The organism is Paenibacillus lentus (genome assembly GCF_003931855.1).
Taxonomy (GTDB): domain Bacteria; phylum Bacillota; class Bacilli; order Paenibacillales; family Paenibacillaceae; genus Fontibacillus; species Fontibacillus lentus.
In genome coordinates, this window is record NZ_CP034248.1 from 4440708 (window position 1) to 4498378 (window position 57671).

Below are 57671 nucleotides of genomic sequence, written 5' to 3' on the forward strand. Positions count from 1 at the left end.
TATACATCACACACATTCGTATAGTTGACGTTCCGGCCAATGACGAAGGTTGTAATGGGTTCGGGATGCATCCGTTCCATTATAGTATTAGCCGCATGCCCCATTTTCTCCACTTCATCGGATTCAAATAAAGCGATCGTATCCTCCAGGTTAAGTCGTTCTCCCCGAAGTGCTTTGTCTAGTATGCCGTCAATTGCAGTCATGGGCTGCCTCCCCTTCTTCCTAAAATGATCTTTGAGCTCTATTTCACTTGCCCTGAGTTAAATATCTAATATTTTGAAATTTAATAATACGGTTTTATCGTAACATAATCTGGACGGAAAAACAGCACCCGAACCAAGATCGGATGCTGTACACTTCTAACTTTTAACTTCTGTTGATTTTAATTCTCTATTACTCTAACCTATGACTTCCGGCTTCTAGTTTTGCTCCAAAGCCTGCTTCAGGTCGGCGATTAAATCGTCGATATCCTCAAGGCCTACCGAGAAGCGAAGCAAGCCATCGGTAATGCCGCGCTCGTATCGAACCTCCTGCGGCATGGATGCATGCGACATCATTGCCGGATAGGAAAGAATGCTCTCGACAGCCCCAAGGCTAACGGCTACAAGTGGTATCGTAACTTTGCTAAGCACCTGCTTAGCTCTTTCCCCAGAGCCAACATCGAAGGAGACGACGGCCCCATAACCTGAGGACTGCTTCTCATGGATTTCGCGTCCCGGATGGTTGGCCAGGCCGGGATAGAACACCGCATCAATATCGCTGCGCTGACTGAGCCATTCAGCGAGCTTGCCGGCACTTTTCTCGCTATGTACCATGCGAGCGCCCAACGTTTTCATTCCGCGCATCAGCAGCCAGGAATCCTGAACTCCCAGCACCGTGCCGAGGCCGTTCTGCATATACTTTAGCCTGCGGCCCAGTGACTCCGTTCTGGTCACGGCCAGACCTGCCAACACATCACTATGGCCGCCAAGGAATTTTGTGGCGCTGTGCAGCACGATGTCAACACCTTGTTCAATCGGACGCTGATAGTAAGGCGTCATGAACGTATTATCGAGAATGCTGAGCAGATCATGGGCGTGGGCCCATTCCGTCACTGCAGCGATATCGGTAATTTTCAGTGTAGGGTTAGATGGTGTCTCGATGTAGACTGCCTTCGTATTTGGCTTAAGCGCAGCCTTCACTGCGTCGATTTGCGTCATATCCACGAAGGTCGCCTCAATTCCCAAACGATTTAGGATTCCTGTCAGCAGACGATAAGTACCGCCGTACACATCCTCCGTAACAATGATATGATCGCCAGCGGAGAACAGCATGAAGGTCGTCGAAATCGCGGCCATGCCACTGGAAAATGCAAAACCGCGCTGCCCTCCCTCAAGTACCGTTATATAATCCTCCAACGCCTGTCTCGTCGGATTCCCCGATCGACTGTAATCATAAGATGGAGGATTATAAATATCATGGTGGTGGAAGGTGGAGGCTTGGAAGATCGGCACACTTGCCGCGCCTGTCGAGCTATCCACTTCACCACCGAAATGAATCAGCTTTGTATCAAACTTTTTATCCTCTTTCCCTATTTCGGAGGATTCATTTACACTGCCTTGATCACTCATTCTTGCTGCCTCCTTCGACTTCTGCCCGCGCTGCTTCCAGCGCCTGATCAAGATCCTGGATGAGATCATCGACATGCTCGATCCCTACAGAGAAACGCAGAAGTCGATCGTCTACCCCAACAGCATCGCGAACGTGAGCTGGTATGTCAGCATGTGTCTGTACGGCTGGATACGTCATTAAAGATTCAACTCCGCCAAGACTCTCGGCAAAAGCGATCAGCTTCAAGTGACGAAGCACCGGTTCCACATAACGCGCATCGGATACTCTAAAAGAGAAGATGCCCGTGTTGCCGCTCGATTGGGCATTTTGAATCTCATAACCAGGGTGATCCGGCAGTCCGGGATAGAAAACTTCCGTTACCTGCGGATGATTTTGCAAATGCTTGGCTATGGCAAGGGCATTGCTTTGATGGCGTTCCATACGCAAAGCCAGCGTCTTCATTCCCCGCATAAGCTGATAAGAATCGGTCGGGCCAAGTACCGCTCCGATTGAATTGTGAAGAAAGGCGATTTCTTCTGACAGTTCCTTTCCTTTGGAAACAATCAGGCCAGCCAATACATCATTATGTCCGCCCAAATACTTTGTAGCACTGTGGACGACAATATCGGCGCCAAGCTCGATCGGGCGCTGGAAGAACGGAGTCAGCAGCGTATTGTCGACGATGGTCACAAGACCATGGTCACGGGCCCACTGGCTAACCGCTCTAATATCCGTAACCATCATCAGCGGATTCGTCGGCGTCTCGATAAATACCGCCTTTGTGTTAGGCTGTCTGGCCTCTTCAAGCGCACTTAAATCGTTCGTATCCACATAGGATGCGGTAACTCCATATTTCGATAGTACCCGCTCCAACAAACGATAAGTACCGCCATATAAATCAAGCGAAACGATCAAATGATCGCCGCTAGCGAACAAAGTGAACACGGTCTGCAATGCCGCCATGCCGGAGCTGCAGGCAAAGCCCGCATCCCCTGCCTCCAACGCAGCCGCTGCTTCTTCCAACACCGCACGCGTTGGACTCTTTGTCCGCGAGTAATCGAATCCAGTACTTTGTCCCAACCGTGGATGCCGGAAAGCCGTTGCCTGGTATATCGGATAGTTCACTGCTCCGGTAACCGGTTCCTCAATTGAACCGATCTGTGCAAGCACACTCTCAATACGGTACTTTTTCTCTGACATATCATAATCCCTCCGCAACCTATATATGATAAATGAGTCCGCCCTGTTGATCGATGTCATAGGGCGTTTCTTGATACACATAGTAGTTCAGCCAATTGGAGAATAATAAGTTAGCATGGGACCTCCAAGTAGATTTCGGGGGACGTGACGGGTCATCGTTGGGGTAATAGTTAACAGGAATCGCAATATCTAGCCCTTTAGCCACATCGCGATCATATTCCCATTTCAATGAGCAAGGATCATATTCGGAGTGTCCCGTTACGAATATTTGCTTGCCGTCTTTCGTCGCTACGAGATAAATGCCCGCTTCTTCGGATTCAGCTAAAATATCAAGCTCCGGCACCTTCTCAATGTCGCTGCGTTCAACGTCCGTATGCCGCGAATGAGGTACTTGGAACACCTCATCAAAGCCTCTAAGCAATTTGACATTTGGAATGTTCACTGTATGCGGGTACACACCGAAGCATTTTTTCGCAAGAGGAATTTTTCTAACCCCGTAATGGTAGTATAAACCAGCTTGGGAAGCCCAACAAATATGCAGGGTTGAAGTGACGTGCGTCTTGCTCCACTCAAAGATCCCTTTCAGCTCTTCCCAGTAGTTTACTTGTTCAAATTCCAGTTGCTCGACCGGGGCGCCCGTAATGATCAATCCGTCAAAACGCCGTGACTTGATTTCGTCGAATGTCTTATAGAACATTTCAAGATGCTCAGCCGGGGTATTTTTGGATATATGGGAACGCGGATGGAGAAGGACGATTTCCACCTGCAATGGTGTATTCCCGAGCAAACGTAAAATTTGTGTTTCGGTTGTCTCCTTCGTCGGCATGAGGTTCAGGATGGCGATTCGCAGCGGACGTATATCTTGTCTGTAAGCCCGGGACTCATCCATAACGAATATGTTCTCATTCTCCAGTATTTCTTTCGCCGGTAAGTGATCAGGAACTTTAATTGGCATACTCTCTTCAACTCCTTCTCTGAACAAACATTGTCGTGTGCGTTGTCATCCTATCGTAGAAAGCGACGGCATTCTATACAAGAAAAACCTTTCTCAGTTAGAGAAAGGTCTTCATTATAATTATGAATGCGCCTCTCTCATCTCTCAGAGACCGCAAGCGCTCCCGCTTGACGGTTCTGCAAGAATTAGCACCGTACGATTAAATCGCCGGTTGCCGGGTATCATCGGGCCAGTCCCTCCACCTACTCTTGATAAGATTTCGCCATATTTAATTATTCATGGAACACTTCAGTTCCCTGAGAACACTTTAATGTATAAAGAGACTTCCGTCAAGAACCCAGCGGTAATCACCTTCCGCCCTTTTCCTTCATAAGCTGAAAAATAGCCCTGCATATATAAGAATGGCTTGATCATGCCAAATGTCTAGGGTTATACTAGACAAGTGTTAATTAACAATAAGGCAAAGAGGTGAAACCGATTATGGAAGGCGACCCGAGTCCGCAGAGAACTGCCCCACAACAACAATGTATAGGAAACCGATCAGCAGAGCGCTCACGGATGATTTGGGGCTCTTTCGTTTTCGTTTCCCGGTGTTTTATAAAAACGCCTTTTTAGGCGTTACCGGCTGCTGATCCTTTTCCTATGCTTGCTAGAGCATATAAATCCGACAGGATTGGGGAAAAGGAGAGTGGAACCATTGAAGATTCGTCATGTTAAAGACGGCGTATTTACAACGGTTGATAATGTGGAACTGACAACCACAGCACCGAAGGAAGGCTTTTATTGGATTGATGCGGACGGTGAGGATCTCAAAATTTTGCAGCCGCTATTCTCCCTGCATGACTTGGCTGTAGAGGATTGCTTAACGGAGGAAGAGCAGCGTCCGAAAATTGAAACGTATGATAACCATTATTTCATTGTCGTTAACAGCATCCGCTTCGATGATGAAGAAATCTTCCTACGAGCCTTGAACATCTTTCTCGGCCGACATTACATTATCACGGTTACTAAGCAAAAGATCAACGAGCTACGAGCAGTTAAACCGATCTTGTGGGAGCAGGAAGTAAGCGAGCCTGACCGCTTCCTCTACTTGCTCATTGACCTTGTCGTGGACAACTACTTTACGGTCAGCGACCGGATCGAAGTGAAGATCGAGAAGCTAGAAGAGGATATTCTGATGCATACAAAACGTTCCCATCTTAGCGAAATTATCGGTCTGCGAAGTGAAATATTGTGGTTGAAAAAGATGCTGGGGCCGCAAAAAGAAGTTATCAATATTTTAAATAAAAAGGATTTGCGTTTGATCGATGATCAATTACAGAAGTATTTCAGCGATATTTATGAGAACGCCGTGAAAATCTCGGAGAACTTCGAGACGTTCCGCGAGCTGATGGGCAACTTGCGAGAAGCCTACCAATCCTCGATCGCCAACCGGGCGAACGAGATTATGCGTGTGTTCACCGCAATCACGACGATATTCATTCCGCTGACTTTAATTACAGGTATATACGGAATGAACTTTGACCATATGCCTGAGCTGCACTGGAAATATTCTTATTACGTGGTGCTTGGGATCATGATCGTTCTCGGCGCAGGAATGTATTACTTGTTCCGCAAGCGGGACTGGATTTGAGGGTTGATCCTAGGACGAAAGCTTCCGATTGTCGGATTATAGCTTTCGTCCTTCTCTTTAAGACCAACTCTAGGCTTCAGCAAGTCTGCTATCCAGCGTCCCGTACACTGTTTCTATCCCGGCGGTAACGGATTCGAATCAGGCGAAGGCGTTCATAGAGCCGCTCCCGCTTCTCTCCCTCAGCCGCCTCTTCACCGTACACCCGCTGCAGCACAGGCTTCAATAGAGCATCCCCGAGTTCTTCATAGGCCTGCATGACCGCGGCCTGCTCATGATCAGGCATCTCCTCCAGCTCGCTCTTCACCAGTTGCTCCGTGCTGTATCCATCCTTCTCGAGTTCCTCGAGCATTTCAATGATTTCCCTGCGGCCCAGAGCGACCCGCTCTCGAATCTGCTCCACGTTGAGGCCTTCGGCGATGCCTTCAAGCAGCCTTCGGCGTGCTGCATACTTCTCCATCTCAGCCCTGAATTTCGCCTCCTTCTGCTTATACATCCAGGAACGCAGTGTCTCCTGATCTACCGCTTCCTCTACCCAATCCAATGGAAATGAGGTCGTTCGAGCGTGGTTACGAGTCATTGCAAGCAATTCCTCGCCAAACTCAGCCGCCTTATTCTGTCCAACCCCAGGGAGCTGCTGCAGCTCTTCCAGAGTATGCGGCAAAAATACGCTAATCAGCCTGAGCAGGCGATTGCTCGCAATCAGATATGGAGCCTTACGATCTGCTGCAGCCTTCTTCCTTCTCCAATTGCACAACTCGGTATAAAAGGGGGGATTCTCGTGATGCTCGCTATAACAGATCAGCTTCTGGGCAGTTATCGCTTTGCCGCGAAGCTGTTCTTTTTCCTCCCAAATTCCCTCGATTGTAGGCTGGAAGCCTTCCCCTAGCTTAATGACCAAGCGATGACGATACACATGGAGCATCTCCGACCAGGATGAACCCTCATACCATATGTGCTCCTGCTCCCCTTCGGCCGTAATCTCATTCCATCCCATGCGCCACATGCTGTCTTCCTCTCCCATCCAGACTTGCGCGCTGCCAATTACAGCGCCAGCCTCTCGCTTCTCCAAGCTGTTCAAAAAAATGATCCGCACCATTCTTCCCCTCCTTATAAGTTCAGTATTGAACGGACGTCCTGTGATCCTCTTTTCGAAAATGCACGCAAAAAAGCACCCCTCTGTAAAAAATACAGAAGAGGTGCTTCCTCCATTCATATACTGTTATTTCCAATAATACCATTTTTCAATGGACTGTCAATGCCTGAGATGTTTTTCCCCACAAGCCTATAATATCCGCTATAATGTCTAAGAGTAATAGATTGGCTTTGTTGACCGCACTAATCGTACAAGGAGGCAAAATCAATGACTGACCAACACAAGGAGTTGGATTTCCTTTCCGACAGTACAGAAAGCACCTCTACAAGGTTTGTAACCTTTATTGGCGAATCCCTTAAGCGGTTCGATCTGGCCGTTACCACGACAAACCGTTTTTACGGAAAAAAGCTGGTTACAGATTTACAAAGCGGCAAGACCGCCATTTTAGGCACAGATGACTTGGAGGAAGATGGTTATCTGGAGCATATCTACAATCTTGAGGAAGAAGAAGCCGAAGAATTGAAATCCTTCCTCTACCAAGTTGTAGGCGATGCCTACTTCACCGACTAAACGCGTTTCTTAGCTTCAGCTAGAACCTCATCCGATCTCCCTGCATGCTTGCATAAACTACGGAATAACGACATCTACCGCCAATTTCTTGGCGGTAGGATGCTACTCGCATGAAACTCTCCCGGTAAGAGAATTTCAGCCATATCATCATTTTTTTAAGCCTGATCCGAATACGAGTGTGTTGCTGAGAGATCTACCGGCATTGGTCAGCAATTTTCCTCCCCCGTATAAAGCCGTAGAGGCGCAGCCGATCGTTGTGCCGTTTCCACCTTTATGCATCACTCTGTTATTATCGATAAGCATGCCATATGGATCCGGAGGCCCTCCGTACGCTTCGAAAAAAGCACCATTGATCGTAGCCTCTGCGCCATATCTCTTAACGATCGCGGTGAAATCCTCTGTACTGCCGACCTGTCCCTTTGCCAGGCCCACCGCAACGGGTGTACCTTTTGGGATACGGACGGTTTGCACGGTAAAGCTCTTTTCCCCTATTTTTACCTTCTTCGTTTCTTGCTTAATGCTTGGCGCCTTGGCTGCCACGCTTCCTGAGCTGGGACTGATCACAGCTACAAACAAGGAAAGCTATCAGGACCGAAGCCCAACCCCTCCCATTCTGCTCACTCATTCGCGGCTGCTACCCCCATCCAATTGCAAATGCTCGCCATTTCCAGTTCTTCGAACTTAGCAGCAACCTGAGCATGATTCAACTCAAGACGGCATGCCTCCTGATCGCATACCAGTTCAACATCGCAGCGAATTTCCGCAAGCTGTCTGGATAAATGCAGCATGTCAAGATCAGCCTCAATCTTGCTTCGAATCGATTTAGACAACTTATCCAGATGATTTAAAATGCCCTCAACGGACCCATACTCGAGAACCAGCTTCAACGCAGTCTTCTCACCAATCCCGCGAACTCCGGGATAATTATCACTTGTATCCCCCATCAATCCTTTAAGATCGACGATTTGCGCAGGAGTAATCTGTTTCTCCTCCATTAAGATTTGAGGAGTATAAACACTATAATTGCCGTGACCTTTTTTCATAATAATCACGCTTGTCGTCTCGCTAACTAATTGGAGCATATCGTGATCGCCCGTCAAAATTAAAACATCCATGTTAGGCGTGCCAAAACGTGTGGCAAGCGTGCCGATACAATCGTCAGCCTCATATCCGATCGCGCTTATGTTTGGTATCCCCAGGCTATCCATCACATCCTGAATGACGGAAAATTGAGGAACCAGGTCCTCCGGGGCTTCCGAACGATTGCCCTTATAAGCTGCGAATTGCTCCGTTCGGAACGTCTTGCTGCCGAGATCCCAGCAACAGGCTACATGGGTCGGATTAAATTTCTGCACGGCATCCCAGAAATACCTCATGAAGCCGTATACCGCATTCGTCGGCAGCCCGGCCTTAGTTCTACGAATATAGCCCGTGGCTGCGGACGCGTAATAGGCACGGAACATGAGTGCCATACCATCCACAAGCAAAATGCTATCTTTACCTCTTGGTGCAATTGTCAAATTACTCTCTCCCTGCATCGAGCTGGCTGCTATTTTCCCCATACCCGTTCATATTCCTCCGTTTTAAAACCAACCGTTACTTGTTTCCCGTTGCTTACAAGAGGACGCTTGATCAGCATCCCGTTAGAGGACAACAAGGCAATCTGTTCCTCACGCGACAAACCTGGCAGCTTGTCCTTCAACCCTTCCTGTCTGTATACTTCTCCAGCTGTGTTAAAAAACTTCTTCAGCTCAAGCCCGCTCAGATCGATCCATTCCGTTAATTCCTGTTCACTGGGCGGCGAATCCTTAATATGACGGAGCTCCAATTCATGTCCTTGCGCCTCCAGCCACTTCACTGCGTTACGGCAGGTACTGCATTTTGGATATTGATAAACAATCAGCTTACTCATCGCTTTGAAACCTCCTAAATCCAAATTCTCTAATATTTGTGTTGATATGTGTTCAAGCGCCTGCACAGGCGCGCTTTATGCTAAACCGCTCAGAGCCTGCTCCAAACGCTCCATATCCGGCGGAAAGGGCGCATAAAAGGTCATGTATTCTCCGGTTAACGGATGGCGAAATCCCAGCTCTGAGGCATGGAGCGCCTGACGCTCGATCAGCCCCTCCAGTCCTCCGCCTTGATCCGCAGACAGTACGCCCTTGTTTTGCACTAGATCATTGCGTGTTCCGCCCCCCGGGTACATCTTATCTCCAATAAGCGGGTGGCCAATCGAAGTCATATGCACTCGAATTTGATGCGTTCGGCCAGTTCCCAGCTGAAGCTCAACCTTAGAAGCGGGCCCCATAATTTGAACCGTTGAATAGTGAGTTAGTGCCGGGTAGCCGGACGGCGTGACGATACGCCGATGGGGCTCCTCGGGATCACGGTCAATCGGACCGTCGATCGTTCCCTCTTGCGGATCAGGGGTTCCATGCACGAACGCTATATATTTCTTCTCCACCTCTCCTGCAATCATCTGCTCAGAAATATGCTGATGCACGTAGGCATTTTTGGCGATGGCCAACACTCCACTCGTCTCCTGGTCCAAACGGTGCACGGGCCGGAAACGGAACATCTCCCCTTTTTCCTGCCAATAATGCACGACTCCATTCGCTAAAGTATCCGTGTAATGCCCGTGGGTGGGATGAACAATGATTCCAGACGCTTTATTCACAATTAATAGAGCATCGTCTTCATAAATGCGGTCAAAAGAGATCGGCTGCGGCAATATGTCCTCCGAAGTCTCCTTCTCCAAGGTAATTGCAGCAATATCCCCGCTCTTTACCGGCACGCTGATATACACTCTTTCCCCATTCAGCGTTATCCCCTTCTCGGTCAGTTTCAGCCTGGACATCAGCTTTCTGGACACGCCGAGGCGGCGCTGCAAAACCTTCTTTAGCTGCCAGCCATCTTCTTCATCCGTTACTTTGTATATAATAGGGTCATAATATAAAGTCATGATTTTCGACCAAACACCTTTGCACTACGCAAATATTCCGTATCCTCAACTTGCATGCGGGCGTTTGCCGTACGAGCTACGGCGAAGAAATAATCCGACAGGCGATTTAAATACGTCAGGACATCCGCATTAACCTCATGCTGCCTAGCCAATGTAACCGCCCTACGCTCGGCCCGGCGGCATACGGTTCTGCATACATGCAATACGGCCGCCAAGCTAGTCCCTCCGGGCAAAATAAATTTTTCCAGCGGCGGATTATCGGTTTGATGTCGGTCAATCCATGCTTCCAGCCGCTCAGCCAGCTCAGCGCCGACTTTGTAGCGATCCTCGTTCAATTTAGCATAGGCCAGATCAGAACCACAATCGAACAGCTCCTGCTGGATTTGCAGCAGCTCTTCCTTCAGATCCGCCAATGTCTCGGAATCGGCATCGATCAAGCTTGCCGCCTGACCAACAAAGCTGTTCAGCTCATCGATGGTTCCATACGCTTCGATCCGTGCATCATCTTTATCTACTCTACCGCCGATAATGGAGGTTTGTCCGGCATCGCCGCTTCTTGTGTATAATTTCACCTTTATCCCCCGTTCATGCAATTTACTCTTTCCTCAAAATCTAATTCCAATATACCATAAATCAGCCCATCGAATAATTTCGCAATGCCGCACAAAAGTTCCCATCGCAAAAGACATTACCTGAACGAACATGCAGATTAAAAGTTGCCAGTAACAACCCACGTTCGCGCTGCAGTCGCACCTCTGTCCAGCATTTCCCTCCGTCCGTCAAATCCGTTGACTTAACCACATTGTTGCTGTACGCATATCAAAGAGGTGATCCGTATACGGATCACCTCTTTGCACATAACATTATCGATAGATGAGCCTGCGTTACTTCGCTTTCTGACTCTTCATAAATTCATTAATCTTTAAATCAAGCAAACTGCTGATCTCAATGACAATATCTGAGGTAAAGGACTTCTCCACTAGAAAAATTTCTTCCATTCGAGTGCGGAGCAGCTGGATTTCATCCTCCAATGTCAATGCTTGTGGTGATATCGTTTGGCCTTCATCATCTATCCATTGATTCGTTGCACTGCCTTCAGTAATATGACCGCCTATCATCTTGTACGGCATGTTGTATTCACCACAAAACAACAGATATCCCTCCCTGAGAAACTTCAAACCTCTTCCAAAACCAAATTATAGCATGATTAATGGAGCAAGATCAAATAATAAATGATAGTTTTGTTAATTACCCCCATTTATACAATTCCTCAGAGCTCAGCCTTGTTTCAACTTATGGATGAATTGGCCCATCCGGTCAAGAGCCTCGTTGATTTGATTGACCGAAGTCGCATACGAGCAACGCAGATAGCCTTCACCGCCCGCACCAAATGCAGTACCGGGGACGGCTGCCACTTTAGCCTCCATTAGCAAGCGCTGAGCAAATTCATCCGAACTAAGCCCAGTAGCTTCTATACCAGGAAAAGCATAAAAAGCACCTTGAGGCTCATGACATGATAAGCCAATGTCCCGAAGCCCTTGAACAATCAACCTTCTCCGCTGATTATAGGATTCGACCATTTGATCCTTCTCTTCCAATCCATTTTTAAGCGCCTCTAAAGCAGCTACCTGTCCCATCACCGGTGCACACATGACAGTATACTGATGGATTTTAAGCATCGCATAGATCAATTCAGGATGGCCACAGGCATAGCCCATACGCCAACCGGTCATGGCAAACGCCTTGGAGAATCCATTAACTAGAATCGTACGATCCTTCATTCCCGGAAGAGAAGCAAAGCTAACATGCTTCCCGCCATAAGTCAGCTCGGCATAAATCTCATCGGAAATAACGATCAAATCGTGTTTTTCAACTAGCTTAGCAATCGGCAGCCAGTCTTCATAGGTCATAATTCCACCCGTCGGATTGCTCGGATAATTCAAGATAAGCACCTTGGATTTAGGGGTTATTTTGGCCTGCAGATGCTCTGCCTTCAGCTTGAAGTTATCCTTTGCATAAGTTTCGATTTCTACCGGAATTCCCCCACTGATGAATGAAATCGGAGAATAGGAGATATAACAAGGAGCCGGAACAAGTATTTCATCTCCCGGCTCAATCAGCGCGCGAAGCGCCAGGTCGATCGCTTCACTCCCGCCCACGGTAACCAAGATTTCATCCTTAGGGTCATACTTTACGTCAAACCCGTTGTACAGATACTCGGCGATCGCTTCCCGCAGCTCAGGTGTACCTGCGTTGGAAGTATAGCTCGTATAGCCCCGCTCCAAGGAATAAACGCACGCTTCCCGGACATGCCAAGGTGTAATGAAATCAGGCTCGCCAACGCCTAAGGTGATAATATCTTTGCTACCGCTGGCAAGATCGAAGAACTTTCGTATACCCGAAGGCTGGATCTCTCTCACCCGGGGAGCTAGATAAGATAACATCGATTTGTCGGATTGTTGTTGCGATTGTACTGTCATAACATAACTTCCTTTACGGAGAAATCATGAGACGGCGGTCTTCTTCGGGATCTTCGAAGATAATGCCATCCTGTTTGTATTTCTTGAGTATAAAATGGGTCTTCGTCGAAAGCACGGAATCCAGCGTCGATAACTTATCGGAGACAAAGCTCGCGACCTCTTTCAATGTGCGTCCCTCAACCTCAACAAGCAAATCATAGGCTCCTGACATAAGATACACTGATTTGACCTGAGGAAACAAATAGACCCGCTCCGCAATCGCTTCAAAGCCCCGCCCTCGTTCCGGTGTGATTTGCACCTCGATCAGGGCTGTCACCTTTTCATCGTCCAATTTTCCTGAGTTGATGACCGTCGCATATTTAACAATAACGTTGTCTTCCTCAAGCTCCGTGATCGCCGCGGAGACCTCATCCGCAGTTACACCAAGTAAGGTTGCCAGCAGAGCTGGGCTTCTCCGGGCATCTTCTTTCAAAAGATCCAGCACTTTCAGTTTCAATTCGCTAAGTGGTTTCATGGCTCATCCTCCAGCGCTGTTCCGACGAACGTTTCATCATCCATCCTTGGTTCATCGGAATCTAAATTTAATACTTATATTACATGAAATTAGGATTCCTGCATAGAAAAACCGTCCATTTGGGAGAGGATCTCCCTAGATGGACGGTTCCAGCAATAGTTCTGCTTGAATGATGCAAATACGGGTGAATTAACTATAATTCTGGCTCCCCATATTTGGCTGTGAGTTAGGCTGGGAAGCCTGGACATTGCCATTAAATTGCGCCGTGCGCTGCTGCGTAAACTGCTGTACCTTCTGCTGGGTCTGCTGGGCCTCTTGCAGCTTCTTGTCTACCTCGGTTCGGATTGCCTTCGATGGGGCTGTATACATGTTATGGCTGCTCATCACTTGGAACAATTGACCTTGAAGCTGCAGCGTGCTGTCCGTTAATTGGTTAAACATTTGCCGTACAGAAGGGCATGCAGATTCTGTCGTCGCTGTCGTATATTCTCGAACGGTTCTTTTCAAATCAGCTAGAACGGCATTTAGCAAATCCTCTTCCGGAAGCAGGTTTGTATTCTGAAATTGAGAAGTCGGTGTCAAGTAAATTCCTCCTATTTAGAGTTAATGAGCTTGCGTCGGAGCGAGCGGCTGATGCTGCGAAATCGCTTGAATGAGCTGATTAATGTGCTGCTCATGAGTACGTATTTGGCTTGTAATCGCATTTTGAATGGCTGGATTCTTGGATACTGCAGAGGCGGCGGCTGTTAACTTAAGCAGTATTTCCTCATTGGAAATCGAGTCGGAAATATATTCCAATTCCTTAACCGATAGCGGCTGCATTTGTGAAGCATTCATGTAAAATTCCCTCCTGAAAGTTGGTTGCATTCACACTCAGGCATATTATGTCCAAGGGTACCCTGGATATGTAATTGCATCGAAATATACATAATTTATACATATCCCGTTGGGGGAGGGAGATCATAATCGGCATCAATTCCTTGAGCTAGGTTACCAGCAGCTTACGCATCGCAAACCAGCTCACAAGGGGAGCCGCTCCGAGTCCGGCCATCAGCCATAAGATCGTGGTCATATGGGGCGAGCGGGAATAAAAACAAATGAAAATGGCTATTCCTGCCAGTCTCCCCGCCATCATGCTTATTTCCCGCAAAACGATCAATTCTACCCTATACTCCGCATCCTTCGAATCAAGGCCTATTAAGTCAAACACCGAAGAAATCATCGGGATGATGTATAACGGCATAAACAATGATGTACCAATACCGAAAATAATCAAAGTCGTGTAGCTAACCTTCCATAACAATGGTAAGACAACCAGCGTAATCATTACTGCTCCCACTAGCATTTCCATATAGCGGTGCCGAATTGCGAGCCACTTCCCGGCAGCCCAATAAGTGATTAAAGATACTAAGGAGGTAATCAGCATATATTGTCCGACCTTCCATTCTGAAGATGTGCTTATATACACAAGCAAATTAATCAGGAATAAAAACACTCCCTCCCTAACGCCATAGGCTATAGATGCAGGAACCGCTTGCCTCCAAGGGCTGCCGGCTCTCAGTCGCCGAACGGGCTCAAGCCAGAGATATTCTCCTCCCCTTTCCCGTTTCTTCAACCAAAAGCTGAGCAGCACACCTATTCCATAGACGATTAACGATATTGTAAAAATAAACCGATACCCCTTCTCACCTGGCAGTGCAGAAATCAACCATCCTGACAACCATGGACCACTGATCCCGATCACTGATCCCATGATGCCTACCCAGCCATTAAACAGATCCCGGTTCGTTTTGTCAGTCACTTCAAAATAAACAACATTAAATGCAAGCCAGAATATCCCTGCGCCGATTCCCGATACGATGCCGAGCGGCCAAATATAATGCACCATGCGGGTACCCACGAACAGCACCAGCAAATAGAATATGCCAGATATCATGATCCCCAGCCGGAGCAAAATCATTTTATCTCGTTCCTTTACCCATTTCCCGGCAATCCAGAACGTAAGGCCGATGGCGATCTGCTGACTGAAGGCAAACCAGCCGATCATCGTGAAGTCTTGTTTGGCCTTCCATAAATAGACACTCAAAAATGTGCCTGACAGCGCCCCAGCCAGCACGAATAAACTATTAACAGCCAACAGCAAAACACATTGTCGATCCAAAGAGCTCTTCATTTCTCGCTCCTCCACAGGTTCTTTAGTTCCCTATTCCCCAGTAAGGATGCCCAAAAAAAGAAAAAAGCATGATTTTATCATGCTTTTTCGCTCACAGTCCGTATCAACGAATTCCGATCCTCTTCAGCCAAAAACCGGCTTACGCTGAAGCAGGCAGAACAAATGAATACGTTAAGCTTTATTGTATTAGATAACAGGGGAGTCGACATTCCCTTAGGTACAATAGGCTCAAAGGAACCGTCTTGGATCGACTGCTGTCCGGCATGCAGCATATACTCTCGGCAATGCGGGCATTCCGGCACCTCATCCTGTCCACCCAGTACCTTTTCCACGCCCGATTCATAAGCCAGCAGATCACCTCCGCCAGCCACAAAGCTCTCTACGCGGCGAATCGCGTCAAGATGAGGGTTGCTGCTTTCCTCCCAGTAGTCTTCCTCTTGCTCCCCATCAGCGAGCTCTGCTTCCTCCTCGAACTCTTCTTCACTTCCAAGTTGAATGTTCAAGGTTCTATATCCCTTAAGCTCATTATGACAGTAGGGGCATTCTTCCTCCGCCCCAAGTTCCTCATCCCACACTATTTCGGTTTGGCACCAGGGACAAATCGTGGTTTCCATACACAGCCCGTCCTTTCTTTATGACTTCCACAGGAAAACGATACCACCGATTAGAAACAATACGGCGGCTACAAAAATGACGCTAGTGAGATTTTTAATAAAATTTCTCATGTCGCACCTCCTAACCTATGCAGGCTCCGATCAAAAAGGAGACCGAGACAGAAACAAACATCGCTATAAGCCCTACAGCGACATTTCCATTCGCGATTTCCTCGTCGATGCGAAACACCGGGGTCAGAAACTCAAACAAAATGTAAGCTGCGAACAACAGTACGGCACCAACCGCAGACCAAATCATAAATTCATAGATCGGGGTATGAACTGCTGCATATCGAATGACGTTACTGATTCCAAGTATTTTACCGCCTGTAGCAATCGATGCCGCTACATTCCCCTTCTTAATTTCTTGCCAGCAGCGATACTTGGTTACCAATTCGAAGCAGGACAGAAATACGATCAACTCCATGACAGCGATGGAGAAATAACCTATCATTAGCCCAAACGGCTGCTCCAGCAACGGTTCAATATTTCCTGCCAATTCGCCTCCGCACCTCCCGCTTATTTCAGCTCGGCTACGGTGACTCCTGTGCCGCCTTCTCCATAGTTACCAAGCCGATAGCTCTTAATATGCTTATGCTTTCGGAGATAGTCCGATATACCTGTCCGCAATATCCCCGTACCTTTGCCATGAATAATATAAATTTGTCCGAGATTGCCAAGGTAAGCCTCATCGATGAAGCGGTCTACCTCAATCAGGGCTTCCTCCAAATTCGCGCCCCGGAGATCCAACTCGCTGCGGACCTGGTCGTCGCGCGTCCGTTTGACGTTCGTAACAATCCGCTGTGCTGTCTTGGCTGCTGATGGAGCTTGAATAAGCTCGAGGTCGTCCAGACTAACTTTCATCTTCATAATCCCTAGCTGAACGAGCGCCTCTTTACTGCCAGCGAGTTCTACAACATGCCCCTTCTGGTTTAAGCTATAGACCATTACCTCATCACCGGCTTGTATTTTGCGAGGCGCTTTGGTCGCCTGACGAGCCGGACTGGTCTTCTTCCGCTTCGGTTCAGCTTCCTCGAGTTCCTTGCGGGCAGCGATCAGTTTGTGCTCCTTCACAGATGCGCCCTCTTCTAACGCCAGTTTACGCAAATCATCGATAATCCGTTCGGCTTCGCTTCGCGCTTTAGCCACAATCGCGATCGCTTCGTCCTCTGCCTTCTCAATCCGCTTATCACGCTCTCGTGCCAGCTTGTCCAGTTCGGCCTCATGCCGCTTCCGTATCTCCTCAAGCTCTTTGCGGAGCCGTTCCGCCGTCTCACGTTCCTGCTCAGCGCCAAGCCGATTCTCTTCAAGTGAGGCGATCATATGCTCTACCCGCAAATCCTCTTCCTTCACTTCGCCGCGGGCAAATTCAAGAATTTGCTCCGACAAGCCGAGCCGCTCGGCAATCGCAAACGCATTGCTTCGTCCAGGGACGCCGACAAGCAGACGATAAGTCGGGCTAAGCGTATTCACATCAAACTCCATGCTCGCATTAATAACACCTTTTCGCTCATAGGCATACGCCTTAAGTTCGCTGTAGTGCGTACTCGCCACCATCCGGCAGCCTAGCGAATGAATATGCTCCAGTATGGCGATAGCTAGAGCGGAGCCTTCCGCCGGGTCCGTTCCTGCACCGACTTCGTCCAGCAGCACCAAGCTTTTGGCTGTCATGCGCCGCAAAATCGAAATAATGTTCGTCATATGACTGGAAAATGTACTTAAGCTCTGCTCGATGCTCTGCTCATCGCCAATATCGGCATAAATCGCATCAAACACGCAAAGCTGGCTTCCATCCTCCGCTGGAACGAATAATCCCGACATCGCCATCAGGCTTAGCAGCCCGATCGTCTTCAAGGTAACCGTTTTACCTCCGGTATTCGGGCCTGTAACAATGATAGATGTATATTGGTTGCCCAGCTCTACGTCAATTGGAACGACCTGGTCCGCAGGTATAAGCGGATGCCGTCCTTTCTTCAGCTTCAGGAATCCGCGGTCGTTCATACGGGGCAGTGTCGACTTCATTTCACGCGCCAGCCTAGCCTTGGCGAATATGAAGTCCAACTGAGCCAGCACATCGCTGTCATAGCCAAGAAGTTCCGCTTGCTCTCCCACGAGCGCGGTAAGCTTCTGTAAAATTACTTCAATTTCTCGTTCTTCCTTCAACCGTGTCTCACGCAGCTTGTTATTCATCGCCACGATCGATTCAGGCTCGATGAACAAGGTGGCACCCGAACCGGATTGGTCATGGACAATCCCACCAAAGTGAGAGCGATACTCCGCTTTCACAGGAATAACAAAACGGTCCCCACGAATCGTAATTAGCTGATCCTGTAGCATCTTGGCCACGCTAGAGGAACGAATCATCGCATCCAGCTTCTCCCGAATCCGCACCTCTCCGCCGCGAAGCTCCCGGCGAATTTGCGCCAGCTCCGGACTGGCGGAATCCAGCACCTCCGCACTCTCATCGATGCAACGCTTAATTTGATCCTCAAGCGTCTTCTGCTCGCTAAGCATATCGCTGAGCGTAAACAGCAGCTCAACAGGCTCCTCCTCATGGATATTGGAGATGTATCGCTTCACGCGGCGCGAGCCCTCAAGCGTTGTCGCTATGCCAAGCAGCTCGTGCGGATTCAAAGTCCCGCCGATCCGTGCCCGCTTCACTGCAGGCATGATGTCAACGATCCCGCCGAAGGACGGAGCCCCCTTAAGGCGATCCACCTTGAAGGCTTCATCGGTCCCCTGCAGCAGACGCTTGACTTCCTCCAGATCAGACACGGGGCTAAGGCGTTCAGCTGCCATTTTTCCCAGTGATGTCTGGGCGTATTTCACAAGCATATCTATGATTTTATGATATTCCATCGTTTTTAAAATTTTCTCATCCAAAAACGATCACAACTCCCCTCGGGACTATGTTCTAATATTACGTGATCAAAATGGGACTTTTGAACATCTTCTATTATAGCGAAATCGCTCATTTTACGCCATTTCACAAAGTTGTGCACATAAGAAATGAATTTACTGAACATTATATACACGAATACGAAACGTTATTTTGATAAAGGAGGCCTTGTGCCATGAATTTCCTGGGACACGTTGTTCGATTTATCGTATCTGCCCTAGTCCTGCTCGTCGTAGGTTGGATCGTCCCCCAATTCAGCGTAGGCGGATTCGGCAGCGCCCTCCTGCTCGCGCTTGTTATTGCGCTTCTCGGGTGGGCTATTGAGGGGATCTTCGGAAAAAAAGTTACCCCGTTTGGCCGCGGTATCGTTGGCTTTCTGGCTAGTGCTCTAGTGATCTGGCTTGCCCAGTTCATTATTTCCGGAGTATCCGTTTCAGTTCTCGGAGCGCTGCTCGCTGCTCTTGTCATCGGGATCATTGACCTGTTCATCCCAATAGGCTCCCCATTTGAAGCAGCAAAAGGCAGATCAGACCGTTAATCGCGAACCCAATCGCCGCTCCTATAGCAGCTCCCGCTACTTCAGCAGGGAGCTGTTATTTTTGCCCAGAGAGTTCATGAATATTTCAAATCCTTGACATTCAAATCCAGTTATTTACGCTATGATAGAATTGAAATTGTCACAAATCATTTTTAATCAAGGGGGATTTTTATGAAAAAGGCTATTGCTTTCGCGCTTAGTTCTATGTTATTGATTTTTCTCGCTGCTTGCGGCAGCAGTTCCAACGGCACCGCCGAGGAAAGCGACTTGACTCCAGAATCAGAAATCATTATTGAAGCAACAAACTACAAATTCGATCAAGAAGAGTACCGCGTGAAGAAGGATTCCCCGGTGAAAATTACATTCAAAAACGTGGAGGGCAATCATGGAATCATTATTCCAGGATTGAAGGTCGAGCTTAAAGGTAAAACCCAATCGAAGGTCGTCGTTCCTAAAGAAGCAGGAGAATATGAAATCGCCTGCTCGATTATGTGCGGCGCCGGCCACTCCACAATGGTATCAAAGCTAATTGTTGAGGAATAAATAATAAGGAAGAGCCTTCGGTAATCCGAGGGCTCTTCTTCGTTGTCATTTTTCATTTCCAGCCTGCTCAATCAACTCGATCCACTCATTGAACTCCGTCTGGAGCTTCGTGTAATCATCTTTCAGACGATCATATTCCTCCTTCGTCTTCTCCATTCCCTCGCGTTCCATCTCACGGGCCGTTGTCAACAGCCTGTACTCATGCGAAATAACCTCGTAACTATCCGTTATCTCCTTCAACTGCTCTTCGAGCCGTAACTTCTCTTCTTCGAGTTCGCGGAATTGAGAGGAGAGATCCATTACCTGCTCTCCGCTTGCCGCACACTGTTGCTGCCATTCTTGAAGCTGCCGCTGCAAATCGGCTTCTGTCTCACGCCAAGAGACCAGTTCCTGTTCTGCTGAGGCCAGCTGCTGCCTCCACTCCTGCTCTCTTTGCTCTGCTGCCAGGCGGGAATTCTCCTGTTCCTCGGCAAGAGTAACATAGCCCTGCATTTCCCGTTCCAGTTCGGTCAGCATTTCGCTAAGGCGCTTCACTTCCTCTCTTAAGCGAGAATTTTCCTCTGCTGCCGTGCCTGCGGATTGAAGCGTATTCTCATGCTCCTGGTGGATCCGGTTCAGTTCGGATTTGAGGAACTCTGCTTCCTTAGCGAGTTTAGCCGCTTTGGCTTGTTCAGTTTCTACTTCTTTCTGAGCAGCAGCCACTTCCTTCTTCACCGAATTCAACTCAGACTGCAGTTGCTCCCGTTGTTCAGAGGACTCTAACAGGCTGATTTCAAATCGGCTAATCTCCTCGTTTCGTTTCTCGGCGAGCTTCTGCCAGGATTTCTCGTTCTGGACTGCCTCAGCAGCCTCTGCACGAAGCTTGTCCTCGCGTGCTTTGGAATCCTGTAGCAAACCCTGCTGCCGTTTCTTCTCCGCTTCAGCCGCTTCAAGCGATTGCTTAAGCTCCTTCGCCTGCTGCTCCTGCTTGGCTAGGCTCTCCTTCAGACGCTGCTCGCTAGCCTTAACACTCTGCTCTCGCTGCAATGCTCCCTTAAGCTGCGCGGCGAGCTTCTCGCGTTCTTCCTTCTCCCGCTTCGCCTCTTGCTCTGAGCCCCGCAACTTTGCTTGCAGTTGGGAAGAGCTGCTGCGCTGATCGTTCAATTGCCGCTCCAGGTCCTTAATCCGCGAGTTAAGCTTGCGTACATCCGCCTCCTGCTCCTTAAGCGCCACTTCAGCCTTATCAAGCTTCTCAGATACCGCTTTCTTATCACTCTTAAGCTGGTGGTGCTCCTCCTGAAGCAATTGGTGCGCCTGCTCCTGCTTGGATTGGAGCGCCTGCATGACGGAAATCTCCTGAAAAAGCCCCGCCTTTTCCTGCTCCATCTTCTGCAGTTCGTTGCGAAGCTGCTCCGTCTTCATAGCCTCCTCAGCCATACGAACCGCAGCTAGCACCGCCAGGCGCGGAGTGTCCAAATGAGGATACGTTTTAGAAATAGCCTGCATATGGGTATCGACGCGGCTAGCAACCTCTTTCATATATTCAGCGCTGCTGCCGACGATTTTATAAGATGTACCGTAAATTTCAACATTTACACTAATACGGTCAGGGGTAGTCAAAATGTTGTGCCTCCTTCGGTCCTTACGTTTCATCTAAGCTGTCTGTACTTTGCACGAAAGTCACATCGAATCATTACATAGACTTGATTCGATGTGACTTTGTTCAATTCCTGCTATTTTCTTAATTCAGCTCTAAAAGTTTGCTCCAGCATCGACACAACTTGCCCATGCGCCGCAGTAATCTCCTCATCCGTCAGTGTGCGTTCCTTATGGCGATATACTAAAGAAAGAGCTACGCTCTTCTTGTTCTCTCCAAGCTTGCTGCCGGTATACACATCAAATACATTCAGCTCTTCCAGCAGTTCACCCGCTGTATTCCGGATAGCAGTCAGTAGCGCACCCGCTTCCACGTCCGCTTCCACAACGACAGCGATATCACGCTGCATAGATGGGAATCGAGGCAGCTCACGATATACAGCAGTATCCCCCGCATACTGGTATACCGGCTCAAGCAGCAGTTCGGCCACATAAGTATCCTCAAGATCATGTTCACGCTGCAGTTCAGGATGCAGCTGACCCACCGTTCCGAGCTTTTGTTTGCCTGACGACGTATTTAAATATACGGAAGCCGAACGTCCGGGATGGAAGCCCTGTGGCGCATCTGCTTCATAGCTAACAAGCTCACTAATTCCAAGGTAAACAAAAATGCTCTCCAAAGCACCCTTGATATCGAAGAAATCAACCTTCTCAGGAGCTGCATTCCAACGTTTCTCTTCACGATCTCCTGTAAGCAGTAAGCCTAGCACAGCTATTTCCCGAGGTTGTTTCGTTAACTTATCCTCGTCCGTTTGAAAAACGCTGCCCATCTCAAACAAAGCGAGATTATCCTGTTTCCGATTGCGATTATATGCAGCAATGTTGATTAATCCAGGAATTAGACTCATTCGCAGCACGCTGCGATCCTCACTCATCGGCATGGCCAGCTTCACTTCGCGTCCGCCTGCTCCGAGCTGAGGGAACATTGTACCGTAGCCTTCATGGATGAAGGAATACCCCATGACTTCTTGCCAGCCACCATGCACGAGCAGTCCCCTCAAAGTACGGCGTAAAGCTTGCGGCTTCGTATAACCCCCCGCTGTCGTAGGACCTTCGATCGCTGTTGTCGGGATATTGTCATAACCGTACAGTCGGGCTACTTCTTCGATCAGATCCACATCCCGCGTAATATCCCCACGGCGGGTAGGTATCCGAACTTCAAGCGAATCCCCTGCAACATCCCCACACTCAAAATGCAGACGGGCGAAAATGGCTTTTACCTCCAAAGCCGAGATATCCGTACCCAAGTATGCATTCAATTTTTTCAATGAAAGAGTAATGACCTTGTCCTCTGCCTCGGAAACGACAGCCTCCACAACACCTTGAAGCACTTGGCCACCTGCATAAAGAGTCATCAGTTCGGCCGCTCGATTTAGAGCAGGAATTACCGCAGCCGGATCAACCTCTTTTTCGAATCGAAGAGAGGCTTCCGAACGCAAACCTAAGTGACGCGATGTCTTACGGATTGAACCACCGTCGAATTTGGCGGATTCCAGGACAATATTTACAGTTTTCTCCGTAACCTCGGAATCAAGCCCTCCCATGACACCTGCCAGCCCGACAGGTTGATTCTCGCCATCTACGATCAAAAGAGCGCCCGCCTCCAGTTCTCTTTCCTGACCGTCCAGCGTAACCAGTTTCTCGCCTGCTTCGGCGGTACGAACGCCGATCCTGCCCCCCTTAATGGTATCGGCATCAAATGCATGCAACGGCTGGCCATATTCAAGCATAACGTAGTTGGTAATGTCCACAATGTTGTTAATTGGGCGAATTCCAGCCGCCATAAGGCGGTTCTGCATCCATTGCGGGGAGGTGCCGACCGTAACGCCAGAAATATATCTGACAGCGTAGCGGCTACATAATTCCTCCGCGTCAATTTTCACGGCAATCCGTTCGCTCGCAGGCTCCGCTGCCTCTATGAGCTTCTTGTCCGGCTCGGGCAGCTTGATTTCCCTGTCCAAAATGGCTGCCACCTCATAAGCTGCACCCAGCATGCTCAAGCAATCGGATCTGTTCGGCGTAAGGTCAAAGTCGAGCACCTTATCATCCAGCCCCAGCAGCTGTGCAATCGGCGTACCGATTTCGGTACCCTGAGGCAGCACAAGAATGCCTTCCTGCTGCTCCTTCGGAAGCAGCTTATCATTGAGGCCAAGCTCCTTCGCAGAACAGATCATCCCTTGCGAGTGCACGCCGCGAAGCTTGGCTTTTTTGATATCGAGCCCGCCTGGAAGCTTTGCTCCAACAAGAGCGACAGGCACCATTTGCCCGGCATCAACATTTTTGGCGCCGCACACGATTTGCAGCTCTTCCTCCTGGCCAGCATCGACGATACATACGTTCAGCTTATCCGCATCAGGATGCTTTTCCTTGCTTTTGACGTAACCGGCAACAACTTTGGTGACTCCCTTATTCCGATTCTCAATCGCATCGATCTCGATCCCGGAACGGGTAATTTGCTCTGCTAATTCCTCGATGACTACTTGATCCAAAGATACATATTCCGACAACCATTCGGTTGAAACTTTCATGCTTAAGTTCCCTTCTTTCTTATACAGGATTAAATTCGGGCAAACTGCCCCAAGAAACGCATATCATTGTTAAAGAAATGACGAATATCGTCTACGCCGTATTTCAGCATCGCAATTCTCTCTACGCCCATACCGAAGGCAAATCCGCTGTATTGCTCAGGGTCATACCCGCTCATTTCCAAGACGCGAGGATGTACCATACCACTGCCCAAAATTTCTAACCAGCCAGTATTTTTACATACCCGACAGCCGTTTCCACCACACTTTACACAGGTAACGTCCACTTCGACGCTAGGCTCCGTGAATGGAAAAAAGCTTGGCCGCAGCCGGATTTGCGTATTCTGCCCGAACATTTCGCGGGTAAATTGCAGCAGAGTGCCTTTTAGATCGCTCATGCGAATATTTTTGCCGATAACGAGTCCTTCGATCTGATGGAACTGGAACGAATGCGTAGCATCATCATCATCCCGACGGTAAACGCGGCCCGGGCAAATAACCTTGACTGGCACCTCCCCTTTCATCGCTTCCATCGTCCGTACCTGTACCGGAGAAGTCTGCGTACGCATCAGCAGTTCCTCGGTCAAATAGAAGGAGTCCTGCATATCGCGGGCGGGGTGATTTTTCGGCAAATTAAGAGCTTCAAAGTTATAATAGTCGGTCTCAACCTCAGGCCCCTCGGCAATACGGTAACCCATCCCGATAAAAATGTCCTCGATATCCTGAATAACCTGGTTCAGCGGATGGATGCTCCCCTGCTTGAGAGGCCTTCCCGGCAATGTTACGTCTACTTTCTCCGCTGCAAGTCGCTCTTCCGTCTCAAGCCGCTGAAAATACTGCTGCTTCTCTTCAATTAAATCTTCGATCGCAGTGCGGACTTCATTAGCCACCTGTCCAATGACAGGGCGTTCCTCAGCGCTTAATCCACCCATCCCCCGCAAGATTTCAGTTAACGCACCCTTCTTGCCCAAATATTTGACCCGAAGATCGTTTAATTGAGCGGCATCGGCCACGGACTTCAATTGAGCTACTGCTTCCTGCTTCAGTGCTTCCAAACGTTCTTTCATGAATAATCCTCCTTAAGTTGAATAAGAAAAACGCGATCGGCAGACTCTTTGTGGAGACAAATGCGTTTATCGTTAGTTTTCCTTGCGATATCAGGAAGTTCTTGCTGTAAATTACTTATATTTTCTGATATCTAAATAAAAAAAGCCTTTTCTCCCTGGAAAGGGACGAAAAGACCGTGGTACCACCCTTGTTAGAGCCTACAGCAGAATTGCAACACACATCATTAAATGATGCATTTCCGTAGATAAACAACGGCAAGCCTGCTAATGACTCTCACTCAAAGCGACGTAACGGGTCGCAGCCGGTATCCCCTACTAACGTCTGTATTAAACAAACGGTTCAAGGAACTGCTCCGGAGTGAACTTCGGCAGTCTGATTCCCTAGAGACGCTCTCAATCTACGGCGACTCTTCCCTGTACGGAGGCTTCTGCTTACTCTTCTCCATCATTGCATTTACATTGTTTAAGGTCATCATCTCCGCACCTTATCGGCTACGGCTTATCTGTTATTATATGCAAAGTTTATAGCGATGGCAAGGGTTGGCGCTGCCGATAGTAAGTTTCCTTTGTCGGGATAAAGAAATATGCTACATTATATTCATTGCACATCACTAAGGAGTGGAATTCATGAGCGGCACTATACGCAGTCATATTAAGCAAGGCCTAACCGTTGATATCGTGCTTAAAAAAGATCAAGCCACTGGAAGACTGACGCGCGGCATCGTCAAAGACATCCTCACCAACTCAGCGAATCATCCACATGGAATTAAGGTGCGTCTTCAAGACGGCCAAGTCGGCCGCGTCAAAGCGGTTATCACGAATTCCGAAGGCGAAGCCTAAACGGAGATTCACCCTTGAGATGACGCCCATGCTGGGCGTACGATGTAAAAAGAACAGACAGCGTAGCTGCCCGTTCTTTTGCGAGTTTCACCAAAATCTTCGATCTTGTCTGCGATCTCTTGATCTGCGGTAGTCTTGTTCATCCCGTTCTCATCCCGTTCATTTAGGGTAAGCTCTCCTTCTTCCAGTGGGGATCTACAAGCACGAGAATACGGCTATACTCTACATAATTGCTAAATTCCTCGGCTTCACTCTCGGGAATACTCTTTATTCCTGCCGACGACTGATATATCATCGACCGAATAGCCATGCTTTTTCAAATCCTCTAATGCATTTGTTGCATCCTGTTCCGTAGCTATGTCTGCGTGCGTAACCAATTGCCTTTCGAAAGCATAAAGTATATTTCAAAGGGTTTATAAGGATTAAAAGTACTTAATGGAAGAAGGGAGTTCCTATGGCTTCTCCGTCAAAAAACGGAAAATCAAAAGCTTCCTCATCCAAATCCAAAAAAAATAAAAGCCTAGAATATACCGTCGCAGCGCTTTTATTGACCGGAAAATTAAGAGTCGATTCCGTGCAGTTATTTAGAGAAGCATCGTTGGTCATCACCTTAACTGGCCAATACAAAACGCTGGCTATGAACGGTACGAATATAGATAAGATGGTTAAGTTTTTGGATAATAACGGGGATATGACGTTAAACGAAGTGATTGAGGCTCTAAAGAAAAAAACAAATAATTCTTAAGTTGGAGGGATAAGAATGGGCAGCTTCAATGGTGAGGCTTTCGCCGAGCTAGTCATTATATTGATCATTGCGGGATTGTTTTTCTACGGATCTACAGATATTGAAAACCTCACGACTGCACCGACAAATGATTAAACTTCCACTAAACAACAAAAAACTGCCCTAGCTGTACTTATCTACATTTGAAGCGGTAACGTGACCCAGCAGGCTATTCCTCTTCAAAAGTCAATATGCCATGGGTCTGTTCAAGCCTTTATCGTCCATGACGAACATGTCCTCATAGATTCGAAATCAATACATTCATTCACAATCACCGTATAAAAATAACCACTGAGCATTATAGCTCAGCGGTTATTTTTATACGGTGGATATCACTCAGATGGGCAAAGACAATGCTTTGTCTGCATTTTGAATATCCATTTGAATTTGTTGGTCTGGATCATAAGCATTATAATATCCATTAACCTTCATATAGTTAAAAATCTGCTCATGAAGACTTACTGCTTTGTTTAATTGATCGCAAAGGATATTTCTCACCTCAGGTGTCGCCGCTTCGGAAAGCGCCGCTGCATAATTCTTAATGCCGCTCTTGGCCGAAATCAATAAATCAGAAGCTATAACCTGATCAGTCATTGCATTCATCCCGGTCATATTTGACATGGTTGTGTTCATTTCTAACCTCCTTATATGAGTAAGTTTCTTAACTCTTGAATATCTTCAGTTCCACTACGTACATCATTTTCTAGGATCGTCTTTAAGTTTGGATCAATTACCATAGGCATCATTGTCTGGACTTTGGTAAGGCAAGTAGTTTTAAAGTTAAGCAATTCATGAAGCTCTAATTTTTCATGTACGCCTAGTTCTGGCATAGTAATCCCCCCTTCTGCAGCTTGTTATTTCCTTTATCTAAATAAATTATGCTTTTTAGATTGTGCCGCTAAGATCCAAACCTTCCCATCGGAATGGAATGAAACGCTCGCACTTTAACACATAATAGAACAAACCATTAGCATTCTGTAGGGGAGTGGTAAAAATGAATCAGAACATGGAGTACGGCCATGATTACAGATTTATTCCAGCAACTTCATTGAAAAGTGGTTCTGGCATTGAGGTGCTGCCTGATTTATTATGCTACACCGTCCAGATTGTCAACTTCTGTTTAGTCGGTGATCCGAATAAAGAGGATTTTGTTGTAGTAGATGCCGGAATGCCAGGGTCTGCTAATGAGATCATTTCTGTCGCCGAAGAACGCTTTGGCGTAAACAGCCGACCAAAGGCGATCATTTTGACGCATGGCCATTTTGATCATGTCGGAGCGTTAATTGAACTTGTCAAACATTGGAGAGTTCCAGTCTATGCGCATCAATTGGAGCTGCCTTACCTAACAGGGCAAAAGAGCTACCCTGAACCAGATCCAACGGTCGAAGGCGGAATGGTGGCGAAAATGTCCCCCATGTTCCCTAATGAAGCGATAAACTTAGGGAAGAACGTACAAATATTACCTTCTGATGGAACGGTACCTCATATGGCTGGGTTTAAATGGATTCATACTCCTGGACATGCTCCGGGCCATATTTCGTTATTTAGGGAGAAAGACCGGTCGTTAATCGCAGGGGATGCCTTTGTTACGGTCAAACAGGAATACCTGTACAAAGTATTCACTCAGGAACAAGAGATAAGCGGGCCCCCTCGCTATCTAACAACGGACTGGATGGCTGCTAAAGCATCGGTCATTAAGCTAGCTGAGCTACAACCTGCAGTTGCTATTACTGGGCATGGGGTACCCATGTCAGGTGAATTACTTACTACAAGTTTAGAGAAACTTGTTAACGAATTTGATCAGAGGGCTGTACCTAATTACGGAAAATATGTAAACTAAAATACCTTTTTAATAAAAACGAAATTCCTTATTTTCAAATAGAAGCTTAAGCAACATAATAAAATGGGGCCATAGCGGCCCCTAAGTTTAACTTGGAATTCTGAACTGATATAATGCAGCCCTATGAATAGGTCCCGGCAGTGGTTAAAAGTAACAACGACAACCACGCGCGCCATATTCACCAATTTTCAAATTACTTCGTCAGAACTGCCTTGCATTAATGTTAAGAGCGTATTTATCTCCGGTTTTATTGTAGATATAAACTTTCCAATCCCCGATTAATCCATGACCAAGCATTTCCTCAAAGCTTATTGTTTTTTGACTCCCCAAGCTTAGTTCATAACCATCAACAATTATATGGTCATTCCGACCGATGTTGATAAACACAGCTGAATCACCATTATTTTCAACCCGCACATTCATATTTACGCCATTTTCTGGCGCTGTCGTAAATTCGCCAGTATATGCTGCAGAACCAGTATGATGAACATTATTAATAAGTTGCACATCCATTGGATCGATTATGTTGTCATCAATAATTTCCACTTTAATGTTGGATGCTTCTTTTGTAACGGGTAATGTTGCCACAGATTGATCAGACACCGGAGATACGCTTCCAGCCGTAAATATGACCAAGGCAGAAGATAACATAGCCAGTATGGTTAAAACAGCAAAAACTTTTGTTTTCTTCAGGACTTGTATACCTCCTAAAATAGTTGATTTTACATAAATAAATAATTTTCGAATAAATAGATTACAAACACCTAAGCCAATGAGTTATTCTTTCCGATAACAACTAACTTTTACCCACCAAAAGAACACGCATTATTTAATTATGCGCATTTCGTATTGGCACGCATAAATAATGCGTGCATAACAAAGATCAAGAGAGGAGGTCAGGCGGTGGGGAAACAGCGAATGGTTCGTAAAGTATCCGGTAGTCGTGGAGCGAACCAATACTAATTTGGCTGGCATTTAGCTGCGGGACCCCTTCACCAAATTATACCATTTATTTATTCAATCTGCTAAGGATATTGCCCACAAGGCTGCCCCCTCCTTCTTTGTTAATCCTGAGCATAGGCTCAGCTCCTTAAAGGCATAATAAAAGGCCCCGCTAATCAGCGAGACCTAATTTGTGGTTATTATTTTGTTTTGAACCAAACTCCGCCAGTTCCGTCATACTTCCTCTCAAACACAACCAATGGCGATTCATCATTTTTCTTAACTTGAAAGGCTACCCATCCTTCACTGGACGATCCAACGTAAATACTAGCATCGAGTTTTGGTTCAGGCGTGACAACCAACGGATAGTCATAAGCAGTTCCCGAAGTGGAAACTAGTGTAAAGTCACCGCCCCAGAGACGAACGGCAGCATCTTGTTTATCATTTCTAGTAATTGTAACTTTAGCTTTTATTAGCATGTATTCGTGTCCAGCATCTGGCTCGCTATTAAACATATTAGCCTCTTGTATCATTTGCCAGGCTTGCTCACCTCGAATGACTTGCGAGATATTTACACTGCCGCCATAATCACTAAATGTGTCCTTCACAGTAAATGGAAGCGTTGTTCCGATTTCCGCCGGATTAGATCTACTATTCGTACTCGACTCCGTATTTGTAGTAGCTTCTTGGCTAGGAGCACCTGGAGTATTAGGAATAGTAGCATTCCCCGCACTATTAATCGTAATCGTACTCGTAGCACTATCATACGAGACTGTTGCACCTAGCATCTCTGACACTGCCCGCAAAGGTACGTATGTTGTATCATTAATTGTTTTCACTTCTGCTGTAGCCGCCTTGCCATTAACAATCAGCTTCAACTTCCCTGCACCGTAAGCCCCAGCAGCAAATGACGATAGGGCTATCGCAGCAACACTCAAAGACAATAATAGCTTAAACCTTTTAGTCACCTAATCCCCTCATTCCTTAAAATATAGGAATATAGTACCATGATTTGGGAGTTAGGTTAAGGATTAATTTTCCAGGTTCTTCAAAGCTTCATTTACTAGTTTTAGTTACTTAGTGCATTTTTAGATGTCGGCCTCATATGTTGCTATGTTCTTTGCCCCAGCGATTTAGACCAAGGACCTGATGGTCATGAGTAGTCAGCACTGGCAAGTAGGCCGAAACGAGCGACGACAGTAGAAAGAAATGCGATCCAAGAAGCAGGCATACACCCGCGCGGAGGTTAAAAAGCTCCTGACTGCCCTTTACAAGCTCCCAGACCGTTGGCGGCTATATTTTTACTGGAGCAATCCTTGGAGGCTTCAGAAGAGGCGAATTGCTAGCCGTAGAGTGGACAGACATTGACCATGAGCGTGGAGCAATATGGATCGAGAAGCAAATTACAGCTACTTGGTCAAAGTTTCTGGAGAAGAGTCAGCTTCCGCATGTAAAGTTGCATGGCCTACGTCATACTGCCGGCATGCTACTGCGAGAATCGGGGATTGATCTTAAAACGATCCAGGAGAGACTACGCCACACCAAACTTGATACGACTGCAAACATCTATACGCATGAGTCGGAAGAAATCAATCGGGCTGCAGCCGATTCCCTAGAGAGTCTAAACCCGCAATTATTCAAATTTGCCCCCTAACCTGCCCCCTAAACCAAAAAACGTCTATTCTTTGTCGAATTTTACGCAAAAGAAAAACCCTTGCGCACCAAGGGTTTCAGAAGATTTTTTAGAGTAAGCGGGTGATGGGAATCGAACCCACGCTATTAGCTTGGAAGGCTAAAGTTCTACCATTGAACTACACCCGCATTGGTGACCACAAAAGTGATTTACAAAGCGAATTCTGATTACTTTTGCAGTGTTATTCATATAGTGGTCGGGACGACACGATTTGAACATGCGACCCCCTGGTCCCAAACCAGGTGCTCTACCAAGCTGAGCTACGTCCCGAAGACTTCAATCGAGCAAGCTGCTCGTGAAGACAAAAATAAATATACCACTTCTTTCACATCAATGCAACAGCTAATTTATTACAATTCCATTACCTGTCGCGTGCCAGCCACGGGTAAACCTAACATGATCGGACCTGTCAACCTGAACAGTAATGCGAGCAAAAGCGCCATGGCTATGTAACCATGGCGCTTTCTGCTTTATTATTTCTCGAAGCTAACTTCTGGCGTTGTTAACTTATCATAGAACTCAACCGCTTTATCTTTATCCGCCGATGCACGTATAGCCATGGCGGAACGTGGATGCTCATCCAAAGTTCCCGTAATCATGTAAGGAATGAGGTACCCCCACTCTTCTTTTTCGCGAAGCGGGATCAGGAGCTCCTCCAATACCTCAAGTACAGGACGCAGTTTGTATTTCGTATTCTTCAAATGGGTTACCAGCAGCTCTGTAGGACAGTTGCCTGCCGCACGCCCCATTCCGTAAACAGAAGCATCAAGCAATTCTACACCATTCTCAGCAGCCACCAGCGTGTTAGAGAATGCTAACTGCATATTGTTATGTGTATGCACGCCTAGGCGTTTATTAGGGAGATGCGTCTTAAACTTAGTAATCAAATGCTCCATATCTTTGTAATCGAGACTGCCGTAAGAATCAACAATGTAAACTACGTCCACGACACTATTTTTAATCATCTCGAACGCTTCCAGCAGCTCATGCTCCATTACGTTAGACAATGCCATGATATTGATCGTCGTCTCATAACCGCGGTCATGAAATACTTGCACCAGTTGCAGAGCTTTATCTACGTCTTTAACGTAGCAGGCTACACGGATCAGATCAAGAAGGCTCTCACTGCGAGGCAAAATATCATTCTCGTCAACCCGTCCGATATCTACAAGAGCGGAAAGCTTAGTATTCCCCTTTTCCGGAATCACCTTGCGCAGAAATTCATCATCCAAGAAACGCCAAGGTCCTGCCTCATCCGCACCCTTCAACAATTTTGGAGAGTTCTTATATCCGATTTCCATATAATCAACACCAGCTTCGTTCAAGCCGGCATAGAGCTTCTGCACAAACTCCACGCTAAAGTTCCAATTGTTGACTAAGCCACCGTCTCGGATGGTACAATCTACGATCTTGCTTTGATTCACTTTCATGTTACCGATTCCCTTCGTCATATGTTTTACTATCCATCTTACTTTAATGGAATTAAAAAAGTAAAGAAAAATGTGCTCTCATTATATGTATATTTACAAAGGCTTGAAAAAAGCAAAAAAGGCGCCTGCGCCTCCTGCTCCAAACAGTGATCCTGTTCAGCAGGCTGCGAAAAATCCTCAGCACCTTCCCCAGACAACCTTATGAACTTTTAATTTCAGGGGAGCTTCGTTATTAACGTCGCTCTCCTGAAGGCTCCACCGCCTTAAAAGAGGTGATTGGGAGCGCTATCACAAAAACTGTCCCAATCCCTTTCATGCTATCCACCGAAATATTTCCTCTGTGATTTCTTATAATGCGGTAACTGACGGACAGACCTAGTCCGGTTCCTTTCTCCTTTGTCGTAAAGAATGGATCAAATAATCGACTTAATAAACCTTTATCCATGCCGTTGCCGTTATCCTGTATGGAAATATGCACATATTCGCTCACGATCTTTGCGTCCAAATGGATCACCCCGGAATGTTCTGGATCTTCTACTTCCCCAATAGCATCCATGGCATTCTTAATGATATTCAGCAGAACCTGCTTAATCTGTTTTACATCAATGGAGACATACATTTCCTCAGCCATGATTTCTAAATGAATCTCGCAGCCCTTCATTAATGCCTCGCTTTCAGTCAGCAGCACGACCTCCTTCAGCAAGGATGGAACGCTAATCACGCTTTTTTGGGGAGCGGAAGGCTTTGAGGAGTTTAGAAATTCATGAATAATATCATTGGCCCGGTCGATTTCCATTAATATAATCCGCGCATACTCATCGCGGCCAAGCTGGATCAAATGCGGGCGTAGAAGCTGGATAAACCCGCGAATAGCAGTCAATGGATTGCGAATCTCATGTGCGATTGCTGCCGAAATTTTGCCGAGCATGGCCAGCTTGTCGTTCTGATAAGCTGTCTGTTCAATCTGCTTGTAATCCGATACATCCTTTACACTAAGCAAATAATCCCCATCCATCTGATCACCATAAGTAATCGTGATTAACCAATGCCGACCGTATTCATCGATAAGTTCATGATAGGTTTTGCGGTGAAAAATCGCTTCTCTGTATATACGTAAAATCTTTCGCTTCTTGAAGCGGCTAAGGTGAGGGTGACGTAGCATCTGCAACAAATTACAACCGATAAGTGACTGGCGGGGCATCTCCATAAGCTTGGCCATTTGCACATTAATAAATGTTAATACGCCTTCGCTATCAAACAGCATTATTCCACTATCGAGATTTTGCAGGACATTCTCATACTTGTTCTTGACAAGCTGCGTTGATTGAAATGCTTTGACAGACTGTAGCAATGTTTCCTGGAATTCACTTAACAAGTTGATTCCCCCTTTTCCCACAATGGTATCCTTGCAAATTCGACAACATTCAACCCTGCTCGATAACACAACCTTACCGTCTCGATCTTCAAGCTCCTCTAATGTTATGACATGATTGATAATTTGAATCACTATAATCATAGTAAACTTTTCCAATTTGCGTCAATCAGAGATACTGTCGAAAAAGGATAGATCATAATTAAATTTATAAATAAAAAAATAAAATAGCCCCTGTTCGGGACTATTTCATACTTGCGACCTATTTATTATAATGCAGCCTAGCTTTTCGTCGACTCATCACGGCCAATCGCTTCTTTAGCTCGATCTCCCATTTTGTATCCTGAATTGCTTTGGCTACTGCCAGGAGATCTAGAGCCATATCAATTTGGCTCTGCACAATATCAAGCGGATCCTCATCTTCTACATTGACACAGTTGCCAAAGATCGTCTCTTCGTCCTCCATAATAAAGTCTCCGAAGTCGATTTCTGATACACCGTCACCATGTGCATATTCCGCTAATATTTCATATTCATGCTCCACTTTATAGTGAACTTCGACCCGATGACATACCGGACAAAGCAGCAGGGGAACATTATGAACCTGTGTACGATAATGCTTCAACGTTCCCTTCGTTCCAACCATGCTAGCTCCGCAACAAAAACTCATTCCCCATCACCCTTTCCCGAGTTAGACTTCGGTATATATTGAGGTATCCTTATATTGCATTAGACTTCCTTTAATTTATTCGTGACGGCTTCTTTAGATTCCTTCGATAATCGTAATTATAAACTAGTTTTACAAATATTAAGCTTTAAGAACTAATTTTCGTTTCAAAAAAAAACCTGTCTCTAGGCAGAAGCCAGACAGGGGAGCATTCATAAACATGAAATATCTCTATTCACTTTCGAAATCAAACAGGTTTGACTTCAAACTTTATTTACGGATTGCCGCGACGATCAGGTCGCCCATTTCTTGCGTTCCGATCGCTTTGCTCTTATCAACTGCAATATCGCTTGTACGGTGCCCAGCGTCCAGCACCTCAGCCACCGCCGCCTCGATCGCATCTGCTGCATCAGCATAACCAAAGGTTAGGCGGAACATCAGTGCAACAGACAGAATCGTAGCGATCGGATTAGCCAGGTTCTGTCCGGCAATGTCGGGCGCAGATCCGTGCACTGGTTCATACAAGCCGAAGCTGCCTTCTCCAAGGGAGGCAGAGGAGAGCATACCGATCGATCCGGTTAGCATCGCCGCTTCATCGCTAAGGATGTCGCCGAACATGTTTTCCGTAACGATAACGTCAAAACTGGAAGGACGGCGCAACAGCTGCATCGCGCAGTTGTCCACAAGCACATGCTCCAGTTCAACATCCGGGAACTCAGGAGCAATCCGATTTACTACTTCACGCCATAAGCGCGATGTTTCCAAAACGTTTGCTTTATCGACAGAAGCTAATTTCTTACGGCGCTTCTGGGCGATTTCGAATGCCTGGCGTACGATCCGCTCCACCTCATTAACATTGTAAGCGCATGTGTCCACGGCTTCTTGTCCATTCTCCGTGTCACGACGGAACTTCTCTCCAAAATAAATCCCGCCTGTCAGCTCGCGAACCACCATCAGATCCGTTCCTTCAAGTACTTCCGGCTTCAACGTAGAAGCATCCTTCAGGCAATCGAAAACGACCGCTGGACGTAAATTCGAGAACAGTCCAAGCGCTTTACGAATACCAAGCAGACCAGTCTCCGGACGCAGCTCCTTCGGATTGTTATCCCATTTCGGGCCGCCAACCGCTCCAAGTAGTACAGCATCAGCGCGCTGGCAAATATCCAAAGTTTCTTGCGGCAGCGGGGTTCCCTTCTCATCGATCGCAATGCCTCCGAACAGCGCATGCTCTGTTTCAAAACGGTAGCCGAACAATTCCTCCGTACGTTTCAATACCTTCTCCGCTTCAGCAACTACTTCCGGGCCTATACCATCGCCTGCGATTACCGCAATTTTCTTCACTTCTGTCATGACTTACAACTCCCTCTCATTCACTATGCTTCACTGTGCTTAACTATACTTTTCGAACAATCCTCTTCTTCTGTTGTAACATAACGGGTAAAGATAGACAAAGATATAGAATCTATTAATGTTATAGGTTTTAACTATAAGGAGACTTTTCATCTAATACAAGACCTGACCAAACAAGCCGCAGAGAGTCATCTCCACGGCTTGTTTTAAAGCATATTGAATATTTATTACTTCTTGATCCAGTGCATCAGACCGCGCAGCTCTTCACCAACAACTTCGATTGGATGGTTAGCTTCGTTGCGGCGAGTAGCTGTCAAGAATGCACGATTGGATTGATTCTCCAGAATAAAGTCGCGCGCGAATTTACCTTGTTGAATATCCGACAGTACTTCTTTCATCGCTTTCTTCGTCTCTTCAGTTACGATGCGAGGTCCTGTAACGTAGTCACCGTATTCCGCGGTATTGGAGATGGAGTCGCGCATAGTAGCAAGTCCACCTTCATAGATCAAGTCAACGATCAATTTCAATTCATGCAAGCACTCGAAGTATGCCATTTCTGGAGCATAGCCAGCTTCCGTCAATGTTTCGAAACCAGCTTTGATCAGGGCACTTACGCCACCGCACAAAACTGCTTGTTCACCGAACAGATCTGTTTCTGTCTCTTCACGGAAGGAAGTTTCGATAACCCCTGCACGAGTACAACCGATACCCTTAGCATAGGCAAGACCGATTTCTTTCGCTTTACCAGTCGCATCCTGGTGGATAGCGATCAAACCAGGAACGCCGAAACCTTCAACATACGTACGGCGAACCATGTGGCCTGGTGATTTTGGAGCAACCAGAAGCACGTCGTTGTCTTTAGAAGGTACAATTTGTCCAAAATGCACGTTGAAACCGTGAGCAAACAAGAGTGCGGCACCTTTCTTAAGGTTTGGAGCAATCTCGCTATGGTATACAGCAGCTTGAGTCTCGTCCGGCATCAAAATTTGTACAACGTCTGCACGGCGAGTTGCCTCAGCAACAGGCAAAACTTCAAAGCCGTCTTCTTTGGCCTTGTCGAAGGATTTGCCTTCACGAAGACCGATAACTACATCAAGTCCGCTGTCACGCAGGTTTTGAGCGTGTGCATGCCCTTGGCTTCCGTAGCCGATAATTGCAATTGTTTTCCCTTTCAATACGCTAAGCTCTGCATCTTTTTCATAGTACAAAGTAACTGCCATTCTTATAGCCCTCCTAAAATTTACGGGACCGCCTTAGCGGCTCCCTTATATTAGTTCTATCCCCATGGTGAGCGGGTGCTTCAAAGGGTCGCTTCCTTAAAATCCACTAACCGTCATTTGCGATCCAAGATCGCTTGCTTTCAGAAATCGATTCCCTGTCCTTCGGTCCGATCCTCTCAAGCACCCGCTCACCGTACGGGATATAAATTATGAAGCATTAGCTAGCCTAGACGCTGTCTAGGCGCTATTTATGTTTTACCAACTTAACGATACTTACTTTCGTTAGGCATTACCGCGAATCATCGCAGTAACTCCGGTACGAGACAACTCGCGAATGCCATAAGGATGGAGCAGCTCGATCATCGCATCAATTTTCTCTGTGTCGCCAACGACCTGTACGATCATGCTGTTCGTACCGATATCTACTACAGCGGCGCGGAAAGTCTCGACGACACCCATAATTTCTGGACGCTCTGCCGGCTCCGATTTCACTTTGATCAATGCCAGTTCACGGGCGACCATCGGCTTGGAGCTTAGGTTAACCACCTTAATGACATCGATCAGTTTATATAATTGTTTCTCGATTTGTTCAAGCGTCTTGTCGTCGCCTTGGGTCACGATGACCATCCGGGACAATCCTTCTTCCTCGGATTGGCCAACGGTGATACTCTCGATATTAAAGCCGCGTCGGCCAAACAGGCCGGAAACGCGCTGCAGCACTCCTGGCTGGTCATTCACTAATACCGCTATTGTATGGCTTGTCATTGTCGTCGTCATTATTCACAGTCCCCCATCAGCATTTGATCAATGGTGGAACCCTGGGTGACCATAGGATACACATTTTCCTCTTTGCTAACCACGAATTCCACCAACACAGGCCCCGGCGTGTCCATTGCTTCCTGCCAGACTTGCTTGGCTTCTTCCTTGTTGGTAGCCCGCAATCCCTTCACGCCGTATGCCTCCGCCAATTTCACAAAATCCGGGCTTCCTGCCAGATCGATATAACTGTAACGATTCTCGTAAATAAGCTCTTGCCACTGACGAACCATGCCCAGTACCTGGTTATTGATCACAACGACTTTAACCGGAATGTTATGGATGGCGCAAATCGCAAGCTCCTGCGCACACATCTGCATACCGCCGTCACCGTTGATCGAAATAACGAGCCGATCCGGACGAGCCATCTGCGCACCAATCGCTGATGGGAATCCGAAGCCCATTGTACCGAGTCCGCCAGAGGTGATCCAGGAGCGCGGATGGTTGAACTTGTAATACTGGGCAGTCCACATTTGATGCTGACCTACGTCAGTTGTGATGATCGCTTCGCCCTTCGTTGTATCGTTAAGCAATTCGATTACCCATTGTGGCTTGAGTTCCGTGTCGGAATCCTTATACTTGTACGGCTTATCAGCCAACCATTGGCTGATTTGGCCTCTCCAGGCATCCGCTTTGTCGCTGCGACTCACTAACGGATTAAGGAGCTCGAGTACCGTCTTCACATCGCCGACGACTGGAATTTCCGTATTTACGTTTTTGCCGATTTCGGCAGGATCGATATCGATGTGTACTACTTTAGCATGAGGAGCAAATCCGTCAAGCCGTCCGGTAACGCGATCATCGAACCGAGCCCCGATATTGATCAGCAAATCGGATTTCTGAATCGCTTGGTTAGCCGTGTACGTACCGTGCATCCCCGGCATACCCATCCAAAGCGGATTGCCGCTTGGAAATGCCCCTAAGCCTAGAAGCGTCGTCGTAATTGGAATTTCCGTACGCGTAACAAATTCGAGCAGTTCCTCGTGTCCTCCGGAGTAAACAACGCCCCCACCAGCGAGGATAACCGGACGTTCAGCTTCTTTAATGGCTGCAGCCACTTTCTCCAATTGATGGTGGTTCGGAACAACCTTTGGATTATAGCCGCGAAGGTCAATGCTCTGTACCGGCTGGAACAAAGTCTTATTGGCGGATACGTCCTTTGGAATGTCGATCAAGACCGGCCCCTTGCGCCCCGTATTGGCGATATGGAACGCCTCATGGATAACACGCGGCAATTCCTCAACACTGCGAACCAAATAGCTATGCTTCGTAATCGGCATCGTGATGCCGGTAATATCCGCTTCCTGGAAGGCATCCGTTCCGATCAAACTGGATACGACGTTCCCGGTAATAACCACCAGAGGAACTGAATCCATGAACGCTGTAGCAATACCGGTGACCGTATTGGTCGCCCCCGGTCCCGAAGTTGCGATACATACTCCTACTTTGCCGCTCGCCCGTGCGTAACCGTCAGCCGCATGGATCGCTCCCTGCTCATGTCTCGTCAGCAAGTGATGAAAATCATTAAAACCATACAACGCATCGTAAATGTACAATACAGCTCCACCCGGGTAGCCGAATACACATTCGACACCTTCCAACACCAAGCTCCGAAGCAATATTTCTGATCCCGTAATCACTTCCGGTTTCATCCATTTCTCACGTAATTGTTCTGTAGACCGCACTGCTGGTATTTGCGCACTCATCAGTAATCCTCCTTCCAAAATTTAAGTATTTCTAAAGAAATACAACAAAAAACCTTCCGCCCGTAGAACAGTCTCCTGTTCCAAGGGACGAAAGGTTATCGCTTCCGTGGTACCACCCATTTTCACCTGACACTTCACAGTGCCAAGCCTTGACGAGTAGAGACAGCTATGTCCTTACCCGTGGTCTCTAACGCAGACCCAACGATTTTCCCTAATAGGCTCGTGCAGAAGGATTATGATCATCTTTCTCCGCATTCGCTTTTCAGGAAAACAGCTCCGAGGTGAGCTCGTATTTAAGGGATTAATGGTGAATGGTCTCAGCAAATCCATCCACTCTCTGAGCAAAGAGCCCCTAAACCTTCGTCCTCTTCATCGCAGATTCACTATGAACGTATGAACGTTAAAATGTTTAGACACATTATATGATTAGTTCGCGCATAGAGTCAATACCCTTTTCCCACATGTTTTAGCGCGATTCCCCCAAAACACCTCATCACACTGCTGAATTGCAGGGATAAAAGGTTTTTGGCAAAACTTATTTTCCCTAACCTGTCCTTCCTTTAACCCCCCTCTCAAGGAATTATATTCCTTATACTGCCGCAGTACCATTTTATTAGGAACCCATTGGCCTTGCACCTTCATATGATGTATTAAAGTGCCTAAATATGCAGTACAAGGAGGAAGGCGAGCCAATGATCCGATATAGAAGACCCAAACAGGATGATCCGGTCATCATCTACCTTATCAAGAAGGAGCTTGTCCCTCATTCCAGCATGTCCCAACCGGAACTAGAGCAGACGATTCAGGATATCCCCAAGCGGCTTACGCGGGGCATAACGCTTGTTACCTCACCTTATTATGAAGCAGATCCCGTGGGTTTTATCCATTTTATGATCCATGGTGAACTGCTGTACATCGATATGATGGCCGTTGCTTCCCAGCAGCAGCGCAAACGTCACGGCAAAACCTTAATCGCCCACGCCGAAAATTTGGCGGGCTCCAGAGGTTGTACTCGAGCAAAAGTCATGGTGGACCAGGATAATACCCGGGCCCACCTTTTTTACCAAATGTCCGGCTATAATATTGTCCGATATATTCCCGTATCCCGATGTTATGAATTGGAAAAAAAGCTGCAGATGCGGCTCTAAGCCAACCCACAAACCTTCTAGCGGTAATAGCCGTATGAGGATCCGTATCCGCCGTATCCGCTGTACCCGCCATAACCTCCATAACCGTAACCATAGCCATAACCGTACGGGTACCCTCCATAACCGTAGCCATAGCCGTATGGTGCCGTTCCAATCGCAAGTAGATCAAATAAAACAAGTGGGATGAGGGCCTTGGTCTTCACTTTTTTGCCTGGTTGCCGAACAATCAAGCGATTCCCACTTATTTTTACCAGTTTTCCCGTAACCATGGTGCCATCCTTCTTCACAGCCGTTATAGATTTGCCAAGCCATTTCTCGGCTTCTTTTCTCGTAACCGATTTGCTCACGTCTATCTTCCTCCCTGAATAGAGTTTACTTACTCAGAACCGAGACAAAACGACCCGTTAGCGCATCCTAGAAAATATTCGTTCGTCTTCGTATCAATGTATTCAAGAGGGAATCCTTTCGCTTCCACCATCGCCTTCTTGTATGTAAAAAGCTGCTGTGAGCAAAATAAAACAGGCGCCCCGAATAGGGCGCCTGTATGTGTCCATGCAATAATTAAGCGTTGATTTTCTCTTTCGCTACTGCAGCCAGAGAGTTGAATGCGTTCAAATCGTTTACAGCCAGATCAGCCAACATTTTACGGTTAATATTAACCTCAGCCAGCTTCAAGCCATGCATCAATTTGCTGTAAGTCAGTCCGTTCATGCGAGCTGCAGCATTAATACGTACGATCCACAATCTGCGGAAATCGCGTTTTTTCGTGCGACGGTCACGGTATGCGTACAGCAGGGATTTCATAACCTGCTCATTAGCTGTTTTGAAAATACGGTGTTTCGAGCCAAAGTAACCTTTAGCAAGCTTCAATACTTTTTTATGACGACGACGAACAACGAATCCGCCTTTTACTCTTGCCATATCAATAAACCTCCCAGAAATTTAAGTGAATTATTTCAGATTTGCAAGTTGCTGTTTCAAACGTCTAACATCCCCAGCATAAGCTACAGGGCTGTTCGCCAGAACACGTTTGCGACGGTTGGACTTGTGGGACAGCAAGTGGTTGCGGTTCGCTTTGTAACGTCTTACTTTACCCGATCCTGTAATTTTAAAGCGGCCTTTCAGGCTGCTGTGGGTTTTCATTTTAGGCATTGTACTTCCCCCTCAAAGTTTGTGGGCACAGCTTAGCAGCAGCTCTTTATCTACGGAGCTGCATGTAAGCGAGCGCTTAGTTTTTCGGTGCCAAAATCATAATCATGCTGCGGCCTTCCAGCTTAGGAATCCGCTCGATCGAAGAAATTTCTGCAACCTCTTCTTTTACGCGATCCAGAATTTTCTTTCCGATGTCAGCATGAGCAATTTCACGGCCACGGAAACGCACCGAGCATTTCACTTTGTCGCCTTCTTTTAAAAATTTGATCACATTACGCAGTTTAGTCTGGAAGTCATGCTCGTCAATATTCGCACGAAACCATACTTCCTTAATATCCACTGTCTTTTGATTCTTACGGGCTTCCTTCTCTTTCTTCTGCTGCTCGTAACGGAATTTGCCGTAATCCATGATCCGGCATACCGGCGGCTTAGCCGTCGGCGCCACGTTCACCAAATCCAGATTCAGATCGATAGCCATTTGAAGAGCCTCACGAATCGGCTTAATACCGATTTGCTCACCTTCAGCACCTACTAACCGAACTTCCCTCGCCCGTATCTCATCATTGATCAAATGTTCCTTACTGATAATTCTACACCTCCACGTTTAATCTTCAGTTTTATAACCTGTGTCAAACTAAATAAAGGATGCAGGCGTACGCCCACATCCCAAATTGATCATCAATTCATCATGAATATCAACATTCATAAATCATTGGATCAAAACCAGCCGACATGATCGGACAGGTGAGAAGGTTTCGCCTCTACTTACAATCCATTTCTTTGTTCCATGCTCAAATAATTTACCACATGATGAACCAATAGTCAAGCATTAACCTTGCTTACTCTGAACTTCCTCCAAGCGAACGACGCGCGTATGCTTCGTATGGCTCCACTGCTTGTTGTTCTGCGTAAAGAAGGCATAGAAAGTAATTGGCCACCAGGAAAGCAGGTACAACGGGAACAAGACAAGATATGCATATACTTTCTTAGACTTAACTTCCTCCAGCACCATCGCGGCAAGGAAAATGAATACGTTGGCCGCAATCGCCACAAACGAAATCCATAACGGCAAATACCCATACAGCGTAGCGATATTCGGCCCGTTAAAGAAAGATTGATCAATCCAAATCAAGGCGGTGAGCAGGAACGTAATGAGCACGATATACACGTTCGCTCCGTAGAGCGCCATGTCGAGCTTTACCATGCTCCGCTCTTTGATGCTCTGCCAGAGAAGCGGGAAGAAATAACGGCGCGCTACTGTAAAATGCCCCTGCATCCAGCGTAGACGCTGGCGAGCAGACGCTTTAAACGTGAGCGGCTTCTCATCGAACAACTTTGCGTCATAGTTGAACACCGGATGAATCCCCTTCTCAACGCATCGCATTGTGAATTCAAGATCCTCTACCAGACTCGTTGCGCCCCAGCCAATCTCTTTAAGCAGTCCGGTTTCAAAACACATGCCTGTACCACCAAGAAAGTTTGCCAGTCCCAAATTGTGACGCGATAACTGCCATAGGCGGTTGCAGTACCAGTAGGAAATACCATAAGCTGCGGTAATCCAGGAATCCTCTGGATTCTTCGTATCGATGTACCCTTGAATAACACGGGCACCAGAACATAGATCATTATTCATTTCGTTCAGGAAATCCGGATGAGCCAGGTTATCGGCGTCAAACATAACCACCGCATCATACTGGCGCGGCATTTGCCAAAGCTGCTTCAGCATCCATTCGATCGCGTAGCCCTTGCCTCGCAAATTTTCATTCGTGCGAATGCAAGCAGTCATGCCATGGCTGCGAACAATGTCTACCGTTCTGTCGGTACAGTTGTCACAAATGACAAATACGTCATAAAGCTCTTTCGGGTAATTCAGCTGTTTCAAATTCTCCATCAATGCTCCAACTACAGTTTCCTCGTTATGCGCTGCTACCAGCACCGCAAATGATTTCGTCGGCGGGAAGTGAACTTTTTTCTTTTTCTTGTACATCCCGAACAACGCCAAACCGAATTGATAAATCCCAATTACGGCCAGTACAATTTGTAACGATATCAAAATGGTGTCCATCATGATTTCGTATACCCCCTTTAACCCCTTTTAAATTTACGATTCTTTTTCTCTAAGTGGGCTTTGTCTTTTTGTTATGACCCTGCGTATTCGTTGTTCCTGGTAAAAACTAAATCTTCTGCAGCGCATAAAGATTTTCCATGACTTTGCAGCATTTGTCAAAGTCCTTCTCGCACGATCCTTCCCCAAATACAAGCGAAGTCGCGCTATAATCGCATGCGACGCTACCGCTACCTGCACAGGGTGCGGTTATTTCTTATTTTCATCAATTTTGGCGTTTTTTATTTCATCTGCATCTCATGAAAATGAGCTTAGGCAGCCTGAATCCATAACCCTTTGTAAACATAAACGAAAAATAATGCATAAAAGTTTACTAAAATGCTCATTTTACTTTAAACTTTTTTGCTATGATTTGAATCATTGTATAAGGTGGATAAGCACAAAGTCAAAATTCGGGTAATAACTTCGGATAAAAATAAGGCCTCTGTCCTTGAAATGATCACGGAATAAAAATATGATAAGTCTAACCTGAAAATGCCTTGCTGCGTTTGATGATTGAATGCATAGCAGTTTTGGCCGTACTCGCGGGCAATTATAGCGGAGGGATTATATGACTCGATTATTGCAAGTATTAAAACAGTTTGATCAAAAGCTTTTTATGGGGATTAATGGCCGTCTGCACGGCAGCTTTCTAAATTTCTGGCTTTACTACCTGACTCACCTGGGGGGAGCTACATTTACAATCAGCTCCTCACTGCTAGTGTGGTTCTTGGCGCCGAAGCCTTGGAGTACTGTAGGGCTTCAGTCCTGTGTAGCGCTGGCTGCCAGCCATATTCCCGTAGCGCTTGTTAAAAAGACCTATCCGCGGGTTCGTCCTTATTTAACCCTTCCGGGTACAAAAACGTTCCGTAATCCGCTGACGGATCATTCGTTTCCATCAGGCCATACAACAGCGATCTTCTCCGTAACTATGCCATTCATGCTGCTCGAACCAGGGCTCGCATTCATACTGGGACCGATCGCGCTATTGGTGGGAATATCTAGAATATATCTCGGCCTGCACTACCCTTCAGACGTCCTGGCAGGCGCCGCTGTAGGCACCTTAACAGTCTTTGGCACAGTTGCATTATGGCCATAAAGGGGATATTGTTAAGTCAAGGAATAACCTTCTGAGAAAAGGTGAAGCTAAAGTGTCCAAACAAAGAGTCTTGCTTTTATCTGAGGGATTTGGAGCCGGTCATACCCAGGCAGCATATGCGCTCTCCAGCAGTCTACGCAAGCTAGCACCTCATATTCAGACGAAGGTACTGGAGCTTGGTAGCTTCCTGAATCCTAGAATGGCACCACTGATCATTACAGCATATAAAAAAACAGTCACAACGCAACCCCGTCTTGTACGGATGATGTATCGCAGTAATTATAAGAGATCCTTGAACCGATTGACGACGGCGGCGCTCCATCGGATATTTTATACCCGGACGACCCAGATTATCCGCCAGCTTCATCCCGATGTCATCGTATGTACCCATCCTATTCCTAGTGCTGTCATTTCGCGTATGAAGCGCCTAGGACTAAACGTCCCCCTTTGTACCGTCATCACGGATTATGACGTGCACGGAACATGGGTCAGCAGGGAAGTGAACTGTTATCTGGTCTCTACTGAGCAGGTCAAAGAGAAGCTCCTCGAAAGGGAAGTAGATGAGAGTAAAATCCGCATAACCGGCATTCCCGTTCATCCGAACTTCTGGGAAAGACATAGCAAAGAAGAAATTCGCCGTCAATTCGCCCTCAAAAATATGCCTACAGTCCTAGTTATGGGCGGCGGTTGGGGATTTATGAAAGATGAGGCGGTCAATTCATTGCTCGCAATGCATAGCGACAAAATCCAGACCATTTTCTGCCTTGGAAGCAATCAGAAATCATTGGATAAGATGAAAAAAGATCCCCGATACATTCATCCAAACATTCGGCTTCTCGGGTTTACGCGGGAAATTGATAAATTGATGGAAGTGTCGGATCTACTGATTACAAAGCCCGGAGGAATGACTTGTACAGAGGGGTTGGCCAAAGGAATACCGATGCTATTTCACAAGCCTCTTCCTGGACAGGAGGAGGAAAACTCCCAGTACTTCGAATCGCAAGGCTGGGGAACCTTGATGAACTCCCTCAACGATATTGAAGAATGGATTTATCGCCTAACAGATCACTACGATGAGGTAGCGCTCGCTAGGGAAAAGGTACTTGAGCAAATCGCTAAATACCACCCGATGCAAAGCGCGCAAGCAATCATGGATTTGCTGGATGAGAGCAAAGTGCCCTCTTGAAAATGAATGAATGTAAGAAACAAACGAAAATGTGGAAGAAGATTCTCAACGGAACAGGTCTCTTCTCTCCATCAAACAGGCCACCGAATGATCGGTGGCCTGTTATACTTACAGTATAAGGAGCGGCATTAAAACTGCTCCATTTTATGCTCATGATAGCGTGACAGCGCCGCTTCTCCAACAATCACCTCGCAGCGGTGAATGTTCACTCCCTGATTCACAAATTTAGTCTCGTATTCCGTCATGACATGTTCTTCGTTGATGCCCTCACGATGGAGGTCCAAGGAGATATTGCTCATCTGCAGCCCGCAAGCCGCAAATGCGTTCAGAGAGAACTGGAAGAGCTCCCTGGAATCCGTTTTAAAATGAATTTCTCCGTTCTCGTTGAGCAAGGTGCGGTATTTCTCCAGAAACCTCGGATGAGTCAGCCTGCGTCGACCATGCTTCTTCTTCGGCCACGGATCACTGAAATTCAAATAAATCCGCTCGACTTCATTGGGCGCAAAAAATTCCTCGATCGACTCGATATTTCCCAGCGCCAGCCTTACGCTCTGTGGCTTCTCCTGACCCTGCTCCTGCCAAATCCCACGTACCTTCTCGCTCGCCCTGCGAATCAGCTCATCATACATATCCATACCTATAAAATTAACATCCGGGTATTTCACGCTCATCCCGCTTATAAACTGCCCTTTACCCATTCCCAGCTCGATATGAATCGGACGGTCGTTGCCAAAAAGCTCAGCCCAGCGTCCTTTATATTCTCGTGGATCCAAAATAACAAGATGTTGCTGCTGCTCCAGATTTTCCCGAATTCCTTTTCTGCCGCGTAACCGCATGTCATTCCTCCGCTTTCTATATTCCATGATTGTGGCTCATGCCACAACATTTTCTGATACTGCAATTATTGTGCCGAAGATCATCCCTCTTGTAAAGGGGGAGAAGAATGAAAAAGGAATCTTGCGGCCGCCGGGGAGACGGTTTGCGCAGATCCCTTTTTCGATATATTTGGAATTGGGGTCCAAACCTAATTTGTAATACATTCAAAATAACATAATCTGTAATCTATCGCAAGAAAGTAGCAAGGGGTTGTTCCCATTTTTCCACATATTTTGATACAATGAAGCAATGGCAATCCCACGTTAATGCGGCTTAACGGGAATTGCTACATGCAAAAAAAATTTGTGACAATATCAAATTACTACGACAATATAAAGGAGTTCTGATGAATATAGAAATAAATTCCCCACCAAGACTATGGGGTGATAAACGTTTTCACACCTGGAATACTGAGATGCGCGAGCAGTTTGGCGAAAAAGTGTTCAAGGTCATGCTGGATGCTGGTTTTACTTGTCCAAACCGGGACGGCTCCATCGCCAAAGGCGGTTGCACGTTCTGCAGTACTCGAGGTTCTGGCGATTTTGCTGGAAGCAGACGCGACGATCTTGTGACGCAATTCAACAAAATTCGAGACCGACAGCATTTAAAATGGCCCCAGGCCAAATACATCGGTTATTTCCAAGCCTATACAAACACATATGCCCCTGTTGAGGTGCTAAAAGAGTATTACGAAGCCATTCTGGAGCAGCCTGGGGTCGTCGGCTTGTCGATCGCTACGCGTCCGGACTGCCTGCCTGACGATGTCGTCGACTATTTGGCCGAGCTCAACGAACGGACTTATCTCTGGGTCGAAATGGGGCTGCAGACTGTGCACGAGTCCACTTCTCAGCTTATCAATCGGGCTCACGATACACAGTGTTACGTGGACGCCGTCAAGAAACTAAGGGCGCGCAATATTCGTGTATGCACGCATATCATTTACGGGCTCCCATTAGAAAGCCATGAGATGATGCTGGAGACCGGCCGAGCGGTAGCGGCAATGGATGTGCAGGGAATCAAAATTCATTTGCTTCATTTGATGCGCAAAACAGCGATGGTCAAGCAATATGAGGCGGGGCTGCTTCGTTTTCTTGAGAAGGATGAGTACGTGAAGCTCATCGTCGATACACTCGAACTCCTGCCGCCGGAGATGATCGTACACCGTCTTACCGGTGATGCGCCAAGAGAGCTTCTCATCGGGCCGATGTGGAGCTTGAAGAAGTGGGAAGTGCTCAACTCGATCGACGCCGAGCTGAGACAAAGAGACACCTGGCAAGGAAAATACTGGAGGGGATAACATGGGCTTCATGTCCGTACTGAGCTTTGCCCATAAGCTTATCGGCGAACGACTGCAGCCGGGTGAATCCGCCATCGACGCTACGGCAGGTACTGGCCAGGATACCCTCTTCCTCGCTCGGATTTGCGGCCGCCGAGGGCTGGTATATGCCTTCGATATCCAGCCTGAAGCGCTAGCACTTACACGGCAGCGGCTGGATCAGGAGCAGGAAGCTCGGCTGTCTGAGGTTACATTGCTGCAACAGAGCCATGCCGAGATGGATGATGTGCTGCCAAGAGATCTTCACGGAAAAGTAGGCGCCATCATGTTCAACCTCGGCTATCTGCCTGTCGAGGGAGCTGATGCTAGCGTGATTACAATGACAGACAGCACACTGACCGCGCTTGAAGCCAGCCTTAGACTGCTGCGGTCAAGGGGAATTGTCACCATCGTACTCTACCCGGGACACACAGGAGGCGATACTGAGGCAAGGGCCGTGGAGGAATGGGCAGCTGCACTTCCATCCTCTATCGGCCAAACGATCGTATATCGGCAAATCCAGAAACCGGCCGCGCCTTATTTGATTGCTATCGAGAAAAGATAAAATATTTGATAAGGGGAGTTTAATCATGTCGATTCGGAAAATCGAACATATTGGTATCCGTGTCTCTGCACTGGAGGATTCCATCGAATTTTATGAGCGGGTAATTGGCCTTAAGCTGCTGCATATTCTCGGCGAAGTGGATGACGAGCTGCGCCTCGCCTTTCTTGCCTTCCCTGGTCAGGAGAATGTGGAAATCGAATTGATTTACATCCGAGGGGGCGAAGAACTACCGAGCGAAGGGCGCGTGCATCATATCGCCTTTACGGTAAGCCATATCGAAGAAGAGTATAAAAGGATCGCCGGACTTGGCCTATCGGGTCTGGATCCCGAGATTCGCTCGATCTCAAATGGCAGCCGTCTCTTTTTCTTCAATGGGCCGGACGGAGAGCGTATCGAATTTTTTGAACCTGTGCATTTAGCGTAAATCATGTAATCATGTCCCGAAATGAGGTGATCGGTTGCTGGAGCAAACTTTTACTTACACCAATGATGCTCAAGACGAAGTATTTGTCTATTCATGGTATCCAGAGGGAGAGGGCATCGGTGTGCCGCAGGGCGTGCTGCAAATTGCCCATGGCATGGCCGAAACGGCCAAACGCTACGCTCGTCTGGCTGAAGTGCTTACTGCGCGGGGCTGGATCGTGTTCGCGGGGGATCACAGAGGGCATGGCCGAACGGCGAAAACTGACGCTGAGTTAGGATGTATCGGGAAAGACGGCTTTGGCGGGATGGTGCGCGATATGAGTACACTTAGCCGAATCATTCAAGAACGCCATCCCGGGTTGCCTTTATTTTTGCTTGGCCACAGCATGGGATCTTTCCTGACGCAAAAAATAATGTACACCGCGCCGGAGCCTTACTCCGGCTTCATTCTGTCTGGAACCAACGGGCCTCGCGGGTTACTGGCTTTCGGCGAGAATCTGGCGAGACTACAGTGCCTGATACAGGGGGAGCGCCATCCCAGCTTGATGCTGAACGGGCTTGTTTTCGGAACCTACAACAAACATTTTCTCCCGCCCCACACGCCGTTTGACTGGCTCTCCCGTGATGAGGCGGAAGTTGAGAAGTACGTAAACAACCCGCATTGCGGATTTCTGTGCAGCGCCGGTTTCTTCCAAGGCTTATTCTCATTATTACAGGAAATCCACCGCCCGAATCGGATGAGAAAAATCCCGAAGGACAAGCCGATCTATATTTTCGGTGGAGACGAGGATCCGGTTGGCCTGCGGGGCGATGGTGTAAAAAAGCTTGCTGTACTTTACAATATGCTGCTGATCAAGGATGTCGAGTTAAAGCTCTATCCCGGGGGCCGTCATGAGATGCTGAATGAGACGAACCGGGATGAGGTAACACGCGATCTCGTAGACTGGCTGGAACGACACGTAACGACTGGCTAGAGCGGATACCATCGACTGGATGGTGCGACGACATGATCGAATAACCTGGGTGTGCTATGGTCGGCGGATTGGTGCAAATGATCGAATGATCTGGTACGCTCTGATCGGCCGATTAGTGCACACGAACGAATGACCTGGTGCGCTATGTCTAGATAACATTAAAGAACCGTCCATATTATTCGGACGGTTCTTTTTATACGGATAGTTCTTTGCGTTTAATTTTATTTCAGTTGATTTGCTCATCATTTGCTTAAAAATCGGCACACTGCTTGGATCTAAATGTATTTCTGGACTTCTGTCAAGAAAGTGGACACCTATTAAGTGAAAGTTTACGCCGTCTCCTTCTTGAATTGCGCAGCAAATTGAACCGGCGACACATAGCCGATTGAACTGTGGATTCGTTTGCGGTTGTAGAAAAATTCAATGTACCTGTAAATGGTCTCGTAAGCCTGTTGTTTGGTCTTGAACTTCGTTCTGTAGATGAGTTCTTTTTTCAAGATGCTGTGAAATGACTCGATACAAGCGTTATCGTAGCAATTCCCTTTACGACTCATGCTAACCTTCATGGAATACGATTCCAGCTTGTCACGGTACTCCTTCGATGCGTACTGTGAACCGCGATCGGAATGGTGAAGCAATCCCTTACCTGGTTTTTTCGCATCATATGCGGCCTCTAGAGCATCTAAGACAAGTTCTGTTGTCATCCGGCCGTAAAGACGCCAACCCACGATCTCGCGTGTGCACAGATCCATCAGACTAGCCAAGTACAGCCGTCCTTCTCGGCAGGGGATGTAGGTAATATCTGCAACCCACACTTTGTTCGGTTCAGATACGGCAAAGTTCTGGTTCAACTCATTGGGAGCAATGGGTGAGTCATGATTGGAATCGGTCGTCTGCACCTTAAATGTACGGGAGACACAAGAACGCAACCCCAGTTCTTTCATGTAGATGCTAACTGTGCGCTCCGCGACCTGGATACGCTCTTTCCACAGCATTCGGGTAATCTTAGGACTGCCGTAGCGTTCCCCGGAGTCATGAAAATGATACTTGACTCTCTCCAGAACCTTCGCCTTTCGAAGTTTCTGCTCGCTAGGCAATGCCTTTTGCCACTTGTAGAAGCCACTCCGAGACACTTGTAAAACCTTGCACATCTTCTCCACCGAAAACTCGGAGCGATGTTCTTCAATGAATTGGAACCTCAGTTCCTTTCTTTGCTGAAGATGTGCAGCGCCTTTTTTAATATAGCGAGTTCTTCCTGGAGATCTTGATTTTCCCGCTCCTTCTCTTGATTCTCCAGTTCCTTTTTACGCAGTTGTTGTTCGAGTTGGCGCACTCTCTCCGGTGTGACTAAAGATTCCAGCTGGATTTCATCGCGGTAAAGTGCTTTCCAGTTGTGCAACACACCGGCAGATATACCGAGTTCTTCGGCCAACTGCGGCATGGACTTACTTTGCTCTAAAATATACTTCACTGTCTGCTTCTTAAACTCTTCACTGTAACTATTACGTTCCATCCGGACATCTCTCCCTTAAGGATTATTATCTAGGTTCACTTAAGGACTGTCCACTTTTTATTCTAGTTGCATTCTTACATTTATTTTTGCTCTTTGGCGACACTTACCTGAAGGTAACTGTATTTCATCCATCTAGATTAATGCTTTTACCCCTCAATCGCCTTTTGAACTGCAAACTAACAGCAAGAAATCCATTTAGTTGGTACATTCAACGATCAAGTACACTTTTTAAATGTATTAAATCCATCTAGTATCGTTTATTCTAGTATCGTTTAGTGCTTAATATTTATCGTTTAATGTTTAATGTTCAATGCTTATTTATATTTTTAAATCCATTGATTGTCGCTTCGTGTTAATGCCTGTTTATACCTTCGCTAACGGCCTCGAAAAATATAACGGCTTCTCGTCATCCGTCTGCTGATACAGGACGACCAGCAAGCTAGGCTCCATCCTTTCCTCAGAGAGCTGCTTGCCCTCCAGTACATCCTCCAGACGGAATGGCAGTTCCTCTAGAACGGCGAACTTCTGCAGCTCGCGCTCGCTCAAATTCCGTCCGACAAGATAGGACGGCAGGCCCTCCCGCTGGGCGACAAACTGCCCAGGCTGACCCTGACCCTCCAGTCGCCCGGCATGCTGCTCAGACTGACCGTCTGGACGTTCGGCAAGCTGCGCGGACTGGCTTTCCAGTCGCTCGGCCTGTTGCTCAGACTGTCCATCCGAATATCCAGTAAGCTGCTCAGAGTGTCCCTTCGACTGTCCGCCAAGCTGCCCAAACTGACTATCCCATTGCTCAGCCAGCATGCTCAAATACCTACCACGTGCATCCTTCCCGATACGGTCATCCCACCATATTTTACGCGGCTTGTATTTATGTCCAAGGAAGTAGTCGAGCTTCATGAGACCCAGCACCACATCCGGCGTTTTCAGCTTACGCTGGGCAAGGAACTCCTGCAGACGGAGGAATAAATCCTCAAGCTGATGGCCGATTCGCTGCCATCCCTGCTCCTCCCAGTAATCCCCGAATTCCTGAAAGAAATCGAATGGAGAATCGAATTCTACCTTCATCAAGTAGTTTAACGTATGATCCATTCGGTGCGCATTCCAGTATTTCTCAAGGACATCCTCCAGCCGCTTCAAGCGGACGATGTCCGCAAAGGATAGCACATCATTGCTAAGCATTTCATAGGGAGCATGCTCCATATACTTGTAGTTGTATTTTGCCGCGTCGTTCCGCAGACCGGTGCCACGCAGCATTTTTAAGAAACCGAGCTGTAGTTCCTCCGGCCCAAGTGCAAATACATCATTAAAGGTCTTGCGGAATGTGGCGTAATCTTCCAGCGGAAGTCCAGCGATCAAATCCAAATGCTGGGCAATTTTGCCGCTTTCCTTAATTTTCGTCACAGTGCGCGTCAGCTTCGTAAAATTCTGTCGGCGCTTCACAAGCTCATTCGTCGGATCATTCGTTGATTGCACCCCGATCTCAAAACGGAAGATGCCTGGCGGCGCATTCTCAGCCAGATAATCCAGTACCTCGGGGCGCATAATATCTGCAGTAATCTCGAACTGGAAAATGCAGCCGCGGTGGTTCTCGATCAGAAATTCAAACATTTCCATCGCGTAGCTACGATTGATGTTGAACGTTCTGTCGAGGAATTTGATGATTTTTGCTCCATTATCGATCAGATACAGCAGATCGGACTTTACGCGCTCAATGTCATAATAACGCACACCTACCTCGATACTGGACAGGCAAAACTGGCAGCTAAACGGACAGCCGCGGCTCGTCTCGAAATAGATAATGCGTTTGCTAAGATCCGGGATGTCTTCGGGAAAACGGTGCGGCGAAGGCAGCGTGTTCAGATCTGATTTAGGCCGTCCCGGATTGACGATCACTTCGTCACCTTTGCGATATGCGGCTCCGAATACATAATGGAACTTGCGATCCCCGGACAGCTCCTGCAGCAGATGGTGGAAGGTCTCTTCCCCATCTCCCATCACAATGAAGTCCACGCTCTTAACGCGCTCCATCCAGTACTGCGTATCATAGGACACTTCTGGCCCGCCGAGGACGATTGTCGTCTCGGGCAGCACTTTTTTCAGAATATCAACGACAAGAATTGTCTGCTCGATGTTCCAAATGTAGCAAGAAAACCCGATCACATCAGGCTTGCGTTGAAATAAATCCGACACGATGTTCATCGTCGGGTCTTTGATCGTATACTCGGCGAGTTCAATATCAAAATCGTTCCCGCTATAAGCCTTCAACAGGCGGATCGCCAAGGAGGTGTGGATATATTTCGCATTTAATGTTGTTAAAATAACCTTCATGATTTCACAGTCCTATTCCATATTTTTAAAAAACTCGAGGAATGCCTGTCCGTATTTACGGTACTTCACTTCCCCTACCCCTTTAATATTCAGCATATCCGCTTCGCTCGTCGGACAAACGATACTCATTTCGCGAAGAGTCGCATCGTTAAAAATAATGTAGGACGGCACACGCTCCTTCTCCGCCAAGTCACGGCGAATAAGGCGAAGCTGCTCGAATATCGTCTCGTTGACGGCAGACGGTCCATCGTCGTAAGCCCCTCTGCGGCGACGGCTGCTCCCCGCAGTCTGGGTCGCCACCGGCTCAGGTTCGCGCATCATCACCTGATGCTGCCCCTTCAGCACGTCAACTGCTAAAGGCTGCAGCCGGACAACCGGATATTGTCCTTCGGAAAGGGCGAGGTACCCTTCAGCTATAAATACATTGATCAGTTCGGAGATCTCCTTCTCGGTGCGCCTTGGCATCATGCCATACGTAGGCAAGCTATCGAAGCCGTATTGGAGCACCTTCTTATTGCGGGAGCCCTTGAGCACCGAAGCGACCATCGTGACGCCGAAGCGCTCTCTCATCCGATGGATGCAAGAGAACACAATTTGAGCATCCCGGGTCATATCCACTAATTCGCGCTCATCGGTGCAAGAGCTACAAATACCGCAGGGCTTGCGGTCGTGCTTCTCTCCGAAGTAGTCGAGCATCCCCCAACGCAAACAACTGGTCGAGTAGCAGTATTCAATCATCTGCTGCAGCTTGCGGTATTCGTTGCGCTTGCGTCCATCGTCCTGCGGGTTCTGCTCAATCAGAAATTTCTGCGTCATGATGTCCTGCGGGCTGAATAGCAGAATACACTCACTCGGCTCTCCGTCCCGCCCTGCACGTCCGGCCTCCTGCACATAAGCTTCCATATTTTTCGGCATATTATAGTGAATCACGTAACGGACGTTGGACTTGTCGATTCCCATGCCAAAAGCATTCGTCGCGACCATCACGCGAATATCATCATAGAGAAAGGCCTCCTGGCTCCCATCCCGCTCTTTGTCGGATAGCCCAGCATGATACCTTCCGGCCGGAATGCCATTCTGCTTGAGCCGCTCGTACAAATCGTCGACCTCCTTGCGGGTCGCTGCATAAACGATGCCCGGCTGATGTCCGTGCGTCTTCGCGTAGTTCAGTACGAACTCGCGCTTGTTCTCGCCGCGCAGCACAGACATTGCCAAATTGTCGCGGCCAAGTCCAGTGACAAATATCTCTGGTTCACGGAGCTGAAGCAGCCGTGTCATGTCATCCATGACCTCCGGCGTGGCCGTTGCCGTAAAGGCCGCGACAATCGGCCTGTTTGGCAGCCCATTCACGAACGGGGCTACCGCGAGGTAGCTCGTGCGGAAATCATGGCCCCACTGCGATACGCAGTGGGCCTCATCAACGGCGACGCAGGAAATCGTCAGGCTGCCCATTTCCTCACGGAACCAGTCGAGCTCCAGCCGTTCCGGCGCGACATACAACAGCTTAAGGTCGCCCCTTCTTGCTGCGCGAATGCGATCATTCACTTCCTTGCCGGACAACGTGCTATTAATATAGGCCGCGGATACTCCGGCAGTCGTGAGCGCGTCCACCTGGTCCTTCATGAGTGAGATCAGCGGCGACACAACTAGTGTAAGTCCGGGCAGCATAAGCGCGGGAATCTGGTAGCAGATGGACTTCCCGCCGCCTGTCGGCATGATGCCAAGCGTGTCGGCGCCGGACAAGACACTCTCTACGATTTTTCGCTGGCCTTCCCGGAAATCTGGGTAGCCGTAATATTTTTGCAAATAAGATTTGGCTTGTTCCATTAAAGTGGATTGCATATTCATTGAAATAAGCTCCTTACTCGTAACCATCGTTCTTGCATACGTTCCTTATCCAGTTTACCGGGAGTGGGCGTGTTGGGCAAACGATTTTGAATTTTTTCAGAATCAGCTCGGTAGCTGGCAGCCTTAAGTCTTTGAAATGTCTTGGTCTACGAGGATATTTGTATGAGATACAACAATATCCCAAATAGAACTCAGATTGATAGTTTTCCTTTTCGTTTCTATATCATGGTGGTTGTACGTTCAGCGTGGTATATTGGATTTGTACATTTTATAAGGATGGAGCTAAATCAACCATGAAGGAATCGTCAAGATCCCATAGTCAACATAAAAATAAAAATAATCCTGCAAATAACAAGCAGAAATCATTGCATGAAGGACAGCAGTCATCCCGCAAAGGGCAGAAAGCGTCATATGGCAAACAGCAAGATTCCCACAATGCCCGGTTGCATAAATCGCACCAATCCAAGCCTAATGCATTCAGCGCCAAGCCGCACGCATCCCACGGTTCAAGGACGCACGCGGCGCGAGATGTGAAGCAGCAATCTCCTCGCATCTCCGGACGCGAGCATGCCGAGGAACTGCGGATCGGCGATCAAATCGTCGTTACAATCAAGCGCCTTGGCATCAATGGCGAAGGCGTCGGATATTACCGGCGCAAGGCAGTCTTTATTACGGGAGGTCTGCCTGATGAAGTTATTCAGGCCAAGGTTACCCGGATCGAAAACAAGTTCATTGGTGCTGAATTAGTAAAAATCGAGAAGCGATCGCCGCAGCGGGTCGATGCACCTTGTTCCGTGTTCGGTATTTGCGGCGGCTGTCAAATTCAACATATATCATATCCAGGGCAGCTTACAGGCAAGGAGGAGATCGTACGCGAAGCGTTCTCACGCTACGCCGGTTTGCAGGAGGTTCGTATGAAGCCGATTCTCGGCATGGAGCATCCTTGGGGCTATCGCAATAAAGCACAACTTCAACTCGGCTTACAGGAGGAAGGCGTCATCGCCGGACTGTATGCCGCGAATTCGCATAAGCTGATCGATATTACGGGCTGCCCAATCCAGCATCCAAAGGTGAACGAGGCGGTCGATAAGACGAGAAATGTCTTGCAGCGGCTGAATATTCCAATCTATGAGGAAAAAAGCAATCTGGGGATCGTGCGCACGATCGTTGTACGCTGGGGCTTCCAATCCGGGCAGCTGCAAGTGACGCTTGTTGCCGCGAACGACCGCATTCCGAGGCTGGATCAGCTTATTAAGGAGCTAAGGCGGGCCATGCCGGAGCTGACCAGCATCGCGCTGAACGTCAATCCGAAGAACACCTCGCTCGTGTTCGGTAACAAGACGACAATTCTCTGGGGCGCGGACGGCATTGAGGAGGCGCTTGGGGATCTGGAGTTCACCCTGTCTCCTCGCGCTTTCTTCCAGCTCAACCCGGTGCAGACAGTCAAGCT

Annotated in this window: 59 protein-coding genes, 2 tRNA genes, 1 pseudogene and 1 riboswitch (2 of these 63 cut by a window edge); of the genes and pseudogenes, 16 read left to right on the forward strand and 46 right to left on the reverse strand. The window is 47.5% G+C overall.

Annotated features, from left to right (window positions below; genetic code table 11):
• The 4 genes from mqnC to metA form a co-directional block, all read right to left on the reverse strand.
• A protein-coding gene (gene mqnC / locus EIM92_RS20120) for a cyclic dehypoxanthinyl futalosine synthase (RefSeq protein ID WP_125084357.1) crosses the window boundary here: on the reverse strand, positions 1-203 show its 5' portion. 934 nt of this gene lie to the left of the window's left edge; 203 of the gene's 1137 nt are visible here — the first part of the coding sequence; it begins with the start codon at positions 201-203; the stop codon falls past the left edge of the window.
• Between the two features lie 216 nt (positions 204-419).
• Complete coding sequence (locus EIM92_RS20125) at positions 420-1610, reverse strand: trans-sulfuration enzyme family protein (protein WP_125084358.1); 1191 nt, start codon at positions 1608-1610, stop codon at positions 420-422.
• Positions 1603-2790 (reverse strand): aminotransferase class I/II-fold pyridoxal phosphate-dependent enzyme, encoded by a 1188-nt coding sequence (locus tag EIM92_RS20130; RefSeq protein WP_125084359.1) that lies wholly within the window; start codon positions 2788-2790, stop codon positions 1603-1605. The genes EIM92_RS20125 and EIM92_RS20130 overlap by 8 nt, the downstream gene beginning before the upstream one ends.
• A 19-nt stretch (positions 2791-2809) precedes the next feature.
• Positions 2810-3745, reverse strand: coding sequence for a homoserine O-acetyltransferase MetA (metA, locus tag EIM92_RS20135; RefSeq protein ID WP_125084360.1), 936 nt, complete (start codon positions 3743-3745; stop codon positions 2810-2812).
• A gap of 134 nt (positions 3746-3879) precedes the next feature.
• Positions 3880-4003, reverse strand: a riboswitch (SAM riboswitch).
• 439 nt (positions 4004-4442) lie between these two features.
• Between metA and corA the strand changes: the two genes are divergently transcribed.
• Positions 4443-5378 (forward strand): magnesium/cobalt transporter CorA, encoded by a 936-nt coding sequence (corA, locus tag EIM92_RS20140; protein WP_125084361.1) that lies wholly within the window; start codon positions 4443-4445, stop codon positions 5376-5378.
• Positions 5379-5466: 88 nt separating this feature from the next.
• Here corA and EIM92_RS20145 read toward each other — a convergent pair whose 3' ends face one another.
• Positions 5467-6474: an HRDC domain-containing protein gene (locus tag EIM92_RS20145; RefSeq protein WP_425464168.1), complete on the reverse strand. Its 1008-nt coding sequence runs from the start codon at positions 6472-6474 to the stop codon at positions 5467-5469.
• 264 nt (positions 6475-6738) lie between these two features.
• Here EIM92_RS20145 and EIM92_RS20150 point away from each other — a divergent pair, with 264 nt between their 5' ends.
• On the forward strand, positions 6739-7041 hold the full coding sequence (locus tag EIM92_RS20150; RefSeq protein WP_125084362.1) for a DUF3055 domain-containing protein: 303 nt from the start codon (positions 6739-6741) through the stop codon (positions 7039-7041).
• A gap of 147 nt (positions 7042-7188) precedes the next feature.
• Here the strand turns inward: EIM92_RS20150 and EIM92_RS20155 are convergent, their stop codons facing one another.
• From EIM92_RS20155 to EIM92_RS20220, 14 genes are all read right to left on the reverse strand, one after another.
• Complete coding sequence (locus tag EIM92_RS20155) at positions 7189-7581, reverse strand: hypothetical protein (protein ID WP_211344394.1); 393 nt, start codon at positions 7579-7581, stop codon at positions 7189-7191.
• A gap of 77 nt (positions 7582-7658) precedes the next feature.
• Positions 7659-8555 carry a 5'-3' exonuclease gene (locus EIM92_RS20160; RefSeq protein ID WP_425464215.1) on the reverse strand — a complete coding sequence of 299 codons (897 nt, stop codon included), beginning with the start codon at positions 8553-8555 and terminating at the stop codon, positions 7659-7661.
• Positions 8556-8590: 35 nt separating this feature from the next.
• Positions 8591-8953: an arsenate reductase family protein gene (locus EIM92_RS20165; RefSeq protein ID WP_125084363.1), complete on the reverse strand. Its 363-nt coding sequence runs from the start codon at positions 8951-8953 to the stop codon at positions 8591-8593.
• A gap of 75 nt (positions 8954-9028) precedes the next feature.
• Positions 9029-10003 carry an RluA family pseudouridine synthase gene (locus EIM92_RS20170; protein ID WP_125084364.1) on the reverse strand — a complete coding sequence of 325 codons (975 nt, stop codon included), beginning with the start codon at positions 10001-10003 and terminating at the stop codon, positions 9029-9031.
• Positions 10000-10575, reverse strand: coding sequence for a cob(I)yrinic acid a,c-diamide adenosyltransferase (locus EIM92_RS20175; RefSeq protein ID WP_125084365.1), 576 nt, complete (start codon positions 10573-10575; stop codon positions 10000-10002). Before EIM92_RS20175 ends, EIM92_RS20170 begins: the two co-directional genes overlap by 4 nt.
• 312 nt (positions 10576-10887) lie before the next feature.
• Entirely contained in the window at positions 10888-11133 is a 246-nt protein-coding gene (locus tag EIM92_RS20180) for an aspartyl-phosphate phosphatase Spo0E family protein (protein WP_125084366.1), read from the reverse strand.
• Positions 11134-11280: 147 nt separating this feature from the next.
• The gene (locus EIM92_RS20185; RefSeq protein ID WP_125084367.1) at positions 11281-12483 is read right to left on the reverse strand and encodes an aminotransferase class I/II-fold pyridoxal phosphate-dependent enzyme; all 1203 of its coding nucleotides are present in this window, start codon (positions 12481-12483) and stop codon (positions 11281-11283) included.
• A 13-nt stretch (positions 12484-12496) separates the two neighbouring features.
• Positions 12497-12997: an Lrp/AsnC family transcriptional regulator gene (locus EIM92_RS20190; RefSeq protein WP_125084368.1), complete on the reverse strand. Its 501-nt coding sequence runs from the start codon at positions 12995-12997 to the stop codon at positions 12497-12499.
• A gap of 189 nt (positions 12998-13186) precedes the next feature.
• Positions 13187-13579 carry a spore coat protein gene (locus EIM92_RS20195; RefSeq protein WP_125084369.1) on the reverse strand — a complete coding sequence of 131 codons (393 nt, stop codon included), beginning with the start codon at positions 13577-13579 and terminating at the stop codon, positions 13187-13189.
• A gap of 21 nt (positions 13580-13600) precedes the next feature.
• Complete coding sequence (locus EIM92_RS20200; RefSeq protein ID WP_125084370.1) at positions 13601-13834, reverse strand: hypothetical protein; 234 nt, start codon at positions 13832-13834, stop codon at positions 13601-13603.
• Between the two features lie 148 nt (positions 13835-13982).
• A complete protein-coding gene (locus EIM92_RS20205) occupies positions 13983-15170 on the reverse strand; it encodes an MFS transporter (RefSeq protein ID WP_125084371.1) in 1188 nt (395 codons plus the stop codon).
• Positions 15171-15247: 77 nt separating this feature from the next.
• The gene (locus tag EIM92_RS20210) at positions 15248-15784 is read right to left on the reverse strand and encodes a hypothetical protein (protein ID WP_125084372.1); all 537 of its coding nucleotides are present in this window, start codon (positions 15782-15784) and stop codon (positions 15248-15250) included.
• A 121-nt stretch (positions 15785-15905) separates the two neighbouring features.
• Positions 15906-16277, reverse strand: a complete 372-nt coding sequence (locus tag EIM92_RS20215) for a DUF350 domain-containing protein (RefSeq protein ID WP_125085292.1) — start codon at positions 16275-16277, stop codon at positions 15906-15908.
• A 65-nt stretch (positions 16278-16342) separates the two neighbouring features.
• Positions 16343-18706, reverse strand: coding sequence for an endonuclease MutS2 (locus tag EIM92_RS20220; RefSeq protein ID WP_125084373.1), 2364 nt, complete (start codon positions 18704-18706; stop codon positions 16343-16345).
• Between the two features lie 191 nt (positions 18707-18897).
• On the opposite strand from EIM92_RS20220, the gene EIM92_RS20225 reads away from it, so the two are divergent.
• Together EIM92_RS20225 and EIM92_RS20230 are read left to right on the forward strand one after the other, a co-directional pair.
• Positions 18898-19260, forward strand: a complete 363-nt coding sequence (locus EIM92_RS20225; protein WP_125084374.1) for a phage holin family protein — start codon at positions 18898-18900, stop codon at positions 19258-19260.
• 171 nt (positions 19261-19431) lie between these two features.
• Complete coding sequence (locus tag EIM92_RS20230; RefSeq protein ID WP_125084375.1) at positions 19432-19803, forward strand: cupredoxin domain-containing protein; 372 nt, start codon at positions 19432-19434, stop codon at positions 19801-19803.
• 45 nt (positions 19804-19848) lie between these two features.
• Here EIM92_RS20230 and EIM92_RS20235 read toward each other — a convergent pair whose 3' ends face one another.
• From EIM92_RS20235 to pheS, 3 genes are all read right to left on the reverse strand, one after another.
• Complete coding sequence (locus EIM92_RS20235; protein ID WP_125084376.1) at positions 19849-21402, reverse strand: cell division protein ZapA; 1554 nt, start codon at positions 21400-21402, stop codon at positions 19849-19851.
• Positions 21403-21515: 113 nt separating this feature from the next.
• A complete protein-coding gene (gene pheT, locus EIM92_RS20240) occupies positions 21516-23966 on the reverse strand; it encodes a phenylalanine--tRNA ligase subunit beta (protein ID WP_125084377.1) in 2451 nt (816 codons plus the stop codon).
• A gap of 29 nt (positions 23967-23995) precedes the next feature.
• On the reverse strand, positions 23996-25030 hold the full coding sequence (gene pheS, locus EIM92_RS20245; RefSeq protein ID WP_125084378.1) for a phenylalanine--tRNA ligase subunit alpha: 1035 nt from the start codon (positions 25028-25030) through the stop codon (positions 23996-23998).
• 627 nt (positions 25031-25657) lie between these two features.
• Here pheS and EIM92_RS20250 point away from each other — a divergent pair.
• Positions 25658-25870 carry a YwbE family protein gene (locus EIM92_RS20250; protein WP_125084379.1) on the forward strand — a complete coding sequence of 71 codons (213 nt, stop codon included), beginning with the start codon at positions 25658-25660 and terminating at the stop codon, positions 25868-25870.
• 8 nt (positions 25871-25878) lie between these two features.
• On the opposite strand, the gene EIM92_RS24525 is transcribed toward EIM92_RS20250, so the two are convergent.
• Together EIM92_RS24525 and EIM92_RS23805 are read right to left on the reverse strand one after the other, a co-directional pair.
• Positions 25879-26013, reverse strand: coding sequence for a hypothetical protein (locus EIM92_RS24525; RefSeq protein WP_281279637.1), 135 nt, complete (start codon positions 26011-26013; stop codon positions 25879-25881).
• 20 nt (positions 26014-26033) lie between these two features.
• Positions 26034-26180 (reverse strand): hypothetical protein, encoded by a 147-nt coding sequence (locus tag EIM92_RS23805; RefSeq protein WP_164515164.1) that lies wholly within the window; start codon positions 26178-26180, stop codon positions 26034-26036.
• Positions 26181-26324: 144 nt separating this feature from the next.
• Between EIM92_RS23805 and EIM92_RS20255 the strand changes: the two genes are divergently transcribed.
• Positions 26325-26615: a hypothetical protein gene (locus EIM92_RS20255; protein ID WP_125084380.1), complete on the forward strand. Its 291-nt coding sequence runs from the start codon at positions 26325-26327 to the stop codon at positions 26613-26615.
• A 375-nt stretch (positions 26616-26990) separates the two neighbouring features.
• Here EIM92_RS20255 and EIM92_RS20260 read toward each other — a convergent pair whose 3' ends face one another.
• Positions 26991-27287: a spore coat protein gene (locus EIM92_RS20260; protein ID WP_125084381.1), complete on the reverse strand. Its 297-nt coding sequence runs from the start codon at positions 27285-27287 to the stop codon at positions 26991-26993.
• Between the two features lie 11 nt (positions 27288-27298).
• The gene (locus tag EIM92_RS20265; RefSeq protein ID WP_125084382.1) at positions 27299-27484 is read right to left on the reverse strand and encodes a hypothetical protein; all 186 of its coding nucleotides are present in this window, start codon (positions 27482-27484) and stop codon (positions 27299-27301) included.
• A 164-nt stretch (positions 27485-27648) separates the two neighbouring features.
• Here EIM92_RS20265 and EIM92_RS20270 point away from each other — a divergent pair, with 164 nt between their 5' ends.
• Positions 27649-28494, forward strand: coding sequence for an MBL fold metallo-hydrolase (locus tag EIM92_RS20270; protein ID WP_125084383.1), 846 nt, complete (start codon positions 27649-27651; stop codon positions 28492-28494).
• 201 nt (positions 28495-28695) lie between these two features.
• On the opposite strand, the gene EIM92_RS20275 is transcribed toward EIM92_RS20270, so the two are convergent.
• Entirely contained in the window at positions 28696-29097 is a 402-nt protein-coding gene (locus tag EIM92_RS20275; protein ID WP_125084384.1) for a hypothetical protein, read from the reverse strand.
• Between the two features lie 539 nt (positions 29098-29636).
• Positions 29637-30404 (reverse strand): stalk domain-containing protein, encoded by a 768-nt coding sequence (locus EIM92_RS20280; protein ID WP_125084385.1) that lies wholly within the window; start codon positions 30402-30404, stop codon positions 29637-29639.
• Positions 30405-30775: 371 nt separating this feature from the next.
• Between EIM92_RS20280 and EIM92_RS24355 the strand changes: the two genes are divergently transcribed.
• A complete protein-coding gene (locus tag EIM92_RS24355) occupies positions 30776-31090 on the forward strand; it encodes a tyrosine-type recombinase/integrase (RefSeq protein WP_246021084.1) in 315 nt (104 codons plus the stop codon).
• A gap of 96 nt (positions 31091-31186) precedes the next feature.
• On the opposite strand, the gene EIM92_RS20290 is transcribed toward EIM92_RS24355, so the two are convergent.
• The 9 genes from EIM92_RS20290 to ilvB all read right to left on the reverse strand — a co-directional run bounded on the left by EIM92_RS20290 (position 31187) and on the right by ilvB (position 39690).
• Positions 31187-31257: transfer RNA gene (locus EIM92_RS20290), tRNA-Gly, on the reverse strand.
• Between the two features lie 65 nt (positions 31258-31322).
• A tRNA-Pro gene (locus EIM92_RS20295) sits at positions 31323-31399 on the reverse strand.
• Positions 31400-31602: 203 nt separating this feature from the next.
• Positions 31603-32559 (reverse strand): aldolase catalytic domain-containing protein, encoded by a 957-nt coding sequence (locus EIM92_RS20300; protein WP_125085293.1) that lies wholly within the window; start codon positions 32557-32559, stop codon positions 31603-31605.
• 232 nt (positions 32560-32791) lie between these two features.
• Entirely contained in the window at positions 32792-33934 is a 1143-nt protein-coding gene (locus EIM92_RS20305) for an ATP-binding protein (protein ID WP_125084386.1), read from the reverse strand.
• Between the two features lie 259 nt (positions 33935-34193).
• Entirely contained in the window at positions 34194-34601 is a 408-nt protein-coding gene (locus tag EIM92_RS20310) for a hypothetical protein (RefSeq protein WP_125084387.1), read from the reverse strand.
• Between the two features lie 267 nt (positions 34602-34868).
• Positions 34869-35948 (reverse strand): 3-isopropylmalate dehydrogenase, encoded by a 1080-nt coding sequence (gene leuB, locus EIM92_RS20315; RefSeq protein WP_125084388.1) that lies wholly within the window; start codon positions 35946-35948, stop codon positions 34869-34871.
• A 227-nt stretch (positions 35949-36175) separates the two neighbouring features.
• Complete coding sequence (gene ilvC, locus EIM92_RS20320; protein ID WP_125084389.1) at positions 36176-37168, reverse strand: ketol-acid reductoisomerase; 993 nt, start codon at positions 37166-37168, stop codon at positions 36176-36178.
• A 282-nt stretch (positions 37169-37450) separates the two neighbouring features.
• Positions 37451-37945 carry an acetolactate synthase small subunit gene (gene ilvN, locus EIM92_RS20325; protein WP_196427049.1) on the reverse strand — a complete coding sequence of 165 codons (495 nt, stop codon included), beginning with the start codon at positions 37943-37945 and terminating at the stop codon, positions 37451-37453.
• Positions 37945-39690 carry a biosynthetic-type acetolactate synthase large subunit gene (gene ilvB / locus EIM92_RS20330; protein ID WP_125084390.1) on the reverse strand — a complete coding sequence of 582 codons (1746 nt, stop codon included), beginning with the start codon at positions 39688-39690 and terminating at the stop codon, positions 37945-37947. The genes ilvN and ilvB overlap by 1 nt, the downstream gene beginning before the upstream one ends.
• A gap of 692 nt (positions 39691-40382) precedes the next feature.
• Here ilvB and EIM92_RS20335 point away from each other — a divergent pair.
• Positions 40383-40838, forward strand: coding sequence for a GNAT family N-acetyltransferase (locus tag EIM92_RS20335; RefSeq protein ID WP_125084391.1), 456 nt, complete (start codon positions 40383-40385; stop codon positions 40836-40838).
• Positions 40839-40855: 17 nt separating this feature from the next.
• Here the strand turns inward: EIM92_RS20335 and EIM92_RS20340 are convergent, their stop codons facing one another.
• The 5 genes from EIM92_RS20340 to EIM92_RS20360 all read right to left on the reverse strand — a co-directional run bounded on the left by EIM92_RS20340 (position 40856) and on the right by EIM92_RS20360 (position 44058).
• Positions 40856-41185: a hypothetical protein gene (locus tag EIM92_RS20340; protein WP_211344395.1), complete on the reverse strand. Its 330-nt coding sequence runs from the start codon at positions 41183-41185 to the stop codon at positions 40856-40858.
• A gap of 214 nt (positions 41186-41399) precedes the next feature.
• Complete coding sequence (gene rplT, locus EIM92_RS20345; RefSeq protein ID WP_125084392.1) at positions 41400-41759, reverse strand: 50S ribosomal protein L20; 360 nt, start codon at positions 41757-41759, stop codon at positions 41400-41402.
• A gap of 30 nt (positions 41760-41789) precedes the next feature.
• Entirely contained in the window at positions 41790-41990 is a 201-nt protein-coding gene (gene rpmI, locus EIM92_RS20350; protein WP_019639356.1) for a 50S ribosomal protein L35, read from the reverse strand.
• Between the two features lie 76 nt (positions 41991-42066).
• Complete coding sequence (infC, locus tag EIM92_RS20355) at positions 42067-42561, reverse strand: translation initiation factor IF-3 (RefSeq protein WP_125084393.1); 495 nt, start codon at positions 42559-42561, stop codon at positions 42067-42069.
• 258 nt (positions 42562-42819) lie between these two features.
• Positions 42820-44058, reverse strand: coding sequence for a glycosyltransferase family 2 protein (locus tag EIM92_RS20360; RefSeq protein ID WP_125084394.1), 1239 nt, complete (start codon positions 44056-44058; stop codon positions 42820-42822).
• 607 nt (positions 44059-44665) lie between these two features.
• Between EIM92_RS20360 and EIM92_RS20365 the strand changes: the two genes are divergently transcribed.
• Together EIM92_RS20365 and EIM92_RS20370 are read left to right on the forward strand one after the other, a co-directional pair.
• Entirely contained in the window at positions 44666-45193 is a 528-nt protein-coding gene (locus tag EIM92_RS20365; protein ID WP_125084395.1) for a phosphatase PAP2 family protein, read from the forward strand.
• Positions 45194-45245: 52 nt separating this feature from the next.
• On the forward strand, positions 45246-46379 hold the full coding sequence (locus EIM92_RS20370) for an MGDG synthase family glycosyltransferase (protein WP_125084396.1): 1134 nt from the start codon (positions 45246-45248) through the stop codon (positions 46377-46379).
• A 128-nt stretch (positions 46380-46507) separates the two neighbouring features.
• Here the strand turns inward: EIM92_RS20370 and trmB are convergent, their stop codons facing one another.
• A complete protein-coding gene (gene trmB / locus EIM92_RS20375) occupies positions 46508-47215 on the reverse strand; it encodes a tRNA (guanosine(46)-N7)-methyltransferase TrmB (RefSeq protein ID WP_125084397.1) in 708 nt (235 codons plus the stop codon).
• Positions 47216-47601: 386 nt separating this feature from the next.
• Here trmB and mnmL point away from each other — a divergent pair, with 386 nt between their 5' ends.
• From mnmL to EIM92_RS20395, 4 genes are read left to right on the forward strand one after another with little or no spacing between them, the layout of a single operon-like run.
• Positions 47602-48552 (forward strand): tRNA modification radical SAM protein MnmL/YtqA, encoded by a 951-nt coding sequence (gene mnmL, locus EIM92_RS20380; protein WP_125084398.1) that lies wholly within the window; start codon positions 47602-47604, stop codon positions 48550-48552.
• Position 48553: 1 nt separating this feature from the next.
• Complete coding sequence (gene mnmM, locus EIM92_RS20385; protein ID WP_125084399.1) at positions 48554-49135, forward strand: tRNA 5-(aminomethyl)-2-thiouridylate-methyltransferase MnmM; 582 nt, start codon at positions 48554-48556, stop codon at positions 49133-49135.
• Positions 49136-49160: 25 nt separating this feature from the next.
• Positions 49161-49559 (forward strand): VOC family protein, encoded by a 399-nt coding sequence (locus tag EIM92_RS20390; RefSeq protein WP_125084400.1) that lies wholly within the window; start codon positions 49161-49163, stop codon positions 49557-49559.
• A 34-nt stretch (positions 49560-49593) separates the two neighbouring features.
• The gene (locus EIM92_RS20395) at positions 49594-50532 is read left to right on the forward strand and encodes an alpha/beta hydrolase (protein ID WP_125084401.1); all 939 of its coding nucleotides are present in this window, start codon (positions 49594-49596) and stop codon (positions 50530-50532) included.
• Between the two features lie 329 nt (positions 50533-50861).
• Here the strand turns inward: EIM92_RS20395 and EIM92_RS20400 are convergent.
• The 3 genes and pseudogenes from EIM92_RS20400 to recQ all read right to left on the reverse strand — a co-directional run bounded on the left by EIM92_RS20400 (position 50862) and on the right by recQ (position 56221).
• A pseudogene (locus EIM92_RS20400) lies at positions 50862-52045 on the reverse strand (IS3 family transposase).
• A gap of 363 nt (positions 52046-52408) precedes the next feature.
• Positions 52409-54373 carry a B12-binding domain-containing radical SAM protein gene (locus EIM92_RS20405; protein WP_125084402.1) on the reverse strand — a complete coding sequence of 655 codons (1965 nt, stop codon included), beginning with the start codon at positions 54371-54373 and terminating at the stop codon, positions 52409-52411.
• 12 nt (positions 54374-54385) lie between these two features.
• A complete protein-coding gene (recQ, locus tag EIM92_RS20410) occupies positions 54386-56221 on the reverse strand; it encodes a DNA helicase RecQ (protein ID WP_125084403.1) in 1836 nt (611 codons plus the stop codon).
• A gap of 293 nt (positions 56222-56514) precedes the next feature.
• On the opposite strand from recQ, the gene rlmD reads away from it, so the two are divergent.
• Positions 56515-57671, forward strand: the 5' portion of a protein-coding gene (gene rlmD, locus EIM92_RS20415; RefSeq protein ID WP_125084404.1) for a 23S rRNA (uracil(1939)-C(5))-methyltransferase RlmD. 487 nt of this gene lie beyond the right edge of the window; 1157 of the gene's 1644 nt are visible here — the first part of the coding sequence; the start codon lies at positions 56515-56517; its stop codon lies off the right edge, out of view.

Bases quoted from the DNA above. Each gene is read 5' to 3' on its own strand.
- recQ (WP_125084403.1), bottom strand. From the start codon at position 56,221: ATGAATATGCAATCCACTTTAATGGAACAAGCCAAATCTTATTTGCAA.
- EIM92_RS20405 (WP_125084402.1), bottom strand. From the start codon at position 54,373: ATGAAGGTTATTTTAACAACATTAAATGCGAAATATATCCACACCTCC.
- EIM92_RS20180 (WP_125084366.1), bottom strand. From the start codon at position 11,133: ATGCCGTACAAGATGATAGGCGGTCATATTACTGAAGGCAGTGCAACG.
- EIM92_RS20390 (WP_125084400.1), top strand. From the start codon at position 49,161: ATGTCGATTCGGAAAATCGAACATATTGGTATCCGTGTCTCTGCACTG.
- EIM92_RS20250 (WP_125084379.1), top strand. From the start codon at position 25,658: ATGAGCGGCACTATACGCAGTCATATTAAGCAAGGCCTAACCGTTGAT.
- EIM92_RS20170 (WP_125084364.1), bottom strand. From the start codon at position 10,003: ATGACTTTATATTATGACCCTATTATATACAAAGTAACGGATGAAGAA.
- EIM92_RS20270 (WP_125084383.1), top strand. From the start codon at position 27,649: ATGAATCAGAACATGGAGTACGGCCATGATTACAGATTTATTCCAGCA.
- EIM92_RS20255 (WP_125084380.1), top strand. From the start codon at position 26,325: ATGGCTTCTCCGTCAAAAAACGGAAAATCAAAAGCTTCCTCATCCAAA.
- EIM92_RS20360 (WP_125084394.1), bottom strand. From the start codon at position 44,058: ATGATGGACACCATTTTGATATCGTTACAAATTGTACTGGCCGTAATT.
- EIM92_RS20365 (WP_125084395.1), top strand. From the start codon at position 44,666: ATGACTCGATTATTGCAAGTATTAAAACAGTTTGATCAAAAGCTTTTT.
- EIM92_RS20150 (WP_125084362.1), top strand. From the start codon at position 6,739: ATGACTGACCAACACAAGGAGTTGGATTTCCTTTCCGACAGTACAGAA.
- EIM92_RS20210 (WP_125084372.1), bottom strand. From the start codon at position 15,784: ATGGAAACCACGATTTGTCCCTGGTGCCAAACCGAAATAGTGTGGGAT.
- EIM92_RS20165 (WP_125084363.1), bottom strand. From the start codon at position 8,953: ATGAGTAAGCTGATTGTTTATCAATATCCAAAATGCAGTACCTGCCGT.
- EIM92_RS20190 (WP_125084368.1), bottom strand. From the start codon at position 12,997: ATGAAACCACTTAGCGAATTGAAACTGAAAGTGCTGGATCTTTTGAAA.
- EIM92_RS20260 (WP_125084381.1), bottom strand. From the start codon at position 27,287: ATGAACACAACCATGTCAAATATGACCGGGATGAATGCAATGACTGAT.
- mnmL (WP_125084398.1), top strand. From the start codon at position 47,602: ATGAATATAGAAATAAATTCCCCACCAAGACTATGGGGTGATAAACGT.
- EIM92_RS20300 (WP_125085293.1), bottom strand. From the start codon at position 32,559: ATGAAAGTGAATCAAAGCAAGATCGTAGATTGTACCATCCGAGACGGT.
- EIM92_RS20200 (WP_125084370.1), bottom strand. From the start codon at position 13,834: ATGAATGCTTCACAAATGCAGCCGCTATCGGTTAAGGAATTGGAATAT.
- pheS (WP_125084378.1), bottom strand. From the start codon at position 25,030: ATGAAAGAACGTTTGGAAGCACTGAAGCAGGAAGCAGTAGCTCAATTG.
- EIM92_RS20145 (WP_425464168.1), bottom strand. From the start codon at position 6,474: ATGGTGCGGATCATTTTTTTGAACAGCTTGGAGAAGCGAGAGGCTGGC.
- mnmM (WP_125084399.1), top strand. From the start codon at position 48,554: ATGGGCTTCATGTCCGTACTGAGCTTTGCCCATAAGCTTATCGGCGAA.
- pheT (WP_125084377.1), bottom strand. From the start codon at position 23,966: ATGAAAGTTTCAACCGAATGGTTGTCGGAATATGTATCTTTGGATCAA.
- EIM92_RS20225 (WP_125084374.1), top strand. From the start codon at position 18,898: ATGAATTTCCTGGGACACGTTGTTCGATTTATCGTATCTGCCCTAGTC.
- trmB (WP_125084397.1), bottom strand. From the start codon at position 47,215: ATGCGGTTACGCGGCAGAAAAGGAATTCGGGAAAATCTGGAGCAGCAG.
- EIM92_RS20185 (WP_125084367.1), bottom strand. From the start codon at position 12,483: ATGACAGTACAATCGCAACAACAATCCGACAAATCGATGTTATCTTAT.
- EIM92_RS20125 (WP_125084358.1), bottom strand. From the start codon at position 1,610: ATGAGTGATCAAGGCAGTGTAAATGAATCCTCCGAAATAGGGAAAGAG.
- EIM92_RS23805 (WP_164515164.1), bottom strand. From the start codon at position 26,180: ATGGCTATTCGGTCGATGATATATCAGTCGTCGGCAGGAATAAAGAGT.
- ilvC (WP_125084389.1), bottom strand. From the start codon at position 37,168: ATGGCAGTTACTTTGTACTATGAAAAAGATGCAGAGCTTAGCGTATTG.
- EIM92_RS24525 (WP_281279637.1), bottom strand. From the start codon at position 26,013: ATGAACAAGACTACCGCAGATCAAGAGATCGCAGACAAGATCGAAGAT.
- EIM92_RS20215 (WP_125085292.1), bottom strand. From the start codon at position 16,277: ATGATAGGTTATTTCTCCATCGCTGTCATGGAGTTGATCGTATTTCTG.
- EIM92_RS20205 (WP_125084371.1), bottom strand. From the start codon at position 15,170: ATGAAGAGCTCTTTGGATCGACAATGTGTTTTGCTGTTGGCTGTTAAT.
- rpmI (WP_019639356.1), bottom strand. From the start codon at position 41,990: ATGCCTAAAATGAAAACCCACAGCAGCCTGAAAGGCCGCTTTAAAATT.
- leuB (WP_125084388.1), bottom strand. From the start codon at position 35,948: ATGACAGAAGTGAAGAAAATTGCGGTAATCGCAGGCGATGGTATAGGC.
- metA (WP_125084360.1), bottom strand. From the start codon at position 3,745: ATGCCAATTAAAGTTCCTGATCACTTACCGGCGAAAGAAATACTGGAG.
- rplT (WP_125084392.1), bottom strand. From the start codon at position 41,759: ATGGCAAGAGTAAAAGGCGGATTCGTTGTTCGTCGTCGTCATAAAAAA.
- EIM92_RS20265 (WP_125084382.1), bottom strand. From the start codon at position 27,484: ATGCCAGAACTAGGCGTACATGAAAAATTAGAGCTTCATGAATTGCTT.
- EIM92_RS20310 (WP_125084387.1), bottom strand. From the start codon at position 34,601: ATGAGTTTTTGTTGCGGAGCTAGCATGGTTGGAACGAAGGGAACGTTG.
- ilvB (WP_125084390.1), bottom strand. From the start codon at position 39,690: ATGAGTGCGCAAATACCAGCAGTGCGGTCTACAGAACAATTACGTGAG.
- EIM92_RS20335 (WP_125084391.1), top strand. From the start codon at position 40,383: ATGATCCGATATAGAAGACCCAAACAGGATGATCCGGTCATCATCTAC.
- EIM92_RS20230 (WP_125084375.1), top strand. From the start codon at position 19,432: ATGAAAAAGGCTATTGCTTTCGCGCTTAGTTCTATGTTATTGATTTTT.
- ilvN (WP_196427049.1), bottom strand. From the start codon at position 37,945: ATGACGACGACAATGACAAGCCATACAATAGCGGTATTAGTGAATGAC.
- EIM92_RS20130 (WP_125084359.1), bottom strand. From the start codon at position 2,790: ATGTCAGAGAAAAAGTACCGTATTGAGAGTGTGCTTGCACAGATCGGT.